We start from the raw sequence: 55,681 nt of genomic DNA, 5'->3' as shown, positions 1-55,681 counted from the left end.
GTGCGGGACGAGGGTGCGGGGACGGTTCATGCGCTCCCTCTACCAGCCCTTCTCGAAGATGCGCGCGACCTCGGCGATGCGCACCTCGTCGCGCCGGTAGTACGTGCGCCGCCGGATCCGCCGGGTGCGCAGCAGGCCGACGCAGGCGAGCAGGCTCAGATGGGTGTCGGCGACCGGCGGGGCCACCCCGAGTTTGCGGGCGACGGCGTCGGAGGTGACGCCGTCCTCGACGAGGTCGCCGTGCGGCTGGGGCGGGAAGTGCGCGGCCGGATCCTTCAGCCACTCCAGGATGTCCAGGCGCTTCGTGCTCACCGGTGTCCTCAACATCATGCCCCCTCCGTCCGGTCCTCCTCGTAGCGCGTGTTCCCCACTGTTCCGCAGTCGATGCCGACATGTCCGGCACTCCCCGCGCAATGGCCGGTAGCGAACTGTCGTGCGATCCCGAGGCGTGCGAGCTGGTACGAGCAAGGCCCGGCCGCGCGTTCCCGCGGCCGGGCCCCGTTTCTCTGCGGTGGGGTCAGCGGTGGCTGAACCAGGCCATCGCCGGGAGGGCCCTGTCGTCGTAGCCGAACAGTGCCTGGTTCTCCCAGCCGTTGCCGGAGGCGGGGTCGGTGGGGTCCCAGCCGTTGCCGGTGACCGCGGTCCAGGTCGACTCCCAGTAGAAGACGCCGAGTCCGCGGCCGTTCGGGACGGCCTCCACGATGCTCGCGATGTCGTTCATCCAGCGGGTCTGGCCGGCCGGGGTGGCCGGGTAGCCGGGGACCAGTTCGCTGTCGAGGTCGATGATGTTCTCGTGCGTGTCCTCGCTGTCCAGCCGGAAGGGGTAGGCCGTCTCAGCGACGAAGACGGGCTTGCCGTAGCGCCCGGCCGCGTCGTCCAGGGTGGTCTGGAAGTCGTGCAGCGTGCCGTGCCAGTAGCCGTAGTAGGACAGGCCGATGACGTCGAACTTGACGCCGTTCGCGACCGCGCTGTCGAACCACCAGCGGGTGCCGGAGAGGTCACCGCCCTTGGCGAGGTGCAGCGCCACCTGGGTGGCGGAGTTGACCGCCTTGACCGCGTCGTAGCCGGAGTTGAGCAGACCGGCGAGCTGCGACCAGTTGCTGGTGGAGCCCTCGGACCAGAGCATGCCGCCGTTGATCTCGTTGCCGACCTGGACCATGTCGGCGGTGGTGCCCTGCGCCTTGAGGGCGTTGAGGACGTCGTACGTGTGGTGGTAGACGTCCGTCTTGAGCTGACTGTAGGAGTGTCCCGCCCAGGCGGCCGGCTTGCTCTGGGCGCCCGGGTCGGCCCAGGTGTCCGAGTAGTGGAAGTCCACCAGCAGTTTCATGCCCTGCGCCTTGACGCGCTTGGCCAGGGCGAGGACCCGGGCCTTGTTGTTGTAGCCGTCGGCCGGGTTCACCCAGACCTTCACGCGGGCGTAGTTCTGTCCGGCGGACTTCAGGACGGCGAGCGGATCGGCGAGCGTGCCGGAGCTGGTGCGGTAAGTGCCGCCCAGCGCTTCGCTCTTGGGGATCGAGGAGACGTCGGAACCCTTGATCGAGGTACTGGACGTACCGGAGGTGAAGGTCAGGTCGTCAACATTGATCCAGTTGCCCGCGTTCGCGTCACTGTTGACGCTGATGGTGCACTGGTTGCTCGTCACCTTGACCGGCACGACGATCCGGATCCACCCACTGGCGGACACCGGCAGGTTCGTGCGCTGCTCCGCGCTGCCGCAGTTCTTGAGGGCCAGGTAGGCGGAGTTCTGCCCGCCGCCGGAGCGGACCCAGGCGGTGAGCTTGTAATTGCCGTTGGTGAGCCCGGACAGGTACTGGTAGGTCTCCACCTTGTAGGCGGAGGACGACCAGTGGCTCAGCCGGTAACTCCCGCCGTGGCCGCCGGACTCCACGAAGGAGGCCGCGGTCGAACCGTACTCGGACCAGCCGGACGGGGTGGCGGCGCCCGCGGCGTCGGACTCGAAACCGCCGTTGGTGAGGGTGCTCGCCGCCTGGGCGCTCTGCGCGGGAAGTGCGGTGAGGGCGAGCCCGGCCGCGAGCGGCAGCAGCAGGGCCTTTAGGGTGCGTCTGGGATGGAACATCTTCGTCCGTCGTCCCTTCGACGTGGATGGGGATGGGGGTTCCCTCGCCCGGGATCAGCGGGCGGGGGCGCCCCTCCGCCCGCGGCTCTCGTGGCACGCGCGGGCGGAGGGGAGTCGGTTCAGCCGTCGAGCCGGACGACCCGGACGGCTCCGGCGGGCACGTCGAGGCGTCCCGCGGCCCGTTCGCCGGTGAGCAGTTCGGTGCCGTGCGTCTCCAGCGGCACCTTCGCGTCCGACGGGCTGTGGTTGATCGCGAACAGGTAGCTGCCCGACTCGCCGGTGCGGCGCACCACCTCGACGTCGTGCGGGAGGTCGGCGCGCGGGGCGATCCGCGCGTCCTCGGCGGCCCGGCCGAGCAGGGCGTCCAGGCCGTGCGCGTCGAGGCGGGTGGACACGTACCAGGCGGTGCCCTCGCCGCGCCGGTGCCGGGTGACCGCCGGGCGGCCCGCGGCGAGTCCGTCGGCGTACGTCCACACCGTCTCGGCCTCGCGGGGCACCACGACCTCGCTCCACACGTCGCCGGTGAGCTCGGCGCCGTCCGGGCCGGTGACCCGGACCGTGTCGCCCTGGAGCAGCGGCGAGAACTCCTCGACGGTCAGGCCCAGGACGTCACGCAGCGGTCCGGGGTAGGCGCCGTCGTGCACGGCGTCGTGCTCGTCGACGATGCCGGAGAAGTACGACACGACGAGGGTGCCGCCGTTGTCGACGTACTGCGTGAGGTTGCGCCCGGCCGCCTCCGTCAGCAGGTAGAGGGCGGGGACGACGACCAGGGGGTAGGCCGACAGGTCGGCCTCCGGGTGGGCGAAGTCGACCGTGAGGTGGCGGTCGTAGAGGGCCTCGTAGAAGGCGTCGGCGCGTTCGCGTGCGTCGTGGTCCTCGCTGGGGCGCCAGTCGAGGCCCTGCGCCCACCAGGAGTGCCAGTCCCACAGGACGGCCACGTCGGCCTGCGTCCGGGTGCCCCGGATCGGGTTCAACGCGTCGAGGGACGCGCCGAGTTCGACGACCTCCCGCCAGATGCGGGTGTCGGTGCCGCCGTGCGGGACCATCGCCGAGTGGAACTTCTCGGCGCCGCGCCGGGACTGGCGCCACTGGAAGAACATGGCGCCCTCGGAGCCGCGTGCCACATGGGCGAGGGAGTTGCGGGCCATCTGGCCGGGGGCCTTGGCGGGGTTGCGGGGCTGCCAGTTGACGCCCGAGGTGGAGTGCTCCAGCAGGATCCAGGGCGCTCCCCCGGCCACCGAGCGGGTCAGGTCGGCGGCCATGGCGAGGTTGACGTGGGTGCGGCGGCCGTCGGTGATCAGGTAGTGGTCGTTGGTGACGATGTCGACCTCGCGGCCCCAGGCCCAGTAGTCGATCGAGTCGCACTGGCTGAGGGCGGTCATGAAGTTGGTGGTCACCGGGACGCCGGGGCTGAGGCGGTGCAGGATGTCCCGCTCCATCAGGAAGTTCTCGCGCAGGGTGGCGTCGGCGAAGCGGCGGTAGTCCAGCGCCTGGGCCGGGTTGCCGACGGTCGGGGTGGCGCGCGGCGGATTGATCTGCGCGAAGCCGGTGTAGCGCTGGCCCCAGAAGGCGGTGCCCCAGGCCTCGTTCACCGCCTCCAGGGTGCCGTACGTCGTCTCCAGCCAGCGGCGGAAGTGGGCGGCGCAGGAGTCGCAGTAGCAGGCCGAGACGGGGACGCCGTACTCGTTGTGCACGTGCCACATCGCCAGGGCGGGGTGGTCGGCGTAGCGCTCGGCGAGCCGGGTGGTGATGTTCGCGGCGGCGGCGCGGTAGTCGGTGTTACTGGGGCAGATGGCGCCGCGGGAGCCGAACTCGTAGCGCACGCCGTCGGCGGTCACCGGCAGGGCCTCGGGGTGCTCCCGGTAGAACCAGACGGGCGGGACGACGGTGGGGGTGCCGAGGTCCACGCGGATGCCGTTGGCGTGCAGCAGGTCGAGCAGGCGGTCCAGCCAGCCGAAGTCGTACTGCCCGCGCGCGGGTTCCAGCAGCGCCCAGGAGAAGATCCCGGCGCTCGCCATGGTGACGCCGGCCTCCCGCATCAGCCGGACGTCCTCCTGCCAGACGCTCTCCGGCCACTGCTCGGGGTTGTAGTCCCCACCGAAGGCGAGCCTGGCGAGGCCCTTGGGGGTGGTCTCCGGCATGGAATCTCTCCCGGGTAATCGATCATTTGGGAACGTGCACACACATCCTCGGTGGTGCGAGCCCAACATAACCGCACAGCAACAACCATTGACAAGTGTCCGGGATGTTTCTCTACTGTGAACGCTCACAGAAGCATGGCAGGTTCTCGCAGCAGGCGGGAACCCCAGGTCAGGGGAGAGATCCATGCCCATCACAAAGCGCAGCGGGCTCAGCCGAATCACCGCCTCCAGCGTCGCTGTCGTCCTCGGAGCCACCGCCCTCGCCGCGTGCGGCTCGTCCGACGACGACACCGAGGCCGCGTCCGGTCCGGTGTCGCTGACGTACTGGACCTGGACGCCCGGCATGGACAAGGTCGTCGACCTGTGGAACAGCGGCCCGGGCAAGAAGGACCAGATCAAGGTCACGGTGAAGAAGCAGGCGTCCGGCGACACGCTGGTCACCAAGATTCTCACCGCGCACAAGGCCGGCAAGGCGCCCGACCTGGTCCAGGCCGAGTACCAGGCGCTTCCCACCCTGGTCAGCAATGACGCGCTCGCGGACATCTCGGGGGACACCGGCGAGGCGAAGACCAAGTTCGCCGACGGCGTCTGGCAGCAGACCACCCTGGGCACGGACGCGGTCTACGCGATACCCCAGGACATCGGCCCGATGATGTTCTACTACCGCGAGGACCTGTTCAAGAAGTACGAGCTGACGGTCCCCAAGACCTGGGACGAGTTCGCCGAGACCGCCCGCAAGCTGAAGAAGGCGTCTCCCGAAACCGACCTCACCACCTTCTCCGCCAACGACTCCGGTCTCTTCGCGGGCCTGGCCCAGCAGGCCGGCGCCCGCTGGTGGACCACCGAGGGCGAGACCTGGAAGGTCGGCATCAATGACGCGGCGACCCAGAAGGTCGCCACGTTCTGGGGCGACCTCGTCAAGGAGGGCGCCGTCGACAACCAGCCGATGTACACCCCGGCCTGGAACAAGGCGCTCAACACCGGCAAGCAGATCGCCTGGGTCTCCGCCGTGTGGGCGCCCGGCACGCTGACCACCGCCGCGCCCGACACCAAGGGCAAGTGGGCCATGGCCCCGCTCCCCCAGTGGTCCGAGGGCGAGAACGTCACCGGCAGCTGGGGCGGCTCCTCCACCGCCGTCACCACGGACTCCGACCACCGGGCCGCCGCCGCCAAGTTCGCCGCCTGGCTGAACACCGACGACGCCGCGCTGCAGGCGCTGGCCAAGGAGAGCGGCATCTACCCCGCCGCCACCAACGCCCAGACGTCCGGCGCGTTCACCAGCCCGCCGGAGTACTTCTCGAACCAGGCCGACTTCTACACGCAGGCCGCCGAGATCGCCAAGAGCACCGCCCCCTCCGCCTGGGGCCCGAACGTGAACGTCGCCTACACGACCTTCAAGGACGCGTTCGGCGCCGCCGCCAAGAACAAGTCGGACTTCGTCGCCGCCCTGAACACCATGCAGGACGACACCGTCGCCGACATGAAGAAGCAGGGCTTCGAGGTCTCCGAGTGACCAGCGCCCGCCGGACGTCGTACGGGGTCAAGGGGGCCCCGTACGCCTTCCTCCTCCCAGCGACGATTCTGTTCCTGCTCTTCTTCGCGCTGCCGATCGGCTACGCGGTCTGGCTCAGCTTCCGCAAGGTGCAGGTCTCCGGGCTCGGTCTCGGCGCCGGCGCCCGCTCGGAGGTGTGGGCCGGCCTGCAGAACTACACGGACGCCCTCACCGACAGCGAACTGGTCGACGGCGCGCTGCGCGTGCTCGGCTACGGCTGCATCGTGGTGCCGGTGATGCTGGGCCTGGCCCTGCTGTTCGCGCTGATGCTCGACTCCGACAAGGTGCGGCTCGCCCCCTTCACCCGGCTCGCGATCTTCCTGCCGTACGCCATCCCCGGCGTGGTGGCCGCCCTGCTGTGGGGCTTTCTGTACCTGCCGGACGTCAGCCCGTTCTACTTCGTGCTCGACCGGCTGGGGCTGCCGCAGCCGGACCTGCTGGACGGCGGTCCGCTCTATCTCGCCCTGTCGAACATCGCGGTCTGGGGCGGCACCGGCTTCAACATGATCGTCATCTACACCTCGCTCCAGTCGATTCCGGCCGAGGTGTACGAGGCGGCCAAGCTGGACGGCGCCACCCCGACGCAGATCGCGCTGCGGATCAAGATCCCGATGGTGGCGCCCTCGCTGGTGCTGACGTTCTTCTTCTCGATCATCGCCACGCTGCAGGTGTTCAACGAGCCGACCACCCTCAAGCCGCTCACCAACTCCGTGTCCACCACCTGGAGTCCGCTGATGAAGGTGTACCAGGACGCCTTCGGCAAGGGGGACATCTACGCGGCCGCCGCCCAGGCCGTGATCATCGCCCTCGCCACGCTGGTGCTCTCCTTCGGCTTCCTGCGGGCCGCGAACCGTCGTCAGAAGCAGGAGGCAGCACGATGAGTTCTCTTGCCGTCCGCAAGGCCGCGCCGGCGGCCGGGACCACGCCCGGCACCGCCCAGGGCCCGCCGCTGCGCCGCCGGATCGCCCTGCTGCCCACCGTCACGCTGCTGATCGGCGCGCTGTACTGTCTGCTGCCCGTCGCCTGGGTGGTCGTCGCGGCCACCAAGTCCGGCAGCGAACTGTTCTCCACCTTCACCTTCCTGCCGGGCACCGGCTTCACCGAGAACCTCAGCGATCTCAACGCCTACCGCGACGGCGTGTACTGGACGTGGATGGGCAACTCCGCCCTCTACGCCGGTCTCGGCGCCCTGCTCTCCACGGTCGTGTCGGCGTTCAGCGGTTACGCGCTGGCCGTCTACCGCTTCCGCGGCCGCGAGACCCTCTTCAACGTCCTGCTCGCGGGCGTGCTGATGCCGCCGGTGATCCTCGCCGTCCCGCAGTACCTGCTGCTGGCGGAGGTCGACCTCACCGACTCCTATCTGTCGGTGCTGCTGCCGCTGGTCCTCTCGCCGTACGGCGTGTACCTCGCGCGCATCTACGCGGCCGCCGCCGTGCCCGCCGACGTGATCGAGGCAGGGCGCATGGACGGCGCGAGCGAGTGGCACATCTTCACCCGGGTCGCGCTGCCGATGATGGTGCCGGGTCTGGTGACGGTCTTCCTGTTCCAGTTCGTGGCCGTGTGGAACAACTTCCTGCTGCCGTACATCATGCTGAGCGACGACGAGAAGTTCCCGATCACGCTCGGTCTGTACACGCTGCTCGAACAGGGCGCCAACACCCCCGCGCTCTACACCCTGGTGATCACCGGGGCGCTGCTCGCGGTGCTGCCGCTCATCGTGCTCTTCCTGGTCATCCAGCGCTTCTGGAGCCTCGATCTGCTCTCCGGAGCCGTAAAGTCATGACCATGAGCAACACGGGGGCGCGGCGCAGACCGCCGACGATCCACGACGTGGCGCGCGAGGCCGGTGTCTCACGGGGCACCGTCTCGCGCGTCCTCAACGGCGGGCACTACGTCAGCCCCGCGGCCCAGGATGCGGTCAAGGCCGCGATCCGCAAGACGGGTTACGTCGTGAACCGGCACGCCCGTTCCCTGATCACCGGGCGGTCGGACTCGGTCGGCTTCCTGCTGACCGAGCCGCAGGAGCGGTTCTTCGAGGACCCCAACTTCAATGTCCTGCTGCGTGGTTGCACCCAGGCGCTGGCCGCGCACGACATTCCGCTGCTGCTGATGCTGGCCGGCACCGAGGACGAACGGCGGCGCATCACGCGCTACATCACCGCGGGCCATGTCGACGGAGTGCTGCTGGTCTCCAGCCACTCCGGCGACCCGGTCGCCGAGCAGCTGCGCAAGGCCGGGGTGCCGCTGGTGGCCTGCGGCAAGCCGCTCGGGCTCGCTTCCAAGGTGAGCTATGTGGCGGCGGACGACCGGGACGGCGCCCGCGACATGGTGCGCCATCTGCTCTCGCTGGGCCGGCGCCGGATCGGTGTGGTGACCGGTCCGCCGGACACCCCGGGCGGTGTGGAGCGGCTGGCCGGCTACCAGGAGGTGCTCACCGAGGCGGGCGTCGGGATCGACGAGCGGCTGATCGTCTCCGGCGACTACAGCCGGGCCAGCGGCGAGGCGGGCGCCGACCGGCTGCTCGCGCAGGCGCCGGACATGGACGCGGTGTTCGTCGCCTCCGACCTGATGGCCCAGGGCGTGCTGACGGCCCTGGAGCGGGCCGGGCGCCGGGTCCCGCAGGACGTCGCGGTCGGCGGTTTCGACGACTCCCCCGCCGCGCTCGCGGCCCGCCCGGAGCTGACGACCATACGGCAGCCGTGGGACCGCATCAGCTCGGAGATGGTCCGGGTGCTGCTGGCCCAGATAGGCGGCGAGGACCCGGCGGCGGTGATCCTCCCGACCGAGCTGGTCAAACGCGAGTCGACGTGACGCCGTCGCGCCCGGCGCCCACCCGGCCCACTCGGTCAGGATCGAAGAAGCCCCAGACGGCTCCCCCGCCCTAGCGTGAAACCACCGACGCACCCCGTCGGAACCCGTCTCACGCAAGGAGTACGCCATGACCGCCGGTGTTCGGACCATCATCTACCCCGTGAAGGACCTCGCCCGGGCGAAGGCCGTGTTCGGCGCCCTGCTCGGGGTGGAGCCGTACGCGGACGACCCGTACTACGTCGGATACAAGGACGCCGGCCAGGATGTCGGCCTCGACCCCAACGGCCACGCCAAGGGCATGACGGGACCGGTGCCGTACTGGCACGTCGACGACATCCGGACCACGCTCGCGGGACTCCTGGAGGCAGGGGCGGAGGTGCTCCAGGACGTCCAGGAGGTCGGCGCGGGCCGCCAGATCGCCTTTGTCAAGGACGCGGACGGGAATCTGATCGGGCTGCTGCAGGACCCGGGCGAGTAACCGCCGGTAAGCTTGCACGCGCAATAGTTGCAAGATAAACAACTGGCCGGGTCGGTGCTACCGTGCAGATATGGCAGCCAAGACGGCCGGGAACGGACTTGAGGAACGGTGGCGGGACATCCTGTCGGTGCACGCGCGCACGATGTGCGAGATCGACCGCGTGCTGCACCCCCACGGGCTGGGCGCGAGCGATTTCGAAGTGCTCGACATCCTCGCCACCGCCGCGCCCGAGGAGGGTGACCACTGCCGGGTGCAGAACCTGGTCGGGCGGGTGCATCTGAGTCAGAGCGCCCTGTCCCGGCTGATCGGCAGACTGGAGAAGGACGGCCTGGTGCAGCGCTCCATCTGCGCCGAGGACCGGCGCGGCGTCTGGGTCACCCTCACCGCCAGGGGCCGTGAGGTGCACGCCGAGGTGCTGCCGCTCCAGCGGGGCGTGCTGGCCCGGATGCTCCACGGCTGACCCGGTGTCCGGCAGACCGTTCGACCTCCCGGTCCCGTGGGCATCATGACTCCCACAACCCTGTGAGGGGACGGGGAGACACCGACTTGTCCGTGGACGATGACCGTACCGCCGAGTTCGTCACCTACTCGACGCGCTCGGTGGAGGAGAGCCACGACGCGATAGCGACCCACTACTACGACCTTCGTCTGGAAGTGGCCGGTCCTGTCGCCCAGTTCCGTACCACGCTCGGCGTAGTCGACCTGGGCCGGGTGGTCGTGGGCGATGTCTCGTTCGGTACCGGGATGCGCATGAGCTTCGGCGAACCGGGCGTCTACCACGTGGCCGTACCCCTGGAGGGCGGCTTCGGCCTCCGGCAGGGCGGCGGCGCCGCCCTGTTCACCCACCCGCGGCGGGCCCTCTTCTTCGACCCCGGGTACGGCATCCGCATCGACGACTGGTCGCCCGACTGTCACGCGCTGACCGTGAAACTCGACCAGGTGTCCGTGCTGCACGGCCTGGAGGCCCTGCTCGGCAGACCGGTGCGCCGGCCGCCGCGGTTCGAGCCGTACATCGACGTGACCCGGGGAGCCGGCCTGAGCTGGGCCCGGCTGGTGCGGTGGTTCCTGCTGGACAAGGAGGTCTCGCACGGCCTGCTGCGCCGCCCGCTGATCCGCGGACGCCTGGAACACGCCCTGCTCGAAGGGCTGTTGCTGGCCGCCGACCACTCCTACCGGGCCGAGCTGGAGGGCCCGCCGCCACCGATGCGGCCGGCCACGGTGAAACGGGTGATGGACGCCGTACAGGAACGGCCCGCGGAGCCGTACGACGCGGCGCGGCTCGCGGCCATCGCCCAGGTGAGCGTGCGCACGCTGCAGGAGGCGTTCCGCAAGCATGTCGGGGTGTCGCCGATGACGTACGTCAGTGAGGTGCGGCTGGACCGGGCGCACGGCCAGCTCAGGGTGTGCGCGCCCGGCTCGACGACCGTGGCGGCCGTGGCCTACCAGTGGGGGTTCGCGCATCTCGGCCGGTTCGCGCGGCGCTACCGGGAGCGGTTCGGGGAAAGCCCCTCGCAGACCCTGCGTGCCCCGCACTGAGCCGGGCCGCGCCGTTCCCCCGCGTTTTGCGGACAGACGCCGCGCAAGAAGGAGCGACGCGGCCCCGGGACGGCCCTATCGTCGGGGGTTCGGCGATCGTGACGCGCGGACCGAGCGGAGTCGGTGCCACTCGGTCCTGCGCGAGCGCATCGCCGGGAGGGCCCGGCCGCTCCCCCACCGACTTTGGTGGCCGGGCTCTCCCCGGCGTGTGACTCAGGGCCTGGCCAGCAGCGTCCGGACACCCTCGGAGGTCAGCGTGAGGGGATGCGGGGAGCCGGCGTCGATCGTCAGGGACAGGTCGTCCGCGGGCCACTGCGCGGCGAGCGCGCCCAGCGGCACCAGCCGGTAGCGGCCGACGAACGGCAGCAGCTCGGCCATCGCGGGCTCCGAGGTGAACACCGGCACCACGGGAGCGCCGTCCGGCTGCTCCAGTACGGGCAGCGCGACGGCCCCCGGGTCGGTGGCGTCCTCCTCACCGGCGTCGTCCGGCACGGGCACCAGCACCTCGCTCCCGGCGAGCATGTTCAGCGCCGCGATGTCCTCGTGGTCGGCGGTCAGCGCGTCCAGCGCCTGACGGGCCGGGGTGGCGGTGTGGCGGTCGGCGGGTGTCTCCATGACGAATCCCCTGGTAGCGGCGGTGGTCGTGGGGGCCGCGTACCCGATCCGGAGGAGAGCATTCATGGACGGGGACTCAGGTGGGCGGAGCGCCCCGGAGTGCCCTCGGGTTTCTTCATGATGTACCGCAACCATTCCCGCAACTCGGGTGTCTCCCCTAATAACACACCTACGCACCCGTCGGGGGACGTAATGCGAAGAAGCAGAACAACCTGGGTCACACTCGCCGCCGTCGCCGCCCTGGGAGTGCCGGCACTGCCCGCCGCCACCGCCTCGGCCGCCACCGCGCAGACCACGGTCTGCCCGACCGGCTGGGGCAGCACCGCCAAGGTCCGCTCCACCTCCACCGCGACACCGCTCGACAACATCCGCACCGGCCGTCACGCCTGCTACGACCGCATGGTCGTCGACGTGCCGGGCGCGGGCAAGGCCGGCCTCGGCTACTCGGTCCGGTACGTGAACCGGCTGTACCAGGACGGCTCGGGCCGTGAGATACCCGTCGCCGGAGGTGCCGTCCTGGAGGTCAGGGTGGCCGCGCCCGCCTACGACCCCGAGACCGGCGCCCCCACCTATCCGGGCCGGGTGAGCAGGCCCCTGCCGGGGGTCGACCTCGCCGGGTACCGCACCTTCCGGGACACCCGGTTCGCCGGCAGCTTCGAAGGGGAGACGCTCGTCGGGCTCGGGGTCCGCGCGCGGCTGCCGTTCCGGGTGCAGGTGCTCACCGACCGGATCGTCCTGGACGTCGCCCACAACTGGACCGGCGCCCGCTGATGAGCGGGACGGGCCCTCAGCGGAAGCCCTGACCGCCCTCCACGAGCCCGGCCAGTCTGGCCAGGGCCATCCGCGTGCCCGTCTCGTTGTCCGCGGCGGGCACCGCGTCGGGCAGACCCTCGTGCACCACGAGGACCTCCGTGCCACCGCCGTCCGCGTCGGTGAGCATGGTGGTCAGCGTCATCGTGCCGCGCAGCGCCGGATCCGGGGCCTCGAACTCGAGCACCTCCACCACCCGCTCGTCGGGCACCAGCTCCGCGAAGTGCCCGTGGTAGGTGTCGGTGTCCGCCGCCGTCTTCCCGGCCCCGGTCGGCACGTCGTAGGTGAGCGATACCCGGAACGCGCCGCCCACCCGGGTCTCGAAGACGTGGACGCGCGCCGTCATCCCGTCCGGCACCCGCCATCGGCCGACCGCGTCCGCGTCCAGGAGCGCCCGGTACACGGCGGCGCGTGGTGCGTTCACATGCCGGGAGACCCGCGTGGTGTGCATGACCCGAACCTAGCGTTCGGTCCCGGCCCACCTCCAGCACCGCCTTGCCCCGGATCCGCCGTCCCGCAGTTCAGCACGGTCAGGTCGGCGCCCGCCGCGCCCTCGTTCACGAAGGAAAGGAGGTGAGCGAGGCGTGGGTGCGGCGCGTTACCGCCATCATGATCGAACGGGCCGTCGCGCGGGGGAAGTCGGTCAGGCCTCGTCGTAGCCGTCGAGGTCGGTCAGCAGGATCTGGGAGACGGTGTAGGTGCCCTGTCCCGCCGCCACGAGTTTGCCGCTGTCGGAGTAGACGTCGCTGCGGGCGACGTAGATCGTTCTGCCCGCGGTCACCACCTCGCCGACGGCATGCACGCCCTCCTTGCGGACCGGCCGGATCAGGTTGATGTGGTAGTCGACCGTCAGGACGCTGTACGTCTCCTCCATCGAGTTGGCGGCCATGAACCCGGCGGTGTCCGCGACCTCGAAGAGCATGGCCGCGTGCAGGAAGTCCGCGTTCTGCGTCAGCTCCGGCTGGAACGGAATCGCCACCCGGGCGACGCCGGCCTTCTCGATCTCGATGGTCTTGTCGAGGAACCGGGAGATCTTGCAGCGCATGCAGCAGCGGGTCAGCTTCTCGAAGTGCGTGGCGGCGGGGCTCGGGGACGCGGAACTCAAGACGGTGCTCCTTGTGAGTGCGGTGGCACGGCTAGGCGCGGGACACCACCAGGCTGGCATTGATCCCACCGAATCCGAACGCGTTGATCAGACAACGTCGGAGGTCTGCCGCACGTGGCTCGCGGGCGATGTCGACGTCGGCGAACGACGGCTCGGTGCGGTCCAGTTTCACGGTGGGCGGCACGGTCCGATGGCGCAGCGCCAGCAGCGCCGCGGCCAGGTTCATGGGACCGTTCGCGGCGAACGCGTAGCCCGTGTGTCCCTTGATCGAGGTGACCACGGGCATCCTGCGCCCGCCCGCGGTCGCGGCCCGTACCGCCGCCAGTTCGGCCGCGTCGCCCTGGACCATGCCGGACGCCTGCGCGAAGACGCAGTCGATCTCCTCCGGTGCCAGCTCGGCGTCGGCGAGCGCGTCCGCCATGCACCGGGTGATGTGGTGGCTGGACAGGCCCGTGATCCCGTCGCCACCGCTGTTGGAGGCGAACCCGCTCAGCTCGCCGTGGATCACCGCGCCGCGCGCCTCGGCGTGCGCCCGCTCCTCCAGGACGAAGACGGCGGCCGCCTCACCGACGACCATGCCGTCCCGCTGCCGGTCGAACGGACGGGGTGTCAGCTCCGGGTCCGGGTGCCTGCTGAGCGCCCGCATCGCCTCGAAGCCGGAGTAGGTGATCGGCGTCGTCACCGCCTCGGCCCCGCCCGCCACCGCCCAGGTCCGGGCCCCGGAGCGGATGGCGCGCATCGCCTGCCCCAGCGCCTGGCAGCCGCTCGCGCAGGCCCCGGCGACCGTCACCTGCTCCCCCTCGATGCCGTGCCGCAGAGCGATCATGCTCGCCGCCATGTTGGGGATCAGGGAGGGGATCAGGAAGGGGCTGGTCTTCCGTGTCCCCTGCCGCTCCTGCTGGAGCACGCCCGCCTCGATGCTGGGCAGTCCGCCCATGGCGACACCGAGGTAGACCCCGCCGTCGCGCGGTTCGGCGATCGAGCTGTCCTTGAGCGCACGGTCGGCGGCGAACAGCGCGTAGCGCACGAACCCGCTCATCCGGGTGATCTCGAACCGGAGCGGACCCGGCTCGAAGACCACCCGGGTGTCGTCGATCTCGGCGGCATGGCGGGAGCGGAACCGGTCCGGGTCGAAGCGGGTCACCGGGCCGATCCCGGAGCGTGCGGTGATCAGGCCCTTCCACAGTTCGTCGGCGTCCGCGCCGAGCGAGCAGACCACCCCCATTCCCGTGACCACTACGTGGCGCGGCACGACGTCTCCGAATGGGTCACGCCTGCTGCCGGGAGGCGTCCAGGGTCTGCCGGATGTAGTCCTCCAGGTCCTGCATCGTCTCCAGCTTGTCCATGGCGGACTCCTCGAAGTCGACGCCGAAGCAGTCCTCCAGATACAGCAGCAGCTCGATCATCTTCAGCGAGCTCATGCCCTCGATGGAGTTGTTGACGTGCGACTGCGGAGTCAGATGGGAGACGTCCCGCTCGACGAACTCGCCGATGTGGATGACGAGTTTGTCGAACAGCTCCGGATCGTGCTTCTCGTCCTGCATCGTGTGGGCCTCCCCCATCGTCATGCGTGTCGGCTGGGCGCGGTGAGCTGTTCCTCGATCATCTTTCGGCACAGATGGCGCTGGATCTTGCCGCTGGTGGTGCGCGGAAGCTGCGAGCGGGCGATCCAGTGGAAGGTGACGCCGGCGATCCCGAACGCCTCCGCGAGGGCGCGGGTCACCCGGTCCGTGACGGACTGCCGTTCGCCCTCCTCGGCGAGGCGCTCGTCGAGCAGCAGATGGAGCTGCTCGGTGGGCAGACTCCGGTCGGGGACGCCGACGGCCACGACGGCCGGGGTGCGCGGGGACTCGGTGACGGCTTCCACGAACCGCTCCAGCTGGTCCGGTACGTAGTTGCGGCCGGCGATGATCACGATGTCCTTGCGACGGCCGGTGACATAGACCTCGCCGTCGGCCTGGTAACCGAGGTCTCCGGTACGGAGATAGCCGTCCGGCGTCCGCAACGCGTCGTCGGCCTGCCCCTGCGGGCCCGGCTCCGGCAGGTATCCGTCGATCACACTGGGCCCGGCCACCTCGATCTCCCCGATCGCCCGTTCGGGCACCGGTGCGCCGTCCTCGCCGACGATCCGCAGGCGGTGCCCGGGCAGCACCGGGCCGACGCACGTCATGGCGACGCTGCGCGGGTCGTCGGCGGGCCGGGGCTCGGCATGGCCCTTGGCCGCGACGGCCTCGGCGTCCACCCGGTCCACCGTGTAGGCGCGGTCCACGTCGGGGATGGTCACCGCGAGTGTCGCCTCCGCGAGTCCGTACACGGGCAGCAGCGTCGTCTCGGGCAGTCCGAACGGGCCGAAGGTGTCCTGGAACTCGCGCAGGGTGGAGGCGTGCACCGGTTCGGCGCCGCACAGGGCGACCCGCCAGCGCGACAGGTCGAGATCGTCCGGCGGGCGGCGCCGCGCGACCCGCGCGCAGATGTGGAACGCGGAGCTCGGCGCGGGCGACAGGGTTCCGCCGTACCGGCTGATCCAGCGCAGCCAGGACAGGGGGTTGCGCAGGAAGGTGACGGGGTCCGCGAGCACCATCGGGATACGGGCCTGAAGCGCGTAGGAGATCCCGATGAGGCCCATGTCGTGGAACAGGGGCAGCCAGCTCACCAGGGAGTCGTCCGCTCTGGCCCGGATCGCCTCGGCGATGGCGCGGACGTTGGCGACGATGTTGCCGTGCCGGACCATGGCGAGTTTGGGGGCTCCGGTCGAACCGGAGGTGGCCTGGAGATGCGCCAGTGTGTCCGGCCGGGCGCGTGGCCCGTCGGGTCCGGAAGCCGCGCCCCGGACGGCGTCGGGGGTGGTGACCGGGATCTGGAGGGCCGGTGCCAGTTCCGGGGGCGCGATGATCCGGCGGGCCCGCGCGTGCTCCGCGAGTCTGCGCAGGTTCTCGGTGTAGCGCGCGCTAGGGGCGCCCGTCGGTTCCGCGGCGACGACCGGCACGATTCCGGCGTACAGACAGCCGAGGTACGCGGCCAGGAAGTCGCGGGAGGTGGGCAGGACGAGGATGACCCGGTCGCCCTCGCCGAGGCCCTGGGCGCTCAGTCCGGCCGCGGTCCCGCGGAGCAGGCGGGCCACGTCCGCGCAACTGAGGGCGAACTCCTCCTCGGTGCGCTCGATCACCCGGAAGGCGAGCCGGTCCGGGGTGCGCCGGGCGCTGTCGAGCAGGGCGTGGACGACGGTGCCGGTCATCGCGCGTATCGCTTCACGAACTCGACGTCGGTGCGCTTGGACGACTTCGCCAGCCAGTGGCGGAGTTCACCGTACCGGGAGTCGAAGTCGGCTTTCAGGCGCTCCTCCTTCAGCGTCCCGGACGAGGTGTAGTACGGCTTCTCCAGGTCCGCCAGGAAGCGGATGTGCTGCTCCATGCCGGCCCGTCCGCGGTCGACACTGCGGGCGTAGGACTTCAGGCGGGCCCGCCGTTGCGGGCGTTGCTCGATCTCGAAGGCCCGCTCGAAGAAGATGTCGTAGCTGTCGAGGATGCCCCGCTGGAGTTCGCTGGGGCGCATCTCGCGAGGGAAGATGCCGACGAACGAGTAGTGCTGGTAGGTCGGCACCTCCATGATGATCCGGTGGTCCTCGACGTCCTGCCGGGCCCCGTACAGCAGGTCCTGGAAGGGGTATTCGGCCAGGCACACGAAGACCGGGTGCATGATGCGGGCCTCCGCGCACCACCGGGCGGTGGCCTCGATCGCCGACCGGTCCTGGACGTCGAGGCCGAAGATGATGGCCGAGTGGATGGCGATGTCGTTCTCGGCGAAGCGCAGCAGCCGGCGGGTCTGTTCCGAGGGGTCGACGCGCTTGTTGAACGCCTTGAGGACGCTCGGGTCCTCCGACTCCACGCCCAGGCAGTACTCGTCGAACCCGGAGCGCTTGAGGTCGAGGACGAGGTCCATGTCGTCGGCGTGGTTGACCCGGCTCATGGCGATGAACTTGTAGCCCCGGTCCCGGAAGGTCTCGGCGATCTCCCGGCAGTATTTCTTGCGGGTGGTGAAGTTGAGGTCGGTGACGTAGAAGCGGTTGCAGCCGGTCTGTTGGTAGATGGCGTCCAGTTCGCTGCGGACGTCCTCGGCGGTCTTGGTGCGGAACTTCCGTCCGAGCAGGCGGATCGCGTAGCAGAACGAGCAGTCGAAGGGGCAGCCCCGGGACATGGAGACCGTCGCCCAGTGCAGTTTCGGCGCCCGGGCGAGGAGTTGGGGGTTGATGGCGTTGGCGATGTTGCCGTACCGGGCGACCTGGCTGAGGACCAACCGGCCCTCCGCGCCGATGTAGGCGAGGTTGTCGACCCCGGTGACCGGGTCGCCGGCCTCCAGCGCCCTGATCAGCTGGACGGACGGGATCTCGCCCTCGGCGATCACCGCGTAGTCGGCGTAGCGCAGTGCCTCGTAGGGCGCGAACGCGGCGTGCGGACCGCCCATGATCACCACGCAGTCGGCGCGCTTGTGCCGCTTGATCAGCTCCAGCGCCTCGAGGTTGGACCAGAAGTGGGTGGCCAGCGCCGAGATGAGGATGTAGTCGTACTCGGCGAGCGGGAAGTCGCCGGGCTGCTCGCCCCAGAACATCTGGCACATCTCGACGCGGGCGTCCGGGAACTCCTGCTGGACGAAGGAGGCGACGTAGTAGATGCCGTCGTTGTACGTCGTCGCCAGCGTGGAGGCGTCGGGATAGGCCTCGTGGAAGCCGAGCTGGACGCAGAGGATGTTCAGCGTCCTCATGACGGCGATCCGGAGTGGCTGACCTGCCGGTCGGCGTGCCGGCGCGCGAGTTCGGTGCGGAGCTTCGTCTTCATCTCCTGCTTCAGCCGGGCGGCGATGCGGTCCGGGTCGTTGACCCGGCGCTGCGCCCAGGCGAGCAGGTCGCGCGCTTCGGTGCGGTTCATGTGCGGGTGCTTCCACACCAGGTTGTACAGATCGTGCTTGCTGAGGTCCGGCTCGTCGATCAGGTGCTCCATCCGGCGGTAGAGCCGGGTGCCGTGGAAGGGGGTGAGCAGCGTCAACTGGCAGGCGAACAGGCCCTCTTGGCTGAGCTGCTCGATGTCGTACCGCATGTCCTCGATGGTGTCCTCGGCGAAGCCCACCATGAAGGTGCCGAGGGCCCGGCGGCCGTTGTCGATGAGTTCGCGCACGGTCTGCCGTACGTTGTAGACGTCGTCGCGCTTCTTCACGTCGGCGACGTTCTTGTCCCGGTAGGACTCGATGCCGACGATGGCGCCGTCCATGCAGCGGTCGGTGAGTTCGGGTATCCGTCCGCGGATCAGATCGGCGCGGGTGAGGCAGATCCAGGGCAACTCGCGTTCCGCGAGGGCGTCCACGACCTGTTCGGCCAGCTGGTTGGTGAGGAAGAAGCTCTCGTCGTAGATGATGACGTGGGCGACCTTGGCATCCCGGTACGCGTCGAGCGCCGCGTACGTGTCCTCCATGAAGATGGCTTCTTCTTTGGGATTGAAGATCGGCGTCGAGCAGAAGGTGCAGCCGATGTTGCAGCCGCGCTTGGAGTACAGATAACCGACCGGGGAACTCATACCGCGAAAGCCGCTCTCCCCCAGCATCGCGGGGTGCCGCACCCGCGGCAGCGGCGTGCCGTAGACGTACTCGTGGATCGGGGCCTCACCGGCGCCCTTCACCAGCCGGGTGAAGTACTGGTCGATGCCGGGTGAGAGCACCCCGTAGTTGCCCGCCCAGATCTCCGGCACCCCGGCTTCCCGGGCGCACTTGGCCATCTCGATCGCGACCGGCGTGGACCAGGTGTAGAAGCTCAGGCCGACCATGTCCCAGTCCTCGGCGTGCAGCGCGTCGAGGTATTCCTGCCAGGTCGGGTACTCCAGGATCTCGACGTCCGGCACATTGTGCTTGATGAAACGCAGGCCGGTCGGCGGACAAGAGACGGATAATCGGTCCTCCAGGTCGACCGCGCAGGTCCAGGCCATATAGGTGTCGGTGCGGTCGTACCAGTTTCCGCCGACGCCATCGGATTCGACCAGTGCTTCTTTCGGAGCTGTCGCCAGGAGCACTTTCTTCATTGCGTCCCCTTCGCTTCGAATAACTCGCTGCGCGCAATATCATCGTGAAAGGCGTCGATTTCGGGAGTGCTCCGAGTTTTTGACCCTAGGTTCGCGCCAACTCGGGAGTCAACCCATTGGCGGCGCTCCGGTCAGGAGGGCCGCCAAATTCACGCCACCCGGTCACTGGCGTCCGCGCTCGTTCTCCGTGGGATCCCCGGCGGGAATTCCGATCACGGCCACGCGTCGCGAAGGGGCAGGTGGTCCGTGCCTTCTCGACCGGGGCCGACATCGAGGACCGGAGATCACGGGGTGAGCGCGGGGGGCGGTTTCGGTGCCCGGTCCAATGGCCGGATCGGGCACCTCGATTGCCTTGGTCAACTGGGTCGTGCAGTCGGTTTCGGCTGTTCCGAGCGGCCGGCCTCACGGGACATCACGCCGTAGGCCCGGGCGAGGACCTCCACGGTGGACGCCATGGCCTGCCGCAGTTCCGCGGGCGCGACCACCTCGACGTCGGCGCCGAGCCGCAGCAGCTCACCGCAGGCATGCGGGACGCTCTCCGTCGGGATGACCGCCTCGCACCAGCCGTCGTCGCCCACGGCCCTGGCGGTGGCGTCGACCGCCCGCACCACCTCCGGGGGCATGTTGTCGGGCAGGCGTTCACGGCCCCGGGGGGACAGCCGGACGGTGGCGGTACCGGTGTGACGGCGGGCCTGGAAGTCGTCGAGGTACGCGCTCCAGTAGGCGCCCAGGTCGAAGTCGCCGGGCCGGTCGAACAGTTCGTCGCTCAGGGCCGCGTCCAGGATCTGGGCGGCACGGTAGGTCGCGACGCCCTTCGGGGAGGCGGCCACGAGGTACCAGGTGCCCGATTTGAGGACCAGCCCGTACGGGTGCAGACGGCGGTTCACCTCCTGCGGGGCGCGCCAGCGGTGGTAGCGCACGTCCACCGCGCGCCGGGTGAGCACCGCCTCTACGAGGAGGGGCAGGTGCGGTGCCCCTTCGGGTTCCCGGTACCAGCCGGGGGCGTCCAGATGGAAGACCGCCGCGGTCCGTGCCGCCTCCTCGCGCAGTCCGGCGGGCAGCGCGGCCAGCAGCTTCAGCCGGGCCGCCGTGACCTCGCCCGCGAGGCCCAAGTCGGCGGCGGGGCCGGGCAGTCCGGCGAGGAACAGGGCCCGCGCCTCGCCCTCGCTCAGCCCGGTCAGCCGGGTGCGGTAGCCGTCGAGGAGCTGGTAGCCGCCCCGGCGGCCCGGCTCCGCGTAGACCGGCACCCCGGCGGCCTGCAGACGGGTCAGATCACGGTATGCGGTGCGCACGGACACCCCCAGCTCCTCGGCGATCGCCTGTGCGGTCAGGCGGCCCCGGGACTGGAGCATCAGCAGCACCGACAGCAGTCGGCCGGCGGACATGGCGGCATTCTCCCCCGGAAACCCTGACAGGTTCTGTCACAGTGCTGCCCTACCGTCGGTCCGCGGCCCGGCTCAGCGCGCCCGTGGCCGGCATCGCGTATCCCGCAGCGCACCGAACAGGAGCCCCGCCGTGCCCTCGACCGACCTCGCCGGCCTGCCTGCCGTGATCGAACTTCGCCAGTACACGCTGCGTCCCGGGCGGCGCGAGGAGCTCATCGAGCTGTTCGACCGGGAGTTCGTGGAGTCCCAGGAGGAGGTGGGGATGATGGTGCTCGGACAGTTCCGGGACCTCGACGACCCGGACCGCTTCGTCTGGCTGCGCGGCTTCTCCGACATGACGGCCCGCCACCGAGGGCTCACCGACTTCTACGGCGGCCCCGTCTGGGCCGAGCACGGCCCGCGGGCCAACGACACCATGCTCGACTCCGACGACGTCCTGCTGCTGCGCCCCGAGAAGGCCGGGTTCTCCTACGACCCTTCCGGGCGGCCGCCGGTGGGAGCGCCCGCGCCGGACCGGTTCGTGTCCGCCACCGTGTGGTCCTTCCCGTCCGGCCGGCAGGACGGCGTGGCGCTGGTCCGGGACGGCATGCTGCCCGCGCTCGCGGAAACGGGTCCCGCGCCCTTCGCCTTCCTGACCACCGAGGACGCGCCGAACACGTTCCCCCGGCTGCCGGTCCGTACCGGCGAGAACACCGCCGCGCTCTTCACCTCGTACCCCGACGAGGGCGCGCACCACAAGCACCGGGCCGGGGTACGGGCGCACGCCCGGGTGCGGGACGAGATCCTCCCCGCCCTCGATCGGGAGCAGTCCGCGGCCCCCCAGGAACTGAGGCTGGCGCCCACGGGCCGCTCGCTCCTCGCGTGACTCCCCACGAGCGAAGCGCATGAGGCCGGGCAGGCTCCGCGGTTGCCTGCCCGGTCTCATGCGGCGCAGCCGGGGGTCAGGCCGCCGCGCGCCCCGCCTTCAGCGCCGCCGCGATCTCCACGGTACGGCGGGCCTGGTGCCGGGCCGCCTGCAACTGGACGTCGCCCGGCGCGCCCGCACCGGCCACGTGGGAGGTGCCGTAGGGGTTGCCGGACTGGAACTGGATCGGGTCGGTGTAGCCGGGGGGCACGATGATGCCGCCCCAGTGGTAGAAGGTGTTGCCCAGGGCGAGGAGGGTGGACTCCTGGCCACCGTGGGCGGTGTTGGAGGCGGTGAAGGCCGAGTACACCTTGCCCGCGAGCTTGCCCTGGAACCACAGGGGCCCGGTCGTCTCCATGAACGCCCGGAGCTGGCTGGCCGGGTTGCCGAAGCGGGTGGGCGTGCCGAAGAGCACCGCGTCGGCCCACTCCAGGTCGTCGTGACCGGCCTGGGGGACGTCGGCGGTGTCCTGGAGGTGCTGGACCCACTCCTGCCTGAGGTTGATGACCTCCTGCGGAGTCGTCTCCGCGACCTTGCGCAGGCGCACCTGCGCGCCGGCCTTCTCCGCACCCTCGACCGCCGCCTGAGCCAGCGCGTGTACGTTGCCCGTGGCGCTGTAGTAGATGATCGAGACATTCACGGATTCCGACATCGGTTGCCTTCCTTGGTCACCTGGCTAGTGTTCCGTTCACCGGGTACGACGACGCAGCCCCGCGAAATGTGAGGCGGGCGCCCGCCTCACACTCCGGGGCCCTGTGTCGTCGGACCGAACGGGGGCGGAGCGACCGAGGGAGTCGGCGACACCATGACAGACGCATCCGGGGCCGAGGACATCCGGCCCGACGATCCGGGCCTGAGCGCGATCATGAGCGAGCGGCGCCAGCTGCTCAATCTCACCTACCGGCTGCTCGGCTCGCTCACCGAGGCCGAGGACGTCGTCCAGGAGACGTACACCCGCTGGTACGCCATGTCCGCGCCGGAGCGGGAGGCCGTCGAGTCGCCCGGTGCCTGGCTGACCACCGTCGCCAGCCGTATCTGCCTGGACCTGCTCGGCTCGGCCCGGGCCAGGCGGGAGCGTTACGTCGGTGAGTGGGTGCCGGAGCCGCTGCCCGCGGACACGCAGTGGATCAGCGGGCGGTGGGGCGGCGGTACGGCGGTCGACCCGGCCGACCGGGTCACCCTCGACGAGTCGATCAACATGGCCTTCCTCGTCGTCCTTGAGTTGATGACCCCGGCCGAGCGCGTGGCGTTCATCCTGCACGACGTCTTCCGGTACTCCTTCGCCGAGGTGGCCGCGATCGTCGGCCGCAGCGAGCCCGCGTGCCGGCAGCTGGCCTCGTCGGCGCGCCGCCGGATCCGCGCCTCGCAGACCGCCGCGGCCCCGGCGGCCCGGAGCGCCGACATGGTGCGGGCCTTCAAGGCGGCCTGGGAGTCCAAGGACATCGACGCCCTGATCGGGCTGCTGGCCCCCGACGCCACCGCGACCGGCGACGGCGGCGGCCTCGTCCAGGCGGTGCTGCGCCCCATCGAGGGCGCCGAGCAGATCGCGCGGTTCTTCGCCGGGCGGATGGACGTGGTGCCGGATCTGAGGCTGGCGGAGAGCACGGTCAACGGCCAGCCGGGCCTGGTCGCCGAGGTGGACGGCGTGCCGGTGTCGGTGCTGGCGTTCGATGTCGCGGGCGACCGGATCAGGCAGATCTGGTCGGTGCTCAACCCCGACAAGCTCCGCTTGTGGCGCGAGAGTTGACGCCTACCGCGCCGGGTCGCCGCACTTCTGGGCCATCAGCAGGTACTCGTGCGAGCGGTTGGTGCGCATCGGGTCGTCGTCGTCCTTGACCGGCCAGTCGTAGAGATGGACGCGCTCGTCCCCGAGGGTGAGATGGCGGCCGAGCACGCGTGCGGCGTCCCAGGCCAGCGGGACGAACCGGTCACCGATCCGCCGGTTCTGGACGGCGATGACGGCGTAGGCGTCCGGCCGCATCACCGCCGCGACGGCCGCGAAGGCCTCGTCGAGTGCCGTCAGATAGGTGTCGTAGTCGCGCAGCGCGTACATCTGGCCCGGGTCGGGGTCGTCGAGGTCCAGTGCGGTGCCGAAGTACGGCAGGTCGCACAGGACGAGGTCCACGCTGCCGGGGTCGAGCGGCGGCTTGCGGGCGTCGCCGCAGAGCATGCGCTGGTCGGGGTAGCGGGCGACGCGTCGCCGTGCCTCCTCGGCGCGGGCCGGGTTGATCTCCAGGCCGACCCCGAGCCGCCCCTCCGCGGCGCAGGCCACGAGGGTGGTGCCCCATCCGGCGAAGGGGTCGAGGACCAGGTCGCCGGGTGCGGTCAACTCGGTGATCAGCGGGCGCAGTTGACTGACCAGCCCGCTCTGTCCGGCGACCTCCTCCCGGGCGAACTCCGGGTCCTCCGCGCCGAGCAGGCGCCAACTGGACATCCCCATGGGGTCACGCAACCTTTCCGGTGGGGCGGGTTTCGGGTACGGCCGGTCCGGGCTCGGGCGGCAGCGGGTGCACCGCGGCCTGCGGCAGCCGGCGTTCGAGGCGCAGTACGCCCAGCGCGGAGCCCGCCACGCCCGCCGTGAGCAGGAGCCACATACCGGTGGCCGACAGGGAGAGCAGGGCGGTGAGCACGGTCGGCGCCAGCGCGATGGGCACCGCCCAGGACAGCTGGTAGACGGCGAGATGACGGCCCCGGGTCTCCTCCGGCGCGGCCTGGGCGACCAGCGCGGAGGCCGTGGCGCCGTGCAGCAGTTCGCCCGCCGTGAACAGGGCGGTCGCGGCGAACACTCCGGCGATCAGGGCCGCCCCGGTCGACAGCCCGCCGAGCACGGCGAAGGTGACGAAGGACAGGCCGAAGATGCCCGCGCCGAGCGCCACCGCGCGGGTTCTGCGGTACCTGAGCAGGAGCCGGGTGACCGGGATCTGGAGCACGGCGATGCCGACCGTGTTGACGGCGTACACGATGCCCACCAGTGAGACGGGCGCGTCGAGTTCACTGGTGAGGTACACCGGCAGCGCCACGGCCAGCACCATGTAGGCGAAGGCCGTCGGGATGTTCAGCAGGGTCAGGCTCAGGAAGGGCCGGTTGCGGGCCACCATCCGGTAGCCGCCCTTGCGGGAGACGCGGCCGCCCGCCGGCCGGGCCGGTGCCTGGGGGCGGATCGTGCTCATCAGCCCGGCCGCGAGGAGATAGCCGGCGGCGGCGCCGAGGACGACGACGTAGAACCCGGAGTCGTCGAGGGCGAGGGCCGCGCCCGCGAGGAGGCCGCCCAGGCCCATCCCGGCGTTGCGCAGGCTGCGTTGCAGGGCGAGCAGCTTGTCCCGCTCGGCGCCCCGCACGATCTCCGCGACGAAGGACTGGATGGCCGGCGGGTAGGAGGTGTCGCCGAGGGCGACCGGCAGCACGACCGCGAACATGGCCAGGCCGTTGTCGACGAAGGGATAGGCGCAGAACGCCGAGGCGCGCAGCACGTATCCGCCGACCAGGACGGTCCGGGCGCTGAAGCGGTCGATGAGCACGCCGGCGACCGGATTGCTGATCAGGCCGATCACCGAGGCGGCCGTGACGATGGCCCCGACCTCGGTGAGCGGCAGCCCGGTGACATGGTGGAAGTACAGCAGCGACAGCGGCAGGTACATGCCGCTGCCGGTCGCGTCGACGACCATGCCCGCCATGTACTTGAAGCGGACGGACGACAGGTACCGCCGCATCACGCCTCCCCGTCCCCGGCCGCCGGCACGATCTTCGTCTCGGCGACGATCCGGGCACCGAGCGCCCGCAGTCTGCGCTCGCACTCGGCGCGGGTCGGTGCCGAACCCACCGCCGCCGTGAGGAAGTCCGCGGATCCGGCGGCCGGGGGGATCACCTGCCCTTCCTCGGCGAAGAGCCAGAAGCCGCGCACCCACTCCTCGTCCGGCACGGAGGGCAGCGAGCGCACCAGCCCGGGCCGCTTCATCGTGAGCACCTGTCCCGACATGCACCGCGGCCGCAGCAGTCCCCGCTCGTCCACGGCGCCCTCGACCGCGGGCAGCGAGAGCCCCGCCTCGGCACGGGTCACCTGTACGGCGAGCTGGATCCCGAAGAGGATCTCGAAGACCTCCCGGATCTTGGCGCCGCCGGACCGCCCCGCGATCTCGCACAGCACCAGCCGGTCGTCGGGCGTGTGGAAGACCTCGGCGTGGAAGGCGTGGGTGCGCAGCCGGGAGCCCTCGGGCTTCAGCGCCGCCAGGGTCCGCTCGACCAGCGTGAGCAGCCGGGGGGTGAGCGGGTCGGCCGCGTCCAGGGTCAGGTCGACGCGGGGGCCGGGGTCGACGCCGAAGGAGGCCAGGTCGTACTGGTACTGCGAGGGCCAGGCGGCCACCGTACGGCCGTCCACCACCAGTCCGTCGACATGGCACATCCGCCCGGGCACGTACGCCTCGATCAGCAGGTCGTCCCGCGGCCCGCCCCGGCAGGCCGGCGCGAGCCGCGCTTCCAGCTCGTCCCGGTCGGCGACGATGCTGAGACCGATGGAGTTGTAGCCCTCGCGGTGCTTGAGGACCACCGGGAAGCCGTGCCGGGCGGCGAAGTCGCGGGCCTCCTGGGCGCTGCCCGGCACGGTGTGCGGGGCGACCTCGATGCCGGCCTGCCCGGCCAGTCTCTTCATCAGGGCCTTGTCGCGGAACGGCCGGATGTCCGCGCCGCGGGCCCCGTCGAGCCCGAGGCGCTCACGCAGCCGGGCGGCCAGGGCGAGGTCCGCCTCGTGGTGGGCGATGACGTGCGTGATCCGGTGCCGCTCGGCGAGGGCGAGCGCGCGGGCGGGCACGGCTTCGTCGTCGAGGGTGTCGAAGAGTTCGAGGTGGGTGAAGTCGTGGTCGAGGTCGCCGGGGAGTTGTTCCCCGGCCGACTCGATCTTGTCGCGGGCGGCGAGGACGACGATGTCGCCGGGGTAGGGGGTGCGGTCGTCGAGGCCGGGGGCGTCGCCGCTCAGCCAGCGGCGGTAGGGGAAGGCGGCGAGGGGGTTGCGGTGCAGGACGAGCACGCTCATGCCGTGGTCACCGTCCCGTCGTTCACCGGGGCCGCCTGGGCCAGGCGGGGCCGCCCGTCGGGGTCCTTCAGCCGTACCTTCAGCACGGTCCCGATGAGTTCGGCGCCGCGCCGGATCGCCGCGGTGGTGTCCTCGCCGGTGACGGCGACCAGGCCGAGGCGGTCCCAGTTGTCCCGCAGCGGCCGTACCGTCTGCCCCGGCCGGGCGCTGACGCGCACCGCGAGCACATCGGCGAGGGCCTGCGCCTCGGCCACGCCGTCGACGGACTCCACGAGGTCGCCGGGCCGTCCGATCACCGACCGTACGGCGGCTCCGCCGTGCGCCTCGGGCCGGTCGGGAAGCGCGTCGGCGAGGCCGAAGGGGGCGCCGAGGGCGAGCTTGACGGTGTCGATGCCGTAGACGCTGTGGACCAGGTCGGTGATGGCGTCGCCGGCGATCCGGTTGTGGCTCTCGACGACCCGGGGGCCGCGGGCGCCGATCCGCAGCTCGGTGTGGCAGACGCCGTCCTTGATGCCGAGCCGGTCCAGGAAGGCGACGACGGCTGCCCGTACTTGCTCCTCGGCCGCCGCGCCGAGCCGGGCGGGGACCGCGTGCCCCAGTTCGGCGAAGTGCGCGGGGTCGGTGAACTTCTCGGTGACGGCGATGACCACGTGACGGCCCGCGGAGCTGAAGGACTCCACGCTGTACTCGGGGCCGTCGAGGTACTCCTCCATCAGGAAGTCCTGGAGCAGCATCAGGGTCGAGACCCGGTCCGTCCTGGTGCCCGCCAGCCGGCGCACGCCGGCCCAGACGTGGTCGGCGTCGGCGGGGCCGTCGAGGCGGTGGACGCCGATGCTCGCGGTGGCGTCGGTCGGCTTGACGATGAAGGGGTAGCCGTGGCGCTCGCCGAAGGAGTCCAAGTCGGCTCGTTCGCGCAGGAGTTGGACGTGTACGGCGTCCGGGGTGCCGGCCAGGTGGGCGCGCATGGCGGCCTTGTCGCGGAAGCGCCGGGTGACCTCGTAGCCGGTGCCGCCCAGAGCGAAGAGGTCGTTGACGCGGGCCGCGTTCTCCAGGCCCGGCTCGGTGATCGAGACGGCGGCGGTGAAGCCGGGGGTGTCCCACAGCCGCTTGACGACGGGTTCCACCAGGTCCCAGCGGGTGTAGTCGAGGACCTCCACGTGGTCGGCGAGGCGCCGTTGCTCGGCGTTGACCTTGGTGGGGTGCTGCAGCAGCAGGACGTGCAGGCCCAACTCCTTTGCCGCGGCGACGGTTTCGTCCGTGGCGCCGACGAGGAGCAGGCAACGCTCGGGAGTCATGGGTCGGTGGGGCTCCGTTCCGGTGGGCGGGGCTGGGCGTCCGTGCGCCTGTCAGTCCGACGAGACAGCGCGGCGAACTGTGAGGTGCGGGCTCGCCGGGCACCGCTCAGGACGTCGGGGCGTCCGGCGTGCCGGGCACCTCCTGTGCCTCGGGCCACCAGCTGAGGTAGCGCTCTCCGCTGTCCGGGAAGACGGTGACGACGGTGGCGCCCGAGAGGTCGTACCGGCGCGCGAGTTCCAGGCAGCCGTACGCGGCGGCGCCGGAGGAGACGCCGACCAGCACTCCGGTGGCGGCCGCGAGGGCGCGGGTGGTGGCCGCGGCGTCCTCGTCCTCGACGGCGATCACCTCGTCGATCAGCGTGACGTCGGTGACCGGGCTGGTGAATCCGCCGTTCAGGCCGGGGATGCGGTGGGGGCCCGGTGCTCCGCCGGACAGCAGGGGCGAGCCCGCGGGTTCGACGGCCACGACGTTCAGCCGCGGGTTGTGCTCGCGCAGCCGGCGGGCGACTCCGGTCAGGGTGCCGCCGGTCCCGACGGCGCACACCAGGTGGTCGACGCGGCCGCCGCTGTCCCGCCAGATCTCCGGGCCCGTCGTCTCGTAGTGGGCCCGGACGTTGTCGGCGTTCACGTGCTGCGCCGCGTACCAGGAGCCCGGGGTCTCGGCGTGCAGTTCCTCGGCGCGCTCCACGCAGCCGGCGAAGCCGAGGGTGTGGTCGGTGAGTTCGATGCCGGCGCCCAGCATGCGCAGGGTCAGCAGGCGCTCGCGGGAGGCGTTGTCGGGGAGCACGATGCGGCAGCCGTAGCCGCGGGCCGCGGCCAGGGCGGCCAGGGCGATGCCGGTGTTGCCGGAGGTGGACTCGATGACGGTCCCGCCGGGGCGCAGGGTGCCCGCCCGCTCGGCGGCGCGCAGCATGAACAGGGCGGCCCGGTCCTTGATGCTGGACAGCGGATTCGCCGCCTCCAGCTTGGCCAGCACATGAGCGTCGTCGGGCAGCCCGGCGAGTCTCAGCCGCAGCATCGGGGTGTTGCCCACCAGTTCCTCGAGTGAGCTGACGACACTGCCGGTCGACAAGTCGGTCACGGGGCCCCTCCGGATCGGCTCTGCTCGATACACCTGCCGGGGGCTCGGTGCGGCCCCCTCCGCGAGCACATGCTGGCCCAGAATCCGGCGCTCCGGGTCCGCGCGGCCACGCGACCCATGGTTCGGGTTGCCGCACTGCATCGACTGCGGGGGTCGCTCGCGCCGTCGCTTCTGGCGCGGATACGTACGTTCGTGCCGGAGGTCGAAGAGCCGTCCGAGCACGGGGGTACGTAGATGAAGAGCCAGGAAGACGTCGGCGCATGCCTGCCTGACCTGCTGACCGCTCAGGCCCGGGCCCGTCCGGGCGATATCGCCGTGGTGCACGAGGGCGAGTCGCTCACCTTCCGCGAGCTGGCCGACCAGGCCGATGACGTGGCGCGATATCTGCACCATCTCGGCGTCGGCGCGGACGACTGCGTGGGGCTCTTCATCGAACCGTCGCTGGACCTGGTGATCGGTGCCTGGGGGGTGCTGCGGTCCGGCGGGGCCTACCTCCCGCTCTCGCCCGGCTATCCCGAGGAGCGCATCCGCCATGTCACGCGGGACGCCCGGATGAGCGTCGTGCTCACCCAGGACGACCTGCGCGGCCGGCTGGCGGACGTGCTCGCCTCCGACGCCGTCGTCATCTGTCCGGACGACGTCGTGGAGTTCAGGAAGCGCCGCTCCGGCTCGGACCCGGCCGGGTTGCCGGAGGGGCCGCGGCCCGGGGACCTGGCGTACGTCATCTACACCTCGGGCAGCACCGGCAAGCCCAAGGGTGTGGCGATCGAGCACCGCGCGCTGGCGCATCAGATGCGCTGGCTCGCCGGCACGTTCTCGCTCGGCGCCGACACCACCGTGCTGCACAAGACGCCGATCAGTTTCGACGCCGCGCAGTGGGAGCTGCTGGCCGCCGCCTGCGGCAGCCGGGTCGTGGTCGGGTCCGGCGGCATCCACCGGGATCCGCAGCGCATCGTCGAGGCCGTCACCCGGCACGAGGTGACGGCCCTGCAGTGCGTGCCCACCCTCCTGCAGGCCCTCGTCGACACCGACGAACTCGACCGCTGCACGTCGCTCACCCACCTCTTCAGCGGCGGCGAGGCACTGTCCCGGGCGCTCGCGAGGCGGCTGACGCGGGCCCTGCCGGACACCGCACTGGTCAACCTGTACGGCCCGACCGAGTGCACCATCAACACCTCGGCCCATCTCGTCGACCCCGCCGCCCTCGACGAGGGCCCCGAGACCGTGCCGATCGGCCGGCCCGTGACCGGTCTGCGCTATCACATCCTGGACGCCGACGGCTGCCCCGTGGCGCCGGGTGAGACGGGTGAACTGCACATCAGCGGCGTGCAGTTGGCGCGCGGCTATCTGCACCGTCCGGAGCTCACCGCCGAGCGCTTCACGACGCCCGACGGCCGGGAACGGCTGTACCGCACCGGCGATCTGGCCCGCTGGAACCCGGACGGCACCGCCCAGTTCGCGGGCCGCGTCGACAACCAGGTCAAACTGCGCGGCTTCCGTATCGAGCTGGACGAGATACGCCTGGCCGTCGAGGCGCACGACTGGGTGCGCAACGCCGCCGTCCTGCTGCGCACAGACCCGCGCACCCGGGCCCAGCACCTGGTCGCGTGCGTCGAACTCAGCGCCCGCGAGGCGGCGTTGATGGACCAGGGCGAGTTCGGCGAACACCATGTGTCGAAGGCGTCCAGGCTCCAGGTCCGGACCCAGCTGTCCGACCCGGGCGTCCGCGACGAAGCCGATCTGCGGGGCCGTCCCGCCTTACCCCTGCCCGGCGCCACTGCCGACCCCGAGGCACGGCGCCGGGCCTTCGCCCGCAAGACGTACCGCTTCTACGAGGGCGGCCCGCTGAAGGTCACGGACGTCCTGTCGGCGCTCGGCCGGCGCGCCCGGGGAGCCGGATCGCGCCACCCGGAGGAGCTGGCGCTGCCCGAACTCGGCGCGGTCCTGCGCAACTTCGGGCAGCACCTCAGCGCGGAGCGGCTGCTGCCGAAGTACGCGTACGCCTCCCCTGGATCCCTGTACGCGGTACAGCTCTACCTGGAGCTCAGCGGCATCGAGGGTGTGGCGCCGGGCCACTACTACTACCACCCGGTCCGGCACGAACTGGTGCTGATCCGCCCTGCCGCGGTGGATCGGGCCCGGCACCGGGTGCACTTCGTCGGTCGCAGAGCGGCGATCGAGCCGGTGTACAAGAAGAACATCCAGGAGGTCCTGGAGATGGAGGCCGGGCACATGGCCGGCCTGTTCGACGAGGTGCTGCCCGCCCATGGCCTGGCCCTCGCCGAGACGCCGCACGACACCGGCCTGCCGCGCCTGCTGGGCTGCGCCGAGGACGACTTCGGCCTGGGCTCGTTCGACCTGGTGCCCTGGACGCCGGAACCCGAGCACCGCGCGCTCGACATCTACGTGCAGTTCCCTCCGGGCAGCGAGGCGGGACGGCCGAGCGGCCAGTACCTGTACCGGGACGGCGAACTGCACCGGGTCAGCGACGCGTTGGTGCTCAAGCGGCATGTGATCGCCATCAACCAGGCCGCCTACGACCGTTCCGGCTTCGGCATCACCCTGGTCAGCCGGGCCGCCGAGCAGGGCCGGGAGCGGCTGGGCTACCTGGACCTCGGCCGTGAACTGCAGCGCCTGATGTCGAACACCGTCCACCTGGGCTTCATGCCCGCCGGGTACAGCTCCCGCACCGGTGACGACCTGCCCGCCGCCCGCCGCATGACGGCGATCCTGCGGACGGCCCGACGGCCCACCGGGCCCTCGTACTTCTGCGTCGGCGGCACGATCAGCGAGGAACAGGTCCGCCACGAGGGCATGCACGAGGACCAGGTGCACATGAAGGGGCCGGAGGAGCTGATCCGGGACGATCTCGTCGCCTCCCTGCCCGAGTACATGCTCCCCAGCCGGATCCTGGTGCTGCCCGCCCTGCCGCACACCCCGAACGGTAAGCTCGACACCAAGGCCCTCGAAGGGGTGGTCGACCGGACGGCGGCCCGGGCCCGTCCCGTGGTGGAGCCGCGCAACGGCGTCGAGGCACGGCTCGGCGCTCTGTGGCGGACGGCCCTGCGGCGGGAGTTCGTCTCCGTGCACGACGACTTCTTCGCGCTCGGCGGGAACTCGCTGATCGCGGTGGGCCTGGTCAAGCGGATCAATGAGAGCTTCGGCTGCGCCCTGCCGCTCCAGGTGCTGTTCGAGGCACCCACGGTGGCGAAGCTGGCCGAGGCGGTGAGCGCGCGCGCCGCGGCGCCCGCCTCGCGGATCACACCGCTGCGCTCCGAGGGCAGCGGGCCGCCGGTGTTCTGCTGGCCGGGACTCGGCGGGGTGACGATGAACCTGCGGCTGCTCGCGGCCCGCGCGCCCGGCGGGCGGCCGGTCCACGGGATCCAGGCGCACGGCGTCAATGAGGGCGAGTCGCCGCTGGCGTCCGTCGAGGAGATGGCCGCCGCCGATGTCGCGGCCCTGCGGCGCGTCCAGCCGCGGGGTCCCTACACGCTGTGGGGCTACTCCTTCGGCGCGCGGGTCGCGTTCGAGGCGGCGGGGCAGCTGGAGCAGGCCGGGCACCGGGTGGAGCAGGTGCTGCTGCTGGCCCCGGGATCGCCGCGGCCGGCCGGCGCCCCACGGCCCTCGCCGGTGGCCGACTTCACCGATCCCGTCTTCACCACCCTCCTCTTCTCCGTCTTCGCCGGCACCGCCCGCGGCCCGGCCGTCGAGGAGTGCCTGCGCGAGTGCGCGGACGAGGAGAGCTTCGCGCGGTTCGTCGAGCGACGCTTCCCGCAGCTGGACAGCGGATTGATCCGCCGTGTCATCGCCGTGGTACGGCGTACGTACGGCTTCACCCATGACCCGGCCGCACGCCAAGTGGCCGCGCCCGTCACGGTGTTCCGGGCCGCCGGGGACGAACCCTCCTTCCTGGAACGCTCACCGGGGCGCACGGCAACCCCGCCCACGATCGTGCAACTGGAGACCGACCACTACGGGGCGCTGCGCGAGCCGGGCGTCGACGAACTGGTCAAGGCGCTCCGGCGCGCCATCCCTCGACTCGCGACCCCCTGGACAAGGACGGCCTGATGCCTCACGTGACCATTCAGCACTTTCCGGCGACCCTCACCGCCGAGCAGCGGCTCCACCTCGTGGAGCAGGTGACGGCCGCCGTGCAGGAGGCGTTCGAGGTGGAGGAGCGGGTGGTCTCCATCGCCCTGGTCCCGGTCCCGCCGCAGGACTGGGACGCCCGGGTCTACCAGCCCGAAATCGCGGGCCACCGCGAGGAGTTGGCGAAGGAGCCGGGCTACTGAGCCACGGCGCCGGTTCTAGAGTTTCGAGCCAGGATCACTGGGGTGACCGCCTTCTCGGTTGCGCCTGCCGGGGGCGTTCACCAAGGATCTGAGGGGACGGCAACCGCCGGGGTGCGGGGAAACGGGGGAAAGGATGACGTCATGAGCGCGGGCAGCGGGCAGACCCGGGACACCCTGTCCCCCGCCGACACACCGCTGGAATCCCTGCTGCGGATCGCCGACACGCTCGGCAGCCTCGAACGGTACGCCACCGAGACCGCGGGCCACCTGCTGCTGGTGGAAGGCGCCGACACCGGGGCCCCCGGCCGGATCCGGTACATCGACGGCCCGGAGACCGTCCAGGACACGATCGGCGACGCCCTGTGGCGGGCGAAGCGGGAGATCCTCACGGCCCAGCCGGACGAACCCGGCCCCGGAGCCGCACTGGACCTGCTGCACGCGGCCGTCCGCGACCCGCTGGCGCGCGGAGTCGCGCTGCGCACGCTCTTCCAGCACAGCGCCCGCTTCTCCGAGCCCACGAAGAAATACGTGCAGCAGGTCATGGCCCAGGGTGACGTGGCCGTGCGCACGCTCCCGGAGTTCTTCGACCGGCTGATCCTGATCGACGGCGAGATCGCCTTCATCCCCGGCGGTGAACACCCGCACAGCGCGGCACTGATCCGGGACGGCGCCGTCGTCGCGTTCCTGCGGGGGGTGTTCGAGAAGGCCTGGGTACGGGCCGAGCGGTTCCCGTTCCGCCCGGTGCGGGCGGCGGACGCGGCCCGCGAGGTCGTACCCGACGTCCGCCAGGCCATCAAGGCGCTGCTGGTGGAGGGCCGTTCCGACAAGGCGATCGCGCGCCGCCTCGGCATGAGCCTACGGTCCGTGCAAGGACACATCGCGTCCCTGCGCGAGCAGTACGGCGCCCAGCACCGCTTTCAACTCGGGTACCGGATGGCGCACGGCGAGATTATCGGCCCCGGAAATGGGTGCACGCCCGGCACCACTTCGTAACCCGACCTTGACATCGGTCTATTCGATAAACATACTCAAACTTGACATGGCCGACGTGGAATTATTCGCGACATCATTCGACGCCCCGTCGGAATTCATCCGATGGACCGAAGCGCAACCAACCAAAATGCATGGCATTGCACCCCCTTTGGCGGAATTCCGAGCGCTGGGCCCATTGGAAGCGACCGTCGCCGGCCGGCCGGTGGATCTCGGGGCGCCGAAACAGCGCAAGTTGGTCGCGTTACTCGTCAGCCGCCTCGGCCAGCCGGTACCGGTGGACGTGATGCTGGAGGCCCTGTGGGCCGGCAGCCCGCCGCCGTCCGCGATGACGTCCCTGCAGTCCTACGTCGCCAATCTGCGCCGGGCGCTGGAACCGGGCCGGGCGCCGCGCACCCCGACGCGGGTCCTGCACACCAACGACCGCGGCTATCTGCTGGACGGCCACGTCGTCGAGGTGGACGTCCACCTCTTCGAACGGCGCGCCAAGGCGGGCTGGCAGGCCTGGAACCGGGGTGACCCGCAGGAGGCGCTCAGCGAGTTCGAGGCCGCGCTGGCGTTGTGGCGGGGCGAGGCCTACTCGGAGGTGTCGCACTCCGTCCATGTGGCGGCGGAGGTGGCACGGCTCGGGGAGTTGCGGCTGTCGGCCGTCGAGGGCCGCTGTGCCGCGCTGCTGGCGGTCGGGGCCCACGAGGTGGCGGTCGCCGAGCTGGAGGCCTTCATGCAGGCCCACCCGCTGCGCGAGTACGGCTGCGAGCTGCTGAGCCTGGCGCTGTACCGAGCCGGCCGGCAGGCGGACGCCCTGGCGGTGCTGCGGACCAACCAGCGCCGGCTGGGCGACGAGTTGGGCATCGATCCGCGGCCGGCGCTGCAGCATCTCGAACGCGAGATCCTGAGCCACGCCCCGGCGCTGGACTGGCGTCCGCCACCCGCCCCGGCCCCGACGGCCCCGCGCAGGCCCCCGGCCACCCCCCGGGTCCCCGCGCCCGCGCCGCCGCGGCCCGTGCCGGAGACGGACGAGGAGATCTTCGTCGGCCGTGAGGAGGCGCTGCGGCACCTGGCCGCGGTGTGCGCCGAGGCGGCACGCGGGCGGGGCCAGGTGGTGACGGTCTCCGGTGAACCGGGCGTCGGCAAGACCGCCCTGCTGCGGCGCTTCGCCCAACTGGGCCTCACGGCGCCGGTGCTGTGGGGTGCCTGTCCCGGGCATGTGCCCACTCCGCCGCTGTGGCCCTGGCAGCAGGTGCTGGGGACGGCGGGCACGCACCTTCCGCGCCGCCCGGTCCCGGGCCCCGTGGCCGAGGTGCTCGACGGACAGACACGGCAGCCGCTGGACGGCGCCGACGCGGACGCGGCCACCTTGCGGCGGTTCGAGGCGATCGTGCAGTACCTGACCGGGGCGTCGCACGCCCGGCCCCTGGTGATCGTGCTCGATCACCTCCACCGGGCCGACCCCGGCTCACTGCGGCTTTTGGCCCACCTCGCCGAGTCGGTGCGGACGAGCCGTCTGCTGGTGGCGGTGGCCTACCGATCCGACGAGGCGGCGGCCCTGGCCGGGACCTCGGCCGCGCTGGCCCGCGCGGAGATGACACAGGTGGAGCTGAACGGCCTGACCGGCGCGGAGACCCGGACCCTGGTGCACGCGATGCTCCGGCGGGAGGTGAGCGGGGCCGCCGCCGAGGAGCTGCGGTACCGCAGCGGGGGCAATCCGTTCTACCTGCGCGAGCTGCTCAAGGTCAGCGACGGCGAGGAGGGCCGGGGCCGGGCACCGGCGGTGCCGGGGCCGGTCCGAGAGGTGGTGCTCGGACGGGTCGCCCACCTGGGCCCTGTCGCCGCGGAGTTGCTGTCGGTCGCCTCCGTCGCCGGCCGCGCCTTCGCCGTCGACGTCGTCGCGGAGGCCGCCTCGCTGGAGATCGAGGCGGCCCTGAAGGCCGTCGACGCGCTCGTGGCGGCCGGACTGATCGGCGAGGACCCGCAACGGCTGGGCTGGTACTCCTTCACCCATGCGCTGACCGCCGAGGTGCTGTACCAGAGCATCGGGCGGCTGCGCCGGGCCCATCTCCTGCGCCGGATCCGCGCCGCGGCCGTACCGCCGCGCACGCCGACATGATTCGGCCTGCCCGCACCCCTCGCACCCGGTCCGGGGAAGTCGAGCGGGAGTCCGGCGCGCCTTGAGGCCGACTTGGCGGATGCGCGGACTCCGCTCGGACCCGGCATATGCCCGCTCGCGCCCCTGATCGCCCGAACGCCGGGAAAGTGCCTAGTCGGCCGCTCGTCCCCGCCGCCCGAACGGTCCCGGGCCGGTGCCGCGCGCCGGTCCGCGCCCAGTCCACGCCAAGTCAGCGCCAAGCCGGTCGACAGTCCGGCCCAAGTCGCATGGACAACACTGGTCGGCGTACGCACCGGAATGATCCGGCCACGCCAGACACCGTGTGGGCACTGCCCCGTCGACCGCTGCCGAGCGACCACTCCCCTGCCCGGGGTTGCCCTCCCCCTCGACGCACATCACCTCGCGTCGGCATTCCTCCGGGCCGGGGTCGAAGGAGCCTCGCGTTCCGGTCACGGGACGACCCACTGGAGAAGGACTCGACGACGTACGGGGGAGAACATGAAGTTCCAGGTCCTGGGCACGTTGTGCGCCGAGATCAACGGGAACTCGATCGTTCCCACGGCCGGCAAGCCCCGGCAGATGCTGTCCCTGCTCGCCCTGTATCCGGGACGCGTGGTACCCGTCTCCACGCTCATGGAAGAACTGTGGGGGAGCACACCACCCCAGAGCGCGCTGGCGACCTTACAGACGTACATCCTTCAGCTGCGCCGGCGCCTGGGCAGCGCCATGGGGCCCGACACGCCCGCCAAGGAGGTCCTCGCCACCCGGCACGGCGGCTATGTGCTGGCGATTCCCCCCGACTGCGTCGATGTGCACGCCTACGAACGGCGGGTCGCGGAGGGCCGGTCGGCGTTCGAGGCGGGCGACGACACCGTCGCGGCCGACCGCTTCCGGCAGGCGCTCACGCTGTGGCGGGGACCGGCGCTGGTCGACGTACGGGTGGGGCCGGTGCTGCGGATCGAGGTCATGCGGCTGGAGGAGAGCCGCCTCGGGACCGTCGAGCGGCGGATCGACGCCGATCTGAGGCTCGGCCGGCACACCGAACTCATCCCTGAACTGACCGAGTTGACGGCACGCTACCCGCAGCACGAGGGCCTGCACTCGCAGGCCATGGTGGCGCTGTACCGCTCGGGCCGGCAGGCGTCGGCCCTGGAGGTCTACCGGACGTTGCGCATCCGGCTGATCGAGGGCCTGGGCGTGGAGCCGTCCCCGCGGGTGCAGCGGCTGCACCAGGCGATGCTGGTGGTCGACCCCCAGCTGGACGTCGTCGCCGGACCGCGCCGCAGCTCCACGTTCGACCTCTACACCGCCTGAAGGCCAAGGCCGCGGCCGGTGCCCGGGGCACCGGCCGCGGCAGGCGTCCGGCCTGCTCAGTCCCGCTTCACGGCGCAGATGACCACACGGTTGACGATGGCGTCCGCCGGGATGTCGGCGGGATCCTTGGCGGTCACCTTCGTGACCTCGAACCCGCACTCCTCCAGCCAGCTCCGGTACGTGGACAGCTTCTGCAGCCCGCCGCGCCCCACCACACAGCCGAGGATGTAGGCCGGGAAGAAGTCCGCCTGGAGGTCGTCGGGGTCCGTGATGTCCTCGGGGTACACGGGCGCGAGGACCACGACCTGCCCGCCCGGCTCCAGCGCCCGGTGGGCGTTCCTGAGGATGGTGAGGACCTCGTCCTTGTCGTACATGTCCACGAAGTGCTTGAGCAGCACCACGTCGTAGCCGCCCGGGAGGGACTCGAGGACGTCACCGGCCACGAACGAGCACTGCTCCGTCAGCCCGTGCTCCGCGAAGGTCCGCAGGCACGCGGCCTCCAGGGCGGGCTGGTCGAAGGTGGTCACCCGTAGGCCGGGCGAGCCCTTCAACTGGCAGGTCATCACGGCCCCGAGGCCGTTGCCGCCGCGCGCGTCGAGCACCCGCGCCCCGGCCGGGACGTCGAAGCTGCGGAAGAACCAGGGATAGACACTGGCCGTCTCGTTCTGCGCCAGCGGCCCCCACGCGGAGCGCACCTCCGGGACCACGGCCGCCGCCTCGAACATCGTGCCCTCGAAGCCGTAGAGCTCCTTGAGCCCGACCGCACTGCCGGTCGAGATGGACTCGGGCAGGTAGTACAGCTGCCGCATCATGCCCGTCTTGATCATGCCCATGAAGGTCAGGACGCGCTGGAGGTCGGCCTCCGGGACGTCCGCGAGCGCGGCGAGGGTGTAGCCGCCGGTGGTCTCGTCCAGGGCGACGAAGCCCTCCTTCAGCGGCAGTTGCAGCACCTGCTCCACGGCGTCGGGCTTCGCGCCCACGACCGCGCCGAGCTCGGCCGCGGTCAGGGCGCCCTCCTTGCGCAGGGCGTCGACGATGCCGAGCTCGAAGCAGGCGTACAGGGTCATGAACCGGGTCGGTCCCACCATGTACTCGCGCATCCGGGCCAGTACCGCTTCAGGGTTGGACACAGCAATCCCCTCGGATCGACCTGTGGGGCCAGGCCCCGCTCCAGTGCTGCTACCGAGTATCGGGAGCGGATCTGGAGCGCCGGTAGAGCGGTGCTGTGGTGCGGCCCGGGTCCGGGTCACCTGCCGTAGCGGCGGTCCCGGACGGCGTACGAACGCAGCGCGCGCAGCAGGTCTATCTCGCGGAAGGCCGGCCACAGGACCTCGACGAAGTGCACCTCGGCGTAGGCGGACTGCCACAACAGGAAGCCGGACAGCCGCTGTTCGCCCGAGGTGCGGATGATGAAGTCCGTGTCGGGGCCCGCCGGGGAGTAGAGGTTGTCGGAGATGTGCTGGAGGTCGAAGTTCTCGGCCAGTTCGCGCGGGTCGCCGCCGGCGGAGATGTGTTTGTCGAAGGCGGAGCGCACCGCGTCGATGATCTCGCGGCGCCCGCCGTAGCCGACCGCCACGTCGACCTTGAGGCCGCCGCGGCCGGTGGTGCCCGCGACGGCGTCCTTCAGGGACCGGGCCGTCTCCCCCGGCAGCAGGTCGAGTGCGCCGATGACGTCGATCCGCCAGTCCTCGTCGGCCGCGCAGATGCTCGCCACGGTCTCCTCGATGATCTCGAGCAGGGGCCCGAGTTCGGCCGGCGGCCGGTGCAGGTTGTCGTCGGACAGCATCCACAGCGTGACGTGCTCGATGTCGGCGGCGTCGCACCAGCGCAGGAAGTCGCCGACCTTCGCGCCGCCCACGCGGTAGCCCTCACGGACGTCGTCGTGCCCGGCGCCGCGGGCCCAACGCCGGTTGCCGTCCAGCATGATGGCGACATGCCGTGGTCGTGGCTTGCCCTCCAGCTTGCGCGCCAGCCGCCTGACGTACAGGGCTTCCAATGCCGACCGAAGCGCCCTCAAGGCCACGTGCCATGTCCCTTCGTCCCCACCAACCGCCAATGGGGGCCACCGTATCCCCCGTCGGGGAGCTTCAGCCATCGACGCTGTTCAGGCGGCGCTGGGCGGGGGCGGAAGGGGGTGGGCTCAGGATGTGCGGTAGGCCACGCGGTGGGCCATGTCCGCCAGTTCCGTTCGCCACACCTCGTCGAGGGGGGCGTCCGCGATGGCCTTGCGGCCCCGTTCGACGAGGCCGTCGATGTGCCGCTCGACGTCGCGCGGCACACCCGTGTCCACCAGACGGCGGCGCACTTCGTCGGGGGTGTGGCCCGGCTCGGTGATCAGGGTGTGGATGTGCTCGTCGCGCTGCATCGCCCAGCCGAGCAGCAAGGTCATCTTGTGCTGGGTGAAGTCCAGGCCGGTGGGCTTGCCGGTGTCCGCGGAGTCACCGAAGGCGTCGAGCAGATCGTCCCGCAGCTGGAACGCCTCGCCCACGGCTTCGCCGTACTCCTCGAAGGCGGCGGCGAGGTCGCCGCGGCCCGCCGCGCCCGCGCCCACCACGAGGGGCCGGTGAATGGTGTACCGGCCGGACTTGATGCGGGCGATCAGACGGGAGGTGCGGGGGTCCGCGCAGAACTCGGCCGCCGCGTGGACGTCCATGTACTGGCCTATCATCACCTCGGAGCGCAGCCGGTGCCACTCCGGGAGCGCCGGGCCCGGTGCCCGCGCCATGAGCTCATCGCTGTAGACGAGCGCCAGGTCGCCGACGAGCAGGGCCACTCCCTCGCCGTACCGGCGTGACTCCCCCTGCCAGCCGCGGCTGCCGTGCAGGCGTGTGTACGTGGTGTGGACGGTGGGCACGCCGCGCCGGGTGCCGGAGTCGTCCAGGACGTCGTCGTGGACGAGGGCGGACAGGTGCAGCATCTCCAGGGCGGCGCCGGCCGCCACGATCCCGGGGTCGTCGGGGTCGCCGCCGGCGGCGAGATAGCCGGTGACGCAGAAGGCGGGCCGGATGCGCTTGCCGCCCGACGCGATCAGCGCGGACAGCGCGTCGATGGGGACGACCGCCCCCTCGTGCACCCCGGCCCACAGATCGCGCTCGGCGGCGAGGAGGGACCGCAGCCTGTCCTCGACGCGGCGGAGCAGGTCCGCGCGGAGAGCGTCCGCCTCCTGGGCGGTGTCGGTGCTGATGTCCGAAGTCACGGATATCTCCTGGGGGTTCGGATGACGGGCATGGGAGCGGGCCGCGCAGGGTGAATCTGGAGTTCCCCTTTAGCGCCGATCGACCGCGGATACAGAACGTTGACACCCCGAACCGCCCCGTGGAAATCTCCCAGTGCGCCCGGGGCCGAATTCGAGATCTTCAGCCGCGACTTTCCGCTCTTCCCACGAGCCTTCGCCTCGCCCACGGCTGTGCAAATCCACTGGGACGGTTCACGTCATTCAAGACGGCCGACGGACAACCCGCCTCCGAAAGGAATCGCATGGATTCTCATGCCTGCCCGAAGAATTCTCTCCAGGAACCAGGCGGGGCGATCGAATCCGGTCTCTGCGCCTCGCGTGTCCGGCAGTTGGAAGGTGATCTGCGCGCGCTGCCCGGTCTCTACCAGGAGAGTCTGCACCACGTCTTACCGACGTCCCGGCGGCCGCACCACACCCGGGTCTCGGGGAGCCGGAGCCGGGACCGCTTGAACATGTCCGCGCTGGACGCCCGGCACAACATCCTCGCCATCTTGGAGTCGTGGGCGCGGTACGTCACCGACGAACTCGGTGGTGCCGCCCCCGCCCGCTCGGTGCCGGACCTGTCCCGTTTCCTGCTGCGCCACCTCACGTGGCTGACCGGACAGCCGCCCGCGGCCGATTTCGCGGACGAGATCGACGCGCTGCGACGGGAGTTGCTGCGCACGATCGACCCGGAGCCCGGTGAGTCCCAGGTGGTCACCCGGGAGTGCGTGGTGGCCGACTGCGCCGGAAGGATCACGACGTCGCCGCGGCCGGCCGGGGACCGGACGAGCATCCGGTGCTCAGCGGGGCACACCTGGGAGATGCACGAGTGGATCACCCTGCGCCCGCTCATGGAGCGGCGGCGGAAGGCTGTCGGCGCATGACGAGACCACCACGCCACCGGCTGGTGCCCACCAAGGTGGCCGCGCTCGCCGCGGGGGTGTCCGAGGCGACGATCCGCAAGTGGGTGAGCCGCGGCAAGATCACCCGCTACGGCTCCCCCGGCCGCTCCGAGTTCGACATCGACGAGCTCACGGAGATCGCCCTGCGCCGCCGGAGTTGAGTGTCGTGGTGGCCAGACCTTCGCCTAGTCCTTCGTCGGCCGGCCCGGGACGGGCAGGGGGCGGGACAGGGCGCGGTCGACGAGCGGGCCCGCGGCGCCGGTGTAGGCCGCCGGTTCGAACAGGTCGGACAGCCGGGCGTCGGCGAGGGCGGCCGAGGCCCCGCCGTCCTGCCGCAGCAGCTCCGCCAGCGGCTCGCCGGTGCTCGCCGAGCGGGCGGACGCCTCGTTCAGCAGATCACGGGCCCGGGCCTTGCCGAGGGCGGGGGCGAGTACGGCGGCGATCCGCTCGGAGATGATCGCTCCCCCCGTCATACGGGTGTTGGCGCGCATCCGCTCCGGATCGACGGACAGGTGGGAGACGAGTTCCACCGTCTGGTGCGCGGCGCCCCCGGCCAGCCGCAACAGGGCCCGCAGGGGCTCCCATTCGGCGTGCCAGGCACCGGCGGACCGTTCGTCCTCGCTCGGCAGACAGCCCAGAACGGTCGCGGCGAGCTGGGGTGCCTGCAGTGCGGCGGACCTGACGGCCGTGGCGAGCACGGGGTTGCGTTTGTGCGGCATCGCCGAGGACGCGCCCCGGCCGCTGGGCGCCGGCTCGTGCACCTCGCCCACCTCGGTGCGGGTCAGCGACAGCACATCGACGGCGATCTTGCCGAGAGCTCCGCACAGGAAGGCGGCGGCCGTGGCCGTGTCCACCATGGGCGTGCGCAGCACGTGCCAGGGCAACAGGGGTGCGGACAGGCCCAGTTCGGCCGCGAAGGCGTCCGTCAGGTCGCGGACGTAGGTGGCGGGGTCGGCTCCGGGCGCGTGGGCGAGGTAGCCGGCGAGGGTTCCGGCGGCGCCCCCGAGCTGGACGTCGGCGCTGAGCGCGTCGAGCTTGTGGACCGCGTCCAGGACGAGATGGCGCCAGCCCGCCGCCTTGAGCCCGAAGGTCGTGGGCACCGCGTGCAGGGCCAGGGTGCGGCCCGCGATCAGGGTGTCCCGGTGCTCCCTGGCGAGCACGGCCAGCGCCTGCTCGACCCGTTCGAGGTCGGCGCGGATCAGCCGCACGGCCCGGCTCACCACCAGGACGGTCGCGGTGTCGAGGATGTCCTGGCTGGTGGAGCCCCGGTGCACGTAGCGGGCCGCCTCCGGGTCCCGGTCCGCGACCAGCGCGGTGAACTCCCGTACCAGCGCCACCACGGGGTTGGCGGACTCGCGTGCCTGCCGGGCCAGGGCGGCCAGGTCGAGCCGGTCGGCCCTCGCGGCCTCCGTGATGACCTGTGCGGCGGCCACGGGCACGGTGCCCAGGCGGGCCTGCGCCCGGCTGAGTGCCGCCTCGGCGTCCAGCATGGCCTGGAGCCAGGCCCCGTCGTGCACCGCGTCCACGACGGGGGTGGCCGCCCAGACCGGGGACAGCAGACCGGCGTCGCCGGTGGGACCGGTGTCAGTGGGCATGGGTGAGTCCTTGGTCGGTGGGTGCTTCCTGGCCGCCGCCGGATGCGGGCGCTTCCCGTCCGCCACCGGATGCCGTGGTCTTCCGGTCGGCGCAGGCGAGGGCCGCGCGGGCGATGGCGTCGGAGTCGGTGAGGGTCACGGAGTTCACGCCGGGACGGATGCCCGCGGCCGTCACCCAGTGCACCGACTCCGTGGGCACGCCGAAGGCGAAGCGCCGGGGATGGGCCCGTCCGGCCGCGTCGATCAGGTGGAACGGCCGCCCGGTGACGGCGAGTCCGTCGCTCTCGTACGCGCCGCCGGAGCGGGTGCGGATGCGGTAGGTGGCGCACTGTCCGGTGGCGAGCAGCCCGCGCAGCAGCCGATCGCCGGTGCGGCGCAGGGTGATGTCGGGCAGACGGGCCTCGACCAGGGCGTCCGCCCGGACCTCGGAGCCGGGCACGAGCGGCGAGGCGGCTGTGTACCCGGTGCCGTCGACGGCCACGCGCAGGCCGGGCCCGATCACGTGCAGCACACCGGCCTCGATCAGGGCGATCATCTCCTCGACGCGCCGGGCGGGCGGTCCGATGGAGAGGAACGCGTTGAGCGGGGTGTACCAGGCGTCCAGGTCGGCGCGGTACGACTCGCCGTGCAGGCCCCCGTGGTCGACGGCGAGCCGGACCTCGTTGCGCAGGTCGCGCAGGACGTCCAGGGCGGCCTTGAGGGGACCGCTGACATTGCCGCACCTGGCTTCGGCGACGTCCTTGCGCAGGTGGTCGAGGAGCCAGTCGGTGAAGTCGCGGCGGCCGGTGAACTCCCGGTCCCGGTAGGGCCGGGCGAGCAGTTCCCAGTCCCAGCGGTACTTCTCGCTGATGCCGTACGCCGACAGCACGGCGTCCTTCTCCCGCTCCCCCGGTCCGGTCGCCAGGAAGTCGTCCTGGAGCTGCCGCGCCCGGGCGATGTGCCCGCGAGAGGTGAACAGCGTGCGGTAGTAGACGGCCTCGACCTCGCGGGAGATCAGGGGCCACAGATCCTTGCGGAAGTCGAGTCCGGAGCGGGCGTGGGTGCGGCGCAGCTCCGCGACCCGGTCAGCGGTGAGCAGCAGCGGCTCGTGCCGGCCGTGCGGGCCCTTCTCGTTGTCGCCCCGGGCCTGGTACGGGATGCCGCGCCGGGACCCGGCGTACAGGTGCGGCTCCCGGCCGCTGGGGTGGTAGACGAGCCGTCCTCCGGCCCGTGAGAAGGAGCCGCCGCGGCCGGCGGTGAGCTCGGCCATGTGGTCGAAGAAGTTCAGCCCGAGCCCGCGCAGCAGCACCCTGGTGCCGGGGGCCAGCACGTCGAGGTCGACGTCGGCCGGGTTGGCCGGGGCGAGGTGGATCAGTCCCGCCCGGCGCGAGCGGGCGCCGAATTCCCGCTCGGCGGTGTCGGCGCGGGCTGGCAGATGCCCTAGGCAGAGGATCACGGCGTGCAGGTCCGTGAGGACGGTGCCGTTGTCGAGAACGATCCGCTGGAGGGCGGGGTTCTCGGCGTCCGGGTCGTCGTCGAGGGAGACCGCGAGGGCGGTGTGCGAGGTGACGCGCAGCCCCGGGGGCGCGTTGTCGACGACGTGCCGGTACGCCCAGCGCAGGTACCGGCCGTAGAAGGCGCGGGTCGGATAGGTGTCGGGGCCCAACTGCCGGGCCTCGTCCAGGACATGGGGCGGGCAGTCGTGGCGGAGGCGGCCCGCGTGGAGCGCCTCGGCCCACTCGTGGAGGCTGGGGCCGGGTTCCAGCGGGCCGCGCAGGTCGACGGAGGTGTCGGTGAACACCGATATCTGTCCGGCCACGGTGTTCATGAGCAGATGGCGGGACTGGTCGGTGCGCCACACCTTCCCCGCGCCCGGCGGGTAGGGGTCGACGACATGGACGTGGACCGTGCTGCCCTCGGGCATCGCGCGGGCGTTGGCGCAGAGCCGTTCGACCACCGAGAGGCCCCGCGGGCCGCTGCCGATCAGGCCCACCGTGCAGTGTCTCGCTGTCATGGTTCCTGCTTCCGCCGGTGTCTTCACCACTCGACCAGCGCGAACCCCGCGGCCATGCCTCCGCCGAAACCGGCGAGGAGGATCAGGTCGCCGGTTCGGAAGGCCTCGGCGCGGGCGGCTTCCGCGAGGGTGATCGGGATGGAGGCGGCTCCGGTGTTGCCGTAGTGCGTCAGGGTGCGGTGCATGGTCGCCCTGGGCAGGGCCAGGGAGGCGAACAGGGTGTCGAGCAGGACACCGTTGGCCTGGTGCGGGACGAAGTGGGCGATGTCGTCGGGGGCGATGCCGCTCTCGTGGAGGAACTGCTTGGTCAGCAGGGGCAGTCGGTCCTCGACGAAGCCGCGCACCGCGCGGCCGTCCATCCGGAAGTACTGCAGCCCGGCGTCCAGGGCGGCCCGGTCCAGGGGCAGCCTGCTGCCGCCGGCGGGCACCTCGATCAGGTCCGACAGCTCCCCGAAGGTGTGGGTGGCGAGCGCGCGGACGCGGCCGCCCCGTCCCGGGCCCAGCACCATCGCGCCGGCGCCGTCGCCGAACAGCACGACCGTCCTGCGGTCGGCCGGGTTGAGGATGCGGGAGTACACGTCGGCGCCGATGACCAGGGCGTGTCCGCCCCTTCGGGCCAGGATCCCCTCGGCCGCGGCGAGCGCGAACACCTCGCCGGAGCAGACGGCGTTGACGTCGAACGCCGCCGCGTCGACGGCGCCGAGCAGGTGCTGCACCCGGGCGGCGGTGGGCGGCTGGGGCCGGTCGGGTGTGGAGGTGGCGACGACGATCACCGTCAGCCGGTCGGCGGTGATGCCGGCCGACCGCAGCGCGTCCCGTCCGGCGGCCGCGGCCAGGTCCGAGGTGGCCTGCCCGGGGGCGGCCCAGCGGCGTTCGCGGATGGCGGTCTTGCGGACGACCCACGCGTCGTCGACGCCCGCCGCGGCTCCGGCCTCGTCATTGGAGACGACCCGGTCCGGCACATGAGCACCCGTACCGAGCACCCCGACTTCGGTCATGCGCCCGTCTTCCCCTCGATCGGTGTGGATACGGCACGGCCGGCTAGCGCGTCTCGTAGATCCGCTTGTGGTCGCGCACGGCCGCCAGCCGGAAGGGTCCCGTGGTCTCGGCCGGGGTGCGGTGGTCCCCGCCGTCGGCCGGGAAGGAGTGCTCGTGCAGGCCCCGGTAGCGGGCGTAGTCCACGGCGGTGCGCCGGTCGATCGCCGCGCGGTGCCCCTCGGTGCGCAGGTGGTCCCGGTATCCGGGTACGGCGGTGCCGGCGAAGAACTCGGCGACGCTGCCGGAGCCGTAGCTGAGGAAGCCGACGGCCTGCCCGGCCAGGTCGTCTGCCTGGTCGAGCAGGGCGGCCAGGGCGAGGTACACGGAGGCGGTGTAGCTGTTGCCGATGACGTTGTTGTAGGCGGTGGTCAGTCCGAGGTCGCGGGTGACGCGGTCCTCGTCGACGCCGTGCCCGCAGTAGTTGAGGAGCTGGCGGTGGGCCTTGTACGCCATCTTCGTGAACGGCTGGTGGTAGCAGAACGCGGCGAACTCGTCGAGCGCGCGCCCGCCCTGCTCGGTGTAGTCCTTCCAGCTGCCCTGCACCGCCAGGAGGTAGGCGCCGATGGACTCCTGTCCGTCGACCAGGGCTGCCTCGCGGTAGTTCGGCCGCCAGAAGTCCATGACGTCGGCGGTGAACACCCCCGAGGGCTCCTCGATGCGCACCAGCGCGGGGTCGGCGCCGACCAGCATGGCCACCGCGGCGGCGCCCTGGGTGGCCTCGCCGGGGCTGTCCAGCTCGTACTTGGAGACGTCCGCGGCGATCACGAGGACCCGTTGCGCCGGGTCGCGGCGCACCAGGCCGAGGGCGAACTGGAGGGCGGCCGTCGCGCCGTAGCAGGCCTGCTTGAGTTCGACGACGCGGGTGGCCGAGGGCAGTCCGAGGAGGGTGTGGACGTAGATCCCGGCGGCCTTCGCCTGGTCGATGGCGGACTCCGTGGCGAGGATGACGGTCCGGATCCCGTCGCTGCCGTGCCGCTGGAGGATCGGCGCGGCGGCGGTCGCGGCCATGGTGACGATGTCCTCGTCGGCGGCGGGCACGCTCATCGACCGCTGGCCGATGCCGTGGTGGTACTTGCCGATGTCGGTGCCGTTGTGCTCGGCGAGCACGGTGTGTGCGAGGACGAACTCGGTGGTCGCGAACGACAGATCGTGGATGCCGGTGGCGAGGTCGTCGGCCATGTCCCTAGACACCTGCCTTCGCTGTCTCGTGGGCCCGTTCCAACTGCACGTGGGCGCGCATGAGTTCGCCCGGGTTGGTCTGCGCGGCGAGCAGGGAGAGCTCACCGCAGAGCACCGTGGCCGCCGCGATCACGGCGAGGCGGCGGGCGTTCTCGCCGGGGGCGCGGTCGGCCAGGCAGCCGAGGCGGGCGAGGTTCGTCTCCACGAAGTCGAGTCCCTTGCCGTTGCCGACCGAGCCGACGATGAGGTTGGGCAGGGTGCAGGCGAAGTAGAGGTCGCCGTCGCGGTCCTCGGCCATGACGACGCCCTGGGAGCCCTCGACGATGTTCGCCGCGTCCTGTCCGGTGGCCAGGTAGAAGCCGAGCAGCATGTTCGCGAAGTGGGCGTTGGCCGAGCGGATGCCGCCGGCGAGCAGGGTGCCGAGCAGGTTCTTGCGGATGTTCAGCTCGACGATCCCGGCAGCCGTGGTGCGCAGGACTCCCTCGACCACGTCCCGCGGGACGAGCAGTTCGGTGACCACGTTCTTGCCGCGGCCCAGGATGCCGTTGACCGCGGTGGCCTTCTTGTCGGTGCAGTAGTTCCCGGAGATCGATCCGTAGGCGATGCCCGGGATCGTCTTCAGCAGGTGTCCGAGCAGCGCGTCGGAGGCGAGGGTGGCCATGTTGTGGCCGGAGGCGTCGCCGGTGCTGAACTCGAACCGGATGAACAGCAGGTTGGCGTTGATCTCGTGGCGTACGCCGATCAGTTCGGCGTAGCGGCTGCCGGTGCGCACCACCTCGCGCAGCTCGTCGATGCGGGAGTCGATGGTCCGCGCGGCCGTCAGCGCCGTCTGCGCGTCCAGCGCCTCCACGAGCACCGAGCGGGTCATGCGCTCGTCGACGAGGGTGGCGACGATGCCCCGCTCGCAGAGCATGGAGACCTTCGCGCCGCGGCCCACGGAGGGCCACAGCGGTGACTCGTAGGTGGCGAGCGGGACCGGGGTCTCGGTGGTGGCCACGTTCCCCGAGATCCGCAGGGGGCCCACCCAGCGCATCGGGACCCCGGCGATCGCGTTGTCGGTCATGGTGTGTTTCCCGTCATCTGGTGGCGGACGTCAGGCTGCCGGAGCGGCGGGCGAGCGGCCGGGTGTCGATGCCCCGGTCGGCGCAGAAGTCACGCAGTTCGCCGTGGATCAGCAGGTCGCAGTGGGTCAGTGCGGCGGGGGTGGGGGCGCCCAGCACGGTCTGGAGGGCGGCCAGTTGGTCGAGCCAGGCCCGGATCCGTGCGATCAGCGCCGCCACTCCGTCGTCGAGGAGCGTGCGCAGGAAGGTGCCGGAGACGCCGACGCCGGACGCGCCGAGCGCCAGCGCGCGGGCCACGTCGAGGGGGTGGCGCACCCCGCCGGAGGCGAGGACGGGGATCGGGGCGTCCTGCGCGTCCAGCAGACAGGCGGCGGTGGACTGTCCCCAGCCGTTGAGCCAGGAGTAGTCGGCGAGTTCTCGGCGGCCGTTCTCGATACGGGCGAAGTCGGTGCCGCCCCGGCCGCCGAGGTCGGCGATCCGTACGCCGAGGCTGTCCAGCAGGCGCACGGTCTCGCGGCTCAGCCCGAAGCCGACCTCCTTGACGATCACCGGGACGTCTACGCCGGCCGCGATCCGCTCGATCTGCGGCACCCAGGACGCGAAGGAGCGGTCCCCTTCCGGCATCACGGTTTCCTGCACGGTGTTGACGTGGATCTGCAGGGCGTCGGCGCGCAGCAGGTCGACGGCGCGGCGCGCCCTGTCGACGGAGGCCGTGGCGTTGACGTTGGCGATGACGAACCCGTCCGGGTTCTCCTCGCGCAGCACGCTGAACGTTCCCGCGCAGCCGGGGTCCTTGAAGTAGGCGCTCATGGAGCCGGACGCGATGGGCACGCCGGTCTCGCGGGCGGCGATGCCCAGGTCCCGGTTGATGGCGCCGGTGCGCTCGCTGCCGCCGGTCATGGCGTTGATGTACAGCGGCACCGGCCAGGACAGGCCGGCGAAGGTGGTGGCGAGGGAGACCTCGGGCCGGTCGAGTCCGGCCAGGGCGTGGTGGACGAAGGAGATCTCGTCGAACTGGTTGCGTCCGCTGTGCCGTTGCTGCTGCTCGACAGCGAGGCGGACATGGTCGTCCTTGCGTTGAGCGATCATGGCTGGTCTCCTTCCGCGGCGGGACGGATCGGCAGGGGCGTCACCCCGGCCGAGGCCCACCGTTCGCGCAGTCGGGCGATGTCCCGTGGGGCGCCGGCGTCCAGCAGCGCGATGCCGCAGTCGCCGCCGCCCGCGCCGGAGGGCTTGGCCGCGCCTCCGACGGCTTCGGCGGCCTCGCACAGCGCGGTGAGCCGGGGTGTGAAGACACCGAGGGCGGCCTCGTCGTCCAGCAGCGCCAGCTCCCGGCGGGCCTGCCGGACGCGGGCCATCAGCTCCGGTCCGTCGCCGCGCTCCAGTGCCTCGGCCGCCGCGTGCACGCAGTCGGTGGTGGCGCGGACGAACCGCCGGTGGGCGGCGGTTCCTCGCCAGGGACGCCGGTGCAGCTCGGACACCAGGGACGCCGTCGAGGCCGGGTCTCCGGTCCAGCCGACCTCCAGGGAGAGCTCTTCGGGCGGCGGCAGCGGCCGTACGTCGAAGCCGGGCCAGGGCGCTCGCAGGGCCGCCTCGACGCCGTGGTCGCGGGCGAGGTCCCGGACGGCGGCCCGGTCGGGCGCCCGGTAGACGATCCAGCCGCCCCAGGTGCTGGCGGCGAGGTCGCCGCCGGAGCCCTTGGGGTCGAGCCGGGCGGTGGCGAGCAGGGCGAGCCGGAACCGTTCCTCGTCAGACAGGGTGAGTCCGCAGTACGCGGCGACGGCGGCCACGCTGGCCACGGTCACCGCGCCGCTGGATCCCAGGCCGTACTTGGTGCCGCGGTCGTGCAGGCCGCTGACGACGGACAGGCCGAACTCCGGTGCCGCACGGCCGCGTTCGGCCAGCAGGTCGGCGACGGTCTCGATGGCGGACAGCACATGGGTGAGTCCGGTGTGCGGGCCGAGCCGGCCCTCCCGCCACCGCAGGCGCGCGCCGGCCGGGCCGAGGTCGGAGGTGATCTCGACGCCCGGCTCGGCCGGGTCGGTCACCGTGACGGTGACGTACCGGTCGACCGCGACGAGGATCGCCGGGTTCCCGGGCTCGACGACCGCGTACTCCCCCGCGATGAACAGCTTGCCCGGAGCGCTCCGCCGGATCACCGGCCGTCCTCGCCCGACAGGCGCGCACCCGGGCCGGGTCCGGCGATGTGCACCGAGCCGTCGGGGGCGGCCGCCCGCACCGCCTCGGCGACGCGGGCGGCGTCCGCGCGGCGGCACAGCACCTTGACGTTGGGTCCGGCGTCCATGGTGGCGTAGGCCGGGACGCCGTCCTGGCGGAGCCTCAGGACGGCGTCGAGGACGGTCAGGCCGGCCGGCGCCAGATAGCGGACCGCCGGACGGGCCGCGAGCATGGTGGCGTGCATGCCGAGGGCGTTGCGTTCCGCGATCTCCCCGACCGCCTCGATGTCACCGGCGAGCAGGGCCGTCCGCATCTCGGCCAGGTCGGCCTCGCTGGAGAGCGCCCATGGCTCGTAGAGCGGGGAGGTGTCGACGGTGCGCCGCATGGCCGTCCGGCTGGAGACGGGCTTGGGGCCCGCGTCGACGACGGCGACCACCAGGGCCGGGTCGAGGTCTCCCGTGGGCACGGGTTCGGCGTAGGAGCCGAGGTCGGCCTCCTGCGCGGTGCCGGAGCCCGCGTGCCACACCGCGAAGCCCCCGAAGACCGACCGGGACGCCGATCCGGAGCCGCGCCGGGCGAGCCGGGACAGGGCGGTGGCGTCGAGGCCGAGGCCGTACGCGGCCGCCGCGGCGACGGCGAGGGCGGCGAACCCGCTGGCGGACGAGGCGAGGCCGGCGCCGGTGGGGACAGTGTTCTCGCTGTCCACCACGGCCCGGTGCGTGCTCCCGGCCCGGGCCCGCACCAGGTCCAGGAAGCCGACGACGCGGCGCAGCGGCTCGCCCCCGGCGGAGCTGCCGTTGAGGGTCACCACGTCGTGCCCGGCGTCGGGGTCGAGGCGGACGGAGGTGGTCGTGGGGAAGACGTCCAGGGTCATCGACAGGCTGTCGGTGCGGGGCAGGACCAGGTGTTCGTCCCGCTTGCCCCAGTACTTGATCAGCGCGATGTTCGGGTGCGCGACGGCGGTGGCCCGACCTGCGGTGTGCCGCTCCCGCTGGGCGGCGAGGGGGGTGGGAAGGTCAGCGCGCATACTCGCCCGGCCCTCTCAGCGGTACGACCCAGGTCTGCACGGCACCTGCGGCGTACAGCTCCTGGATGACGTCACCGGCCTGCTCCCCGCGCGTCAGGGCGAGGACGCAGCCGCCCAGGCCACCGCCGGTGATCTTGGCTCCGAGGCTGCCCGCCGTGAGCGCGGCCTCCACCAGGGCGTCGATGCCGTTGGTGCTGAGTCCGGCCGCCCGCAGCAGATCGTGATAGTCCGTCAGCCGTGCGCCGAGCTCCTCCGGTCTGCCGTCCGCGAGGGCGTACCGGGCCTCCTCGGTGAGCCGCGAGGCGCGGTCCACGAATCTCTCCCGCGCTCCGGCGTGCCGCGCGAATCCCTCCCGCAGCAGCTCGACCGCGTCCTTCGTACGGCCGACGACACCGCTGTCGGCGATGACGAGCAGGCCGTAGCAGCCGATGGCCAGTTCCTGCGCCTCGCCCTTCTGGAACAGCAGGGGTCCGGCGGCGCCCACCGTGCGGGCGTCGACGCCGCTGGAGCGGCCGTGCGCCATGTTCTCGGCCGTCTGGACCAGGTCGAACGTCTCGTTCTCCGTGACCTGGCGGTCGTGGAGGTCGGCGAGGGCGTGGACGACGGCGCGGGCGCAGGCCGCGCTGGAGCCGAGTCCGCGGCCGTGCGGGATGGCCCCGTCGACGGTCACCTCCAGGTGCGGGCTGCCGTCCACGCCCGTGGCCGCCATGAACTCGGTGATCAGCCGGCGCAGCCCGTCGGACGCCTGCGTGACCATCGGCCGGGACGGGGAGCCGGTCATCGTGAAGGACACCCCGCCCGGTCCGTCGGTGACCCGGGCGGTGGCGGTGACCGTCAGCTGCGGTACGGGAACGGCAAGCGCCGGAGCCCCGTAGACGACGGCGTGTTCCCCGAGCAGAACGGCCTTGGCGTGGGCGCGGCCGGTGCCGACGGAACCGGCCCGGCGGTCGGTCGGCGCCCCCTCCGCCGACGTGGACAGAGTCACAGCACTCAACTCCCTTGTCGTTTCCGCGGTCAGCGGGGCTGGGGGACCATGAGCAGGCGGCGGGGATGGAGCGTGGTCTCCGGCGCGGTGCGGATCTGGTTGCCGGGCTCGGTGGCGAGCTTCCATTCCCGGGTCACGCCGTCGAGGATGACCTGGAGCTCCTGCCAGGCGAACATCTCCCCGACGCAGCCCTTGGAGCCGATGCCGAAGGGGATGTAGGAGGCGTCGACCTTGCCGGGGTTGAGGGAGAGCCAGCGGTCGGGATCGAACCGGTGCGGATCGGCGTAGCACTCCGGGTCGCGGTGCAGCAGATACGAGCTGAACACCACGTTCGTGCCCGCGGGCAGCGCATGGTCGCCGAGCGTGACGTCCGCGAGGGTCTTGCGGCAGGAGATCCACACCGGCGGATAGAGCCGCAGGATCTCCATCAGGAACCGCAGGGTGTAGCCGGGCGCGTCGGGCGCCTGGGCGGTACTGCCGCTGCGCGCCAGGTCCTTGAGGAGCCGCTCCTCGGCCAGGGGGTTCCTGGACAGCACATACAGCGCCCAGGACATGACGGAGGCGGTGGTGACCGTGGCCGCGGTCATCATCATGACCGCCTCCTCGCACACCTGCTCCGGGGTGAGGAGGGGCTTCCCCGTCTCGTCGCGGTCCGCGAGGAGTGCGGCGAGGTAACCGCCCGTGCCTTCGGGCCGGTTCGGCAGGTCCTCGATGCAGGAGGCGAGCAGGTCCCGGAACTCCGTGCGCGCCCGGGACAGCCGCCGGGACGCCCCCGGCCGCGCCGCCCGGGCCGCCGAACTCCCGTACAGCGGCTTCCTGATCATTTCCCAGGCCAGGGCGGACAGCCGCTCGCCGAGTGCGGCCGTCGTCCCCGGAGCGAGTCCGGGGATGAGCGTGCTGACCGAGATCGTGCAGGTGATCCGGCACATCTCGGCCTGGACGTCCACGACTTCGCCCGGGCGCCAGGCGCAGACGACGTCACGGACGATCTCGCGCATCGTGGGGACGTACTCGTCGACCTTCGCCGACCGCAGGAAGGGATGGGCCAGCCGCCGGTAGTGCCGGTGCATGGCCTCGTCCTCGGAGAGCATGCCGACCCGGCTGAGGTTCCTGGCCTTGCGGAAGAGTTCGCCCTTGCCGTAGTTCTTGCTGTCGCTCACCAGGATCCCGCGGACCAGCACCGGGTCCCGGACGAATACGGCGTCGACACCGTCGACGGTCAGGCGGCGCAGCCGGCGGCCTCTGAGGAGGCTTTCCATCCGGCTGAACCGGAATTCCGGGCCGCTCTGCTCACTCATCGCCGTCATTCCTCCTACACCTTGTCGCGCGCGGCGATGTAAGCGGCGTTGAGACGGCTGACGGGGCGCCAGCGGTAGTAGGACTGGAGCTTGTAGTACTCCTCGCCGGAGGACGTCACGGCGGCGTAGACCATCTTGGGGTCGTCGACGCCGTACGGAACGCTCTTCACGAAATGCTCGATCCTGGTGCCGAGCCGTGCGAAATACGCCATCGGGTCGTCGGTCTTCACCCCGTAGGAAATCCGCTCGATGTCCGGGGAGTCCCAGTTGTGGGTGGTGTAGATGCCGAACGACTTCTCGCAGAAGGCGAACATCTGCTCACTCGGGCTCGGCAGGCCGAGGTCCCGGTGCATCGCGAGGACGGTTTCCTTCTCGTAGCATTCCGCGGGCGCCCTCAGGTAGGCGTTCATCGTGCGGCTGCGGTAGTCGATGCCGATGACGTCCACCTTGTCGGCCAGGCCGTATCGGGTGAAGAAGTCGAGGTTCCCGGCCAGGCTCGGGGGCATCGACGGCAGACCGGTGAGCCGGTCCAGGGTCTCGTGCTCCCCGGCCGGGAAGTACACCCAGATCTTCTTGAACCCGGTCGTGACGCCGAAGTCGATGCCGTAACTGTCGATGGGGCACAGCTGCCGGAGGTCCGGGAGCAGGCCCGCGATGGGGTGCTCCGGCTTTTCCATCAGGCCCTTGGCCAGGGCGACTTCGTAGGGGTCGGTCTCCTTGGGCAGCGTGAAACGCGCGTCGAGATCTCCTTCGTGCCGTGCGTTGGTGGCCACCCTGAAGGCGATCACCGCCTCGGCGAGTTGTTCTTCGAACGCGGCCAGAATGGGCCGGACGACCTCGCGCGAAGCGGTCACGTCCAGCAGGCCGGCTGACTTCTCGATGGCGGAGAGGAAACCCTCCACCGAGACATCGACTGCACCCGACATCATTGCTCCCAAGAGTTCAGTCTCGGATCCTGTGGTCCTTGTTCACTTGCGCCTGTTCTTGAGCCGGTCCGCCAGCGCGAGGCGCTGCACCTTCAAGGTCCCGGTGCGCGGGAGTTCGGCCTCAGGGATCTGGACCGGGTCGGCCAGCTGCGGGAAGTCGGCGACGGCCGCGCGCCACCGGCCGAGGTCGAGCGGCCGGTCGCCGTGGGTGCACAGCACCGGGACGGCCTCGGCGTCGGGGCCGTGGACCACCACCAGCTCGCTCAGTTCGGGCATCTTGTCGAGGACCAGGTCCTCGACCTCCAGGGAGCTGCGCAGCCCGGGGATCATGTCGACCTCGCGGTCGAGCATGTGCAGACAGCCGAACCTGGTGAAGTAGCCGACGTCTCCGGTCGGCCACCAGTCGCCCTCGCGGTTGCCGTCGTAGCGGTCCTGCTCGCCGAAGTACGTCTTGGCGAGGCCGGGCCAGGAGACCTGGATGCGGCCGGGGTTGAGTTCGGTGGGCCGGGTGCCGTCGCGGCTGACGACGCGGACCTTCGCCGAGCCGAGCGGCATCTGCCAGCCCACGCAGCGGCCGTTGGCCTTGTGGGCGGAGTGCCGGAAGTAGGCGCGGCCGACGGCGGGGCCGACCTCGCTCTGCCCGTAGATCTGGAAGAACAGGGCGCCCGGCCGGTCGGACGAGTTGAGCAGCCGGCTCATCG

Annotated in this window: 51 protein-coding genes (2 of these 51 running past the window's edge); 17 read left to right on the top strand and 34 right to left on the bottom strand. The window is 71.5% G+C overall.

Features of this window, described 5'->3' with window-relative positions:
- From ACFYW5_RS17585 to ACFYW5_RS17570, 4 genes are all read right to left on the bottom strand, one after another.
- Positions 1 to 30: the 5' portion of an SMP-30/gluconolactonase/LRE family protein gene (locus ACFYW5_RS17585; protein ID WP_389417887.1), read on the bottom strand. Its footprint begins 933 nt before the window's first position; 30 of the gene's 963 nt are visible here — the first part of the coding sequence; its start codon is at positions 28 to 30; the stop codon falls past the left edge of the window.
- Positions 31 to 39: 9 nt separating this feature from the next.
- Positions 40 to 327 (bottom strand): ArsR family transcriptional regulator, encoded by a 288-nt coding sequence (locus tag ACFYW5_RS17580; RefSeq protein WP_389417983.1) that lies wholly within the window; start codon positions 325 to 327, stop codon positions 40 to 42.
- Between the two features lie 190 nt (positions 328 to 517).
- Positions 518 to 2,077 carry an arabinogalactan endo-beta-1,4-galactanase gene (locus ACFYW5_RS17575; RefSeq protein ID WP_389417886.1) on the bottom strand — a complete coding sequence of 520 codons (1,560 nt, stop codon included), beginning with the start codon at positions 2,075 to 2,077 and terminating at the stop codon, positions 518 to 520.
- 119 nt (positions 2,078 to 2,196) lie between these two features.
- The gene (locus ACFYW5_RS17570; protein WP_389417885.1) at positions 2,197 to 4,218 is read right to left on the bottom strand and encodes a beta-galactosidase; all 2,022 of its coding nucleotides are present in this window, start codon (positions 4,216 to 4,218) and stop codon (positions 2,197 to 2,199) included.
- A 184-nt stretch (positions 4,219 to 4,402) separates the two neighbouring features.
- On the opposite strand from ACFYW5_RS17570, the gene ACFYW5_RS17565 reads away from it, so the two are divergent.
- The 7 genes from ACFYW5_RS17565 to ACFYW5_RS17535 all read left to right on the top strand — a co-directional run bounded on the left by ACFYW5_RS17565 (position 4,403) and on the right by ACFYW5_RS17535 (position 10,595).
- Positions 4,403 to 5,731 carry an ABC transporter substrate-binding protein gene (locus tag ACFYW5_RS17565; protein WP_389417884.1) on the top strand — a complete coding sequence of 443 codons (1,329 nt, stop codon included), beginning with the start codon at positions 4,403 to 4,405 and terminating at the stop codon, positions 5,729 to 5,731.
- On the top strand, positions 5,728 to 6,651 hold the full coding sequence (locus tag ACFYW5_RS17560; RefSeq protein WP_389417883.1) for a carbohydrate ABC transporter permease: 924 nt from the start codon (positions 5,728 to 5,730) through the stop codon (positions 6,649 to 6,651). The genes ACFYW5_RS17565 and ACFYW5_RS17560 overlap by 4 nt, the downstream gene beginning before the upstream one ends.
- Positions 6,648 to 7,553: a carbohydrate ABC transporter permease gene (locus ACFYW5_RS17555; RefSeq protein WP_389417882.1), complete on the top strand. Its 906-nt coding sequence runs from the start codon at positions 6,648 to 6,650 to the stop codon at positions 7,551 to 7,553. Before ACFYW5_RS17560 ends, ACFYW5_RS17555 begins: the two co-directional genes overlap by 4 nt.
- Complete coding sequence (locus tag ACFYW5_RS17550; protein ID WP_389417881.1) at positions 7,550 to 8,581, top strand: LacI family DNA-binding transcriptional regulator; 1,032 nt, start codon at positions 7,550 to 7,552, stop codon at positions 8,579 to 8,581. Before ACFYW5_RS17555 ends, ACFYW5_RS17550 begins: the two co-directional genes overlap by 4 nt.
- A gap of 127 nt (positions 8,582 to 8,708) precedes the next feature.
- Entirely contained in the window at positions 8,709 to 9,059 is a 351-nt protein-coding gene (locus tag ACFYW5_RS17545) for a VOC family protein (protein WP_389417880.1), read from the top strand.
- A gap of 70 nt (positions 9,060 to 9,129) precedes the next feature.
- Complete coding sequence (locus ACFYW5_RS17540) at positions 9,130 to 9,519, top strand: MarR family winged helix-turn-helix transcriptional regulator (protein WP_389417879.1); 390 nt, start codon at positions 9,130 to 9,132, stop codon at positions 9,517 to 9,519.
- A gap of 92 nt (positions 9,520 to 9,611) precedes the next feature.
- A complete protein-coding gene (locus tag ACFYW5_RS17535) occupies positions 9,612 to 10,595 on the top strand; it encodes an AraC family transcriptional regulator (RefSeq protein WP_389417878.1) in 984 nt (327 codons plus the stop codon).
- A 213-nt stretch (positions 10,596 to 10,808) separates the two neighbouring features.
- On the opposite strand, the gene ACFYW5_RS17530 is transcribed toward ACFYW5_RS17535, so the two are convergent.
- Complete coding sequence (locus ACFYW5_RS17530; protein ID WP_389417877.1) at positions 10,809 to 11,210, bottom strand: SseB family protein; 402 nt, start codon at positions 11,208 to 11,210, stop codon at positions 10,809 to 10,811.
- Between the two features lie 192 nt (positions 11,211 to 11,402).
- On the opposite strand from ACFYW5_RS17530, the gene ACFYW5_RS17525 reads away from it, so the two are divergent.
- Entirely contained in the window at positions 11,403 to 11,981 is a 579-nt protein-coding gene (locus ACFYW5_RS17525) for a hypothetical protein (RefSeq protein WP_389417876.1), read from the top strand.
- Between the two features lie 16 nt (positions 11,982 to 11,997).
- Here the strand turns inward: ACFYW5_RS17525 and ACFYW5_RS17520 are convergent, their stop codons facing one another.
- The 8 genes from ACFYW5_RS17520 to ACFYW5_RS17485 form a co-directional block, all read right to left on the bottom strand.
- Positions 11,998 to 12,471, bottom strand: a complete 474-nt coding sequence (locus ACFYW5_RS17520) for an SRPBCC domain-containing protein (protein ID WP_389417875.1) — start codon at positions 12,469 to 12,471, stop codon at positions 11,998 to 12,000.
- A 192-nt stretch (positions 12,472 to 12,663) separates the two neighbouring features.
- A complete protein-coding gene (locus tag ACFYW5_RS17515) occupies positions 12,664 to 13,125 on the bottom strand; it encodes a PaaI family thioesterase (RefSeq protein WP_389417874.1) in 462 nt (153 codons plus the stop codon).
- Positions 13,126 to 13,156: 31 nt separating this feature from the next.
- Positions 13,157 to 14,377 carry a beta-ketoacyl-[acyl-carrier-protein] synthase family protein gene (locus ACFYW5_RS17510; RefSeq protein ID WP_389417873.1) on the bottom strand — a complete coding sequence of 407 codons (1,221 nt, stop codon included), beginning with the start codon at positions 14,375 to 14,377 and terminating at the stop codon, positions 13,157 to 13,159.
- A gap of 16 nt (positions 14,378 to 14,393) precedes the next feature.
- A complete protein-coding gene (locus ACFYW5_RS17505; RefSeq protein WP_389417872.1) occupies positions 14,394 to 14,693 on the bottom strand; it encodes an acyl carrier protein in 300 nt (99 codons plus the stop codon).
- A complete protein-coding gene (locus ACFYW5_RS17500; protein ID WP_389417871.1) occupies positions 14,690 to 16,360 on the bottom strand; it encodes an AMP-binding protein in 1,671 nt (556 codons plus the stop codon). Before ACFYW5_RS17500 ends, ACFYW5_RS17505 begins: the two co-directional genes overlap by 4 nt.
- A complete protein-coding gene (locus tag ACFYW5_RS17495; RefSeq protein ID WP_389417870.1) occupies positions 16,357 to 17,883 on the bottom strand; it encodes a B12-binding domain-containing radical SAM protein in 1,527 nt (508 codons plus the stop codon). Before ACFYW5_RS17495 ends, ACFYW5_RS17500 begins: the two co-directional genes overlap by 4 nt.
- Positions 17,880 to 19,187, bottom strand: a complete 1,308-nt coding sequence (locus ACFYW5_RS17490; RefSeq protein WP_389417869.1) for a B12-binding domain-containing radical SAM protein — start codon at positions 19,185 to 19,187, stop codon at positions 17,880 to 17,882. The genes ACFYW5_RS17495 and ACFYW5_RS17490 overlap by 4 nt, the downstream gene beginning before the upstream one ends.
- A gap of 356 nt (positions 19,188 to 19,543) precedes the next feature.
- On the bottom strand, positions 19,544 to 20,572 hold the full coding sequence (locus ACFYW5_RS17485; protein WP_389417868.1) for a helix-turn-helix transcriptional regulator: 1,029 nt from the start codon (positions 20,570 to 20,572) through the stop codon (positions 19,544 to 19,546).
- A gap of 130 nt (positions 20,573 to 20,702) precedes the next feature.
- On the opposite strand from ACFYW5_RS17485, the gene ACFYW5_RS17480 reads away from it, so the two are divergent.
- Positions 20,703 to 21,437, top strand: coding sequence for an NIPSNAP family protein (locus ACFYW5_RS17480; protein WP_389417867.1), 735 nt, complete (start codon positions 20,703 to 20,705; stop codon positions 21,435 to 21,437).
- Between the two features lie 76 nt (positions 21,438 to 21,513).
- On the opposite strand, the gene wrbA is transcribed toward ACFYW5_RS17480, so the two are convergent.
- Positions 21,514 to 22,128: an NAD(P)H:quinone oxidoreductase gene (gene wrbA / locus ACFYW5_RS17475; RefSeq protein WP_389417866.1), complete on the bottom strand. Its 615-nt coding sequence runs from the start codon at positions 22,126 to 22,128 to the stop codon at positions 21,514 to 21,516.
- A gap of 153 nt (positions 22,129 to 22,281) precedes the next feature.
- Between wrbA and sigJ the strand changes: the two genes are divergently transcribed.
- Positions 22,282 to 23,223, top strand: coding sequence for an RNA polymerase sigma factor SigJ (gene sigJ / locus ACFYW5_RS17470; protein ID WP_389417865.1), 942 nt, complete (start codon positions 22,282 to 22,284; stop codon positions 23,221 to 23,223).
- Between the two features lie 3 nt (positions 23,224 to 23,226).
- Here sigJ and ACFYW5_RS17465 read toward each other — a convergent pair whose 3' ends face one another.
- The 5 genes from ACFYW5_RS17465 to ACFYW5_RS17445 all read right to left on the bottom strand — a co-directional run bounded on the left by ACFYW5_RS17465 (position 23,227) and on the right by ACFYW5_RS17445 (position 28,878).
- Entirely contained in the window at positions 23,227 to 23,916 is a 690-nt protein-coding gene (locus ACFYW5_RS17465; protein WP_389417864.1) for a TRM11 family SAM-dependent methyltransferase, read from the bottom strand.
- Between the two features lie 4 nt (positions 23,917 to 23,920).
- Positions 23,921 to 25,186, bottom strand: coding sequence for an MFS transporter (locus ACFYW5_RS17460; RefSeq protein WP_389417863.1), 1,266 nt, complete (start codon positions 25,184 to 25,186; stop codon positions 23,921 to 23,923).
- Complete coding sequence (locus ACFYW5_RS17455) at positions 25,186 to 26,502, bottom strand: acetyl-CoA carboxylase biotin carboxylase subunit family protein (RefSeq protein WP_389417862.1); 1,317 nt, start codon at positions 26,500 to 26,502, stop codon at positions 25,186 to 25,188. Before ACFYW5_RS17455 ends, ACFYW5_RS17460 begins: the two co-directional genes overlap by 1 nt.
- Positions 26,499 to 27,797: an ATP-grasp domain-containing protein gene (locus ACFYW5_RS17450; protein WP_389417861.1), complete on the bottom strand. Its 1,299-nt coding sequence runs from the start codon at positions 27,795 to 27,797 to the stop codon at positions 26,499 to 26,501. The genes ACFYW5_RS17455 and ACFYW5_RS17450 overlap by 4 nt, the downstream gene beginning before the upstream one ends.
- Before the next feature lie 106 nt (positions 27,798 to 27,903).
- Positions 27,904 to 28,878, bottom strand: coding sequence for a PLP-dependent cysteine synthase family protein (locus ACFYW5_RS17445; protein ID WP_389417860.1), 975 nt, complete (start codon positions 28,876 to 28,878; stop codon positions 27,904 to 27,906).
- A 234-nt stretch (positions 28,879 to 29,112) separates the two neighbouring features.
- Here ACFYW5_RS17445 and ACFYW5_RS17440 point away from each other — a divergent pair, with 234 nt between their 5' ends.
- The 5 genes from ACFYW5_RS17440 (at position 29,113) to ACFYW5_RS17420 (ending at position 37,581) form a co-directional block, all read left to right on the top strand.
- Positions 29,113 to 32,946 carry an amino acid adenylation domain-containing protein gene (locus ACFYW5_RS17440; RefSeq protein ID WP_389417859.1) on the top strand — a complete coding sequence of 1,278 codons (3,834 nt, stop codon included), beginning with the start codon at positions 29,113 to 29,115 and terminating at the stop codon, positions 32,944 to 32,946.
- Positions 32,946 to 33,170 (top strand): tautomerase family protein, encoded by a 225-nt coding sequence (locus ACFYW5_RS17435; protein WP_389417858.1) that lies wholly within the window; start codon positions 32,946 to 32,948, stop codon positions 33,168 to 33,170. The genes ACFYW5_RS17440 and ACFYW5_RS17435 overlap by 1 nt, the downstream gene beginning before the upstream one ends.
- Before the next feature lie 141 nt (positions 33,171 to 33,311).
- Complete coding sequence (locus tag ACFYW5_RS17430) at positions 33,312 to 34,163, top strand: LuxR family transcriptional regulator (RefSeq protein WP_389417857.1); 852 nt, start codon at positions 33,312 to 33,314, stop codon at positions 34,161 to 34,163.
- Positions 34,135 to 36,267 carry a BTAD domain-containing putative transcriptional regulator gene (locus tag ACFYW5_RS17425; protein ID WP_389417856.1) on the top strand — a complete coding sequence of 711 codons (2,133 nt, stop codon included), beginning with the start codon at positions 34,135 to 34,137 and terminating at the stop codon, positions 36,265 to 36,267. Before ACFYW5_RS17430 ends, ACFYW5_RS17425 begins: the two co-directional genes overlap by 29 nt.
- 498 nt (positions 36,268 to 36,765) lie before the next feature.
- The gene (locus ACFYW5_RS17420; protein ID WP_389417855.1) at positions 36,766 to 37,581 is read left to right on the top strand and encodes a BTAD domain-containing putative transcriptional regulator; all 816 of its coding nucleotides are present in this window, start codon (positions 36,766 to 36,768) and stop codon (positions 37,579 to 37,581) included.
- A gap of 56 nt (positions 37,582 to 37,637) precedes the next feature.
- Here the strand turns inward: ACFYW5_RS17420 and ACFYW5_RS17415 are convergent, their stop codons facing one another.
- The 3 genes from ACFYW5_RS17415 to ACFYW5_RS17405 form a co-directional block, all read right to left on the bottom strand.
- Positions 37,638 to 38,711 carry a methyltransferase gene (locus tag ACFYW5_RS17415; RefSeq protein WP_389417854.1) on the bottom strand — a complete coding sequence of 358 codons (1,074 nt, stop codon included), beginning with the start codon at positions 38,709 to 38,711 and terminating at the stop codon, positions 37,638 to 37,640.
- 116 nt (positions 38,712 to 38,827) lie between these two features.
- Positions 38,828 to 39,598, bottom strand: a complete 771-nt coding sequence (locus ACFYW5_RS17410; protein ID WP_351981600.1) for an isoprenyl transferase — start codon at positions 39,596 to 39,598, stop codon at positions 38,828 to 38,830.
- 123 nt (positions 39,599 to 39,721) lie between these two features.
- Entirely contained in the window at positions 39,722 to 40,777 is a 1,056-nt protein-coding gene (locus tag ACFYW5_RS17405) for a polyprenyl synthetase family protein (protein WP_389417853.1), read from the bottom strand.
- Positions 40,778 to 41,268: 491 nt separating this feature from the next.
- Here ACFYW5_RS17405 and ACFYW5_RS17400 point away from each other — a divergent pair, with 491 nt between their 5' ends.
- Both ACFYW5_RS17400 and ACFYW5_RS17395 read left to right on the top strand, forming a co-directional pair.
- Positions 41,269 to 41,682 carry a hypothetical protein gene (locus ACFYW5_RS17400; protein WP_389417852.1) on the top strand — a complete coding sequence of 138 codons (414 nt, stop codon included), beginning with the start codon at positions 41,269 to 41,271 and terminating at the stop codon, positions 41,680 to 41,682.
- On the top strand, positions 41,679 to 41,861 hold the full coding sequence (locus tag ACFYW5_RS17395; protein ID WP_389417851.1) for a hypothetical protein: 183 nt from the start codon (positions 41,679 to 41,681) through the stop codon (positions 41,859 to 41,861). The genes ACFYW5_RS17400 and ACFYW5_RS17395 overlap by 4 nt, the downstream gene beginning before the upstream one ends.
- A gap of 24 nt (positions 41,862 to 41,885) precedes the next feature.
- Here ACFYW5_RS17395 and ACFYW5_RS17390 read toward each other — a convergent pair whose 3' ends face one another.
- The 12 genes in view from ACFYW5_RS17390 to ACFYW5_RS17335 are tightly spaced (at most 43 nt apart) and all read right to left on the bottom strand, a layout consistent with a single transcriptional unit that may run on beyond the window.
- The gene (locus ACFYW5_RS17390) at positions 41,886 to 43,295 is read right to left on the bottom strand and encodes an adenylosuccinate lyase family protein (RefSeq protein ID WP_389417850.1); all 1,410 of its coding nucleotides are present in this window, start codon (positions 43,293 to 43,295) and stop codon (positions 41,886 to 41,888) included.
- Entirely contained in the window at positions 43,285 to 45,288 is a 2,004-nt protein-coding gene (locus tag ACFYW5_RS17385; protein ID WP_389417849.1) for an FAD/NAD(P)-binding protein, read from the bottom strand. The genes ACFYW5_RS17390 and ACFYW5_RS17385 overlap by 11 nt, the downstream gene beginning before the upstream one ends.
- Before the next feature lie 23 nt (positions 45,289 to 45,311).
- A complete protein-coding gene (locus tag ACFYW5_RS17380; RefSeq protein ID WP_389417848.1) occupies positions 45,312 to 46,286 on the bottom strand; it encodes a 3-oxoacyl-ACP synthase III family protein in 975 nt (324 codons plus the stop codon).
- Between the two features lie 43 nt (positions 46,287 to 46,329).
- Positions 46,330 to 47,505, bottom strand: a complete 1,176-nt coding sequence (locus tag ACFYW5_RS17375) for a hydroxymethylglutaryl-CoA synthase (protein ID WP_389417847.1) — start codon at positions 47,503 to 47,505, stop codon at positions 46,330 to 46,332.
- A 4-nt stretch (positions 47,506 to 47,509) separates the two neighbouring features.
- Positions 47,510 to 48,568: a hydroxymethylglutaryl-CoA reductase gene (locus ACFYW5_RS17370; RefSeq protein ID WP_389417846.1), complete on the bottom strand. Its 1,059-nt coding sequence runs from the start codon at positions 48,566 to 48,568 to the stop codon at positions 47,510 to 47,512.
- Between the two features lie 13 nt (positions 48,569 to 48,581).
- Positions 48,582 to 49,655: a type 2 isopentenyl-diphosphate Delta-isomerase gene (fni, locus tag ACFYW5_RS17365; protein ID WP_389417845.1), complete on the bottom strand. Its 1,074-nt coding sequence runs from the start codon at positions 49,653 to 49,655 to the stop codon at positions 48,582 to 48,584.
- Positions 49,652 to 50,725: a phosphomevalonate kinase gene (locus ACFYW5_RS17360; RefSeq protein WP_389417844.1), complete on the bottom strand. Its 1,074-nt coding sequence runs from the start codon at positions 50,723 to 50,725 to the stop codon at positions 49,652 to 49,654. The genes fni and ACFYW5_RS17360 overlap by 4 nt, the downstream gene beginning before the upstream one ends.
- Positions 50,722 to 51,771 carry a diphosphomevalonate decarboxylase gene (gene mvaD / locus ACFYW5_RS17355; RefSeq protein WP_389417843.1) on the bottom strand — a complete coding sequence of 350 codons (1,050 nt, stop codon included), beginning with the start codon at positions 51,769 to 51,771 and terminating at the stop codon, positions 50,722 to 50,724. Before mvaD ends, ACFYW5_RS17360 begins: the two co-directional genes overlap by 4 nt.
- Positions 51,761 to 52,756: a mevalonate kinase gene (gene mvk, locus ACFYW5_RS17350; protein WP_389417842.1), complete on the bottom strand. Its 996-nt coding sequence runs from the start codon at positions 52,754 to 52,756 to the stop codon at positions 51,761 to 51,763. The genes mvaD and mvk overlap by 11 nt, the downstream gene beginning before the upstream one ends.
- 29 nt (positions 52,757 to 52,785) lie before the next feature.
- A complete protein-coding gene (locus tag ACFYW5_RS17345; protein WP_389417841.1) occupies positions 52,786 to 54,054 on the bottom strand; it encodes a cytochrome P450 in 1,269 nt (422 codons plus the stop codon).
- A gap of 14 nt (positions 54,055 to 54,068) precedes the next feature.
- The gene (locus tag ACFYW5_RS17340; RefSeq protein WP_389417840.1) at positions 54,069 to 54,983 is read right to left on the bottom strand and encodes an aromatic prenyltransferase; all 915 of its coding nucleotides are present in this window, start codon (positions 54,981 to 54,983) and stop codon (positions 54,069 to 54,071) included.
- 39 nt (positions 54,984 to 55,022) lie between these two features.
- Positions 55,023 to 55,681, bottom strand: the final stretch of a protein-coding gene (locus ACFYW5_RS17335; RefSeq protein WP_389417839.1) for a class I adenylate-forming enzyme family protein. It continues 919 nt past the right edge of the window; only the last 659 of its 1,578 coding nucleotides appear in the window; its start codon lies off the right edge, out of view — the gene reads right to left on this strand; its stop codon occupies positions 55,023 to 55,025.

It is taken from the genome of Streptomyces sp. NPDC002779 (assembly GCF_042888685.1).
Taxonomy (GTDB): domain Bacteria; phylum Actinomycetota; class Actinomycetes; order Streptomycetales; family Streptomycetaceae; genus Streptomyces.
The sequence above is the reverse complement of the archived record's forward strand: the minus strand, read 5'-3'. Positions and strand labels throughout refer to the sequence as shown.

Excerpts from the sequence above, each read along its gene's own strand:
- ACFYW5_RS17580 (WP_389417983.1), bottom strand. The coding sequence starts at position 327 with ATGTTGAGGACACCGGTGAGCACGAAGCGCCTGGACATCCTGGAGTGG.
- ACFYW5_RS17575 (WP_389417886.1), bottom strand. The coding sequence starts at position 2,077 with ATGTTCCATCCCAGACGCACCCTAAAGGCCCTGCTGCTGCCGCTCGCG.
- ACFYW5_RS17570 (WP_389417885.1), bottom strand. The coding sequence starts at position 4,218 with ATGCCGGAGACCACCCCCAAGGGCCTCGCCAGGCTCGCCTTCGGTGGG.
- ACFYW5_RS17565 (WP_389417884.1), top strand. The coding sequence starts at position 4,403 with ATGCCCATCACAAAGCGCAGCGGGCTCAGCCGAATCACCGCCTCCAGC.
- ACFYW5_RS17555 (WP_389417882.1), top strand. The coding sequence starts at position 6,648 with ATGAGTTCTCTTGCCGTCCGCAAGGCCGCGCCGGCGGCCGGGACCACG.
- ACFYW5_RS17550 (WP_389417881.1), top strand. The coding sequence starts at position 7,550 with ATGACCATGAGCAACACGGGGGCGCGGCGCAGACCGCCGACGATCCAC.
- ACFYW5_RS17545 (WP_389417880.1), top strand. The coding sequence starts at position 8,709 with ATGACCGCCGGTGTTCGGACCATCATCTACCCCGTGAAGGACCTCGCC.
- ACFYW5_RS17540 (WP_389417879.1), top strand. The coding sequence starts at position 9,130 with ATGGCAGCCAAGACGGCCGGGAACGGACTTGAGGAACGGTGGCGGGAC.
- ACFYW5_RS17530 (WP_389417877.1), bottom strand. The coding sequence starts at position 11,210 with ATGGAGACACCCGCCGACCGCCACACCGCCACCCCGGCCCGTCAGGCG.
- ACFYW5_RS17525 (WP_389417876.1), top strand. The coding sequence starts at position 11,403 with ATGCGAAGAAGCAGAACAACCTGGGTCACACTCGCCGCCGTCGCCGCC.
- ACFYW5_RS17520 (WP_389417875.1), bottom strand. The coding sequence starts at position 12,471 with ATGCACACCACGCGGGTCTCCCGGCATGTGAACGCACCACGCGCCGCC.
- ACFYW5_RS17505 (WP_389417872.1), bottom strand. The coding sequence starts at position 14,693 with ATGACGATGGGGGAGGCCCACACGATGCAGGACGAGAAGCACGATCCG.
- ACFYW5_RS17500 (WP_389417871.1), bottom strand. The coding sequence starts at position 16,360 with ATGACCGGCACCGTCGTCCACGCCCTGCTCGACAGCGCCCGGCGCACC.
- ACFYW5_RS17495 (WP_389417870.1), bottom strand. The coding sequence starts at position 17,883 with ATGAGGACGCTGAACATCCTCTGCGTCCAGCTCGGCTTCCACGAGGCC.
- ACFYW5_RS17490 (WP_389417869.1), bottom strand. The coding sequence starts at position 19,187 with ATGAAGAAAGTGCTCCTGGCGACAGCTCCGAAAGAAGCACTGGTCGAA.
- ACFYW5_RS17485 (WP_389417868.1), bottom strand. The coding sequence starts at position 20,572 with ATGTCCGCCGGCCGACTGCTGTCGGTGCTGCTGATGCTCCAGTCCCGG.
- wrbA (WP_389417866.1), bottom strand. The coding sequence starts at position 22,128 with ATGTCGGAATCCGTGAATGTCTCGATCATCTACTACAGCGCCACGGGC.
- sigJ (WP_389417865.1), top strand. The coding sequence starts at position 22,282 with ATGACAGACGCATCCGGGGCCGAGGACATCCGGCCCGACGATCCGGGC.
- ACFYW5_RS17465 (WP_389417864.1), bottom strand. The coding sequence starts at position 23,916 with ATGGGGATGTCCAGTTGGCGCCTGCTCGGCGCGGAGGACCCGGAGTTC.
- ACFYW5_RS17460 (WP_389417863.1), bottom strand. The coding sequence starts at position 25,186 with ATGCGGCGGTACCTGTCGTCCGTCCGCTTCAAGTACATGGCGGGCATG.
- ACFYW5_RS17455 (WP_389417862.1), bottom strand. The coding sequence starts at position 26,502 with ATGAGCGTGCTCGTCCTGCACCGCAACCCCCTCGCCGCCTTCCCCTAC.
- ACFYW5_RS17450 (WP_389417861.1), bottom strand. The coding sequence starts at position 27,797 with ATGACTCCCGAGCGTTGCCTGCTCCTCGTCGGCGCCACGGACGAAACC.
- ACFYW5_RS17440 (WP_389417859.1), top strand. The coding sequence starts at position 29,113 with ATGAAGAGCCAGGAAGACGTCGGCGCATGCCTGCCTGACCTGCTGACC.
- ACFYW5_RS17435 (WP_389417858.1), top strand. The coding sequence starts at position 32,946 with ATGCCTCACGTGACCATTCAGCACTTTCCGGCGACCCTCACCGCCGAG.
- ACFYW5_RS17430 (WP_389417857.1), top strand. The coding sequence starts at position 33,312 with ATGAGCGCGGGCAGCGGGCAGACCCGGGACACCCTGTCCCCCGCCGAC.
- ACFYW5_RS17425 (WP_389417856.1), top strand. The coding sequence starts at position 34,135 with ATGGGTGCACGCCCGGCACCACTTCGTAACCCGACCTTGACATCGGTC.
- ACFYW5_RS17420 (WP_389417855.1), top strand. The coding sequence starts at position 36,766 with ATGAAGTTCCAGGTCCTGGGCACGTTGTGCGCCGAGATCAACGGGAAC.
- ACFYW5_RS17400 (WP_389417852.1), top strand. The coding sequence starts at position 41,269 with ATGTCCGCGCTGGACGCCCGGCACAACATCCTCGCCATCTTGGAGTCG.
- ACFYW5_RS17395 (WP_389417851.1), top strand. The coding sequence starts at position 41,679 with ATGACGAGACCACCACGCCACCGGCTGGTGCCCACCAAGGTGGCCGCG.
- ACFYW5_RS17390 (WP_389417850.1), bottom strand. The coding sequence starts at position 43,295 with ATGCCCACTGACACCGGTCCCACCGGCGACGCCGGTCTGCTGTCCCCG.
- ACFYW5_RS17385 (WP_389417849.1), bottom strand. The coding sequence starts at position 45,288 with ATGACAGCGAGACACTGCACGGTGGGCCTGATCGGCAGCGGCCCGCGG.
- ACFYW5_RS17380 (WP_389417848.1), bottom strand. The coding sequence starts at position 46,286 with ATGACCGAAGTCGGGGTGCTCGGTACGGGTGCTCATGTGCCGGACCGG.
- ACFYW5_RS17375 (WP_389417847.1), bottom strand. The coding sequence starts at position 47,505 with ATGGCCGACGACCTCGCCACCGGCATCCACGATCTGTCGTTCGCGACC.
- ACFYW5_RS17370 (WP_389417846.1), bottom strand. The coding sequence starts at position 48,568 with ATGACCGACAACGCGATCGCCGGGGTCCCGATGCGCTGGGTGGGCCCC.
- fni (WP_389417845.1), bottom strand. The coding sequence starts at position 49,655 with ATGATCGCTCAACGCAAGGACGACCATGTCCGCCTCGCTGTCGAGCAG.
- mvaD (WP_389417843.1), bottom strand. The coding sequence starts at position 51,771 with ATGCGCGCTGACCTTCCCACCCCCCTCGCCGCCCAGCGGGAGCGGCAC.
- ACFYW5_RS17345 (WP_389417841.1), bottom strand. The coding sequence starts at position 54,054 with ATGAGTGAGCAGAGCGGCCCGGAATTCCGGTTCAGCCGGATGGAAAGC.
- ACFYW5_RS17340 (WP_389417840.1), bottom strand. The coding sequence starts at position 54,983 with ATGATGTCGGGTGCAGTCGATGTCTCGGTGGAGGGTTTCCTCTCCGCC.